Origin of the sequence: Spiroplasma endosymbiont of Eupeodes luniger, from assembly GCF_964019525.1 — a bacterium.
Classification (GTDB): Bacteria; Bacillota_I; Bacilli_A; order Mycoplasmatales; family Nriv7; genus Nriv7.
Genome location: NZ_OZ026453.1, coordinates 807,399 through 865,069, shown reverse-complemented (window position 1 = coordinate 865,069; position 57,671 = coordinate 807,399). Strand labels below are relative to the sequence as shown.

At 27.1% G+C, this 57,671-nt stretch carries 66 protein-coding genes, 1 tRNA gene, 1 other RNA gene and 1 pseudogene (2 of these 69 cut by a window edge); 56 read left to right on the top strand and 13 right to left on the bottom strand.

The window, feature by feature from the left end:
• From AACK86_RS05030 to AACK86_RS04975, 12 genes are all read left to right on the top strand, one after another.
• Nucleotides 1-302, top strand: the 3' portion of a protein-coding gene (locus AACK86_RS05030; RefSeq protein WP_338981725.1) for a class I SAM-dependent methyltransferase. 427 nt of this gene lie to the left of the window's left edge; only the last 302 of its 729 coding nucleotides appear in the window; its start codon lies off the left edge, out of view; it ends in the stop codon at nucleotides 300-302.
• A 77-nt stretch (nucleotides 303-379) separates the two neighbouring features.
• On the top strand, nucleotides 380-1,006 hold the full coding sequence (upp, locus tag AACK86_RS05025; RefSeq protein WP_338981724.1) for a uracil phosphoribosyltransferase: 627 nt from the start codon (nucleotides 380-382) through the stop codon (nucleotides 1,004-1,006).
• Between the two features lie 9 nt (nucleotides 1,007-1,015).
• Complete coding sequence (locus AACK86_RS05020; protein ID WP_338981723.1) at nucleotides 1,016-1,429, top strand: MG406 family protein; 414 nt, start codon at nucleotides 1,016-1,018, stop codon at nucleotides 1,427-1,429.
• On the top strand, nucleotides 1,419-2,165 hold the full coding sequence (locus AACK86_RS05015; RefSeq protein WP_338981722.1) for a F0F1 ATP synthase subunit A: 747 nt from the start codon (nucleotides 1,419-1,421) through the stop codon (nucleotides 2,163-2,165). The genes AACK86_RS05020 and AACK86_RS05015 overlap by 11 nt, the downstream gene beginning before the upstream one ends.
• 56 nt (nucleotides 2,166-2,221) lie before the next feature.
• Complete coding sequence (gene atpE / locus AACK86_RS05010; protein ID WP_338981721.1) at nucleotides 2,222-2,506, top strand: ATP synthase F0 subunit C; 285 nt, start codon at nucleotides 2,222-2,224, stop codon at nucleotides 2,504-2,506.
• 13 nt (nucleotides 2,507-2,519) lie between these two features.
• Nucleotides 2,520-3,056, top strand: coding sequence for a F0F1 ATP synthase subunit B (gene atpF / locus AACK86_RS05005; RefSeq protein ID WP_338981720.1), 537 nt, complete (start codon nucleotides 2,520-2,522; stop codon nucleotides 3,054-3,056).
• An 11-nt stretch (nucleotides 3,057-3,067) separates the two neighbouring features.
• Entirely contained in the window at nucleotides 3,068-3,592 is a 525-nt protein-coding gene (locus AACK86_RS05000; protein ID WP_338981719.1) for a F0F1 ATP synthase subunit delta, read from the top strand.
• A 14-nt stretch (nucleotides 3,593-3,606) separates the two neighbouring features.
• Complete coding sequence (gene atpA, locus AACK86_RS04995; RefSeq protein WP_338981718.1) at nucleotides 3,607-5,217, top strand: F0F1 ATP synthase subunit alpha; 1,611 nt, start codon at nucleotides 3,607-3,609, stop codon at nucleotides 5,215-5,217.
• A gap of 5 nt (nucleotides 5,218-5,222) precedes the next feature.
• Complete coding sequence (gene atpG, locus AACK86_RS04990) at nucleotides 5,223-6,059, top strand: ATP synthase F1 subunit gamma (protein WP_338981717.1); 837 nt, start codon at nucleotides 5,223-5,225, stop codon at nucleotides 6,057-6,059.
• Nucleotides 6,060-6,073: 14 nt separating this feature from the next.
• Nucleotides 6,074-7,492: a F0F1 ATP synthase subunit beta gene (gene atpD, locus AACK86_RS04985; RefSeq protein WP_338981716.1), complete on the top strand. Its 1,419-nt coding sequence runs from the start codon at nucleotides 6,074-6,076 to the stop codon at nucleotides 7,490-7,492.
• A 4-nt stretch (nucleotides 7,493-7,496) separates the two neighbouring features.
• A complete protein-coding gene (gene atpC / locus AACK86_RS04980; RefSeq protein ID WP_338981715.1) occupies nucleotides 7,497-7,814 on the top strand; it encodes an ATP synthase F1 subunit epsilon in 318 nt (105 codons plus the stop codon).
• Nucleotides 7,815-7,831: 17 nt separating this feature from the next.
• On the top strand, nucleotides 7,832-8,053 hold the full coding sequence (locus tag AACK86_RS04975) for a hypothetical protein (protein WP_338981714.1): 222 nt from the start codon (nucleotides 7,832-7,834) through the stop codon (nucleotides 8,051-8,053).
• 63 nt (nucleotides 8,054-8,116) lie between these two features.
• Here AACK86_RS04975 and hpt read toward each other — a convergent pair whose 3' ends face one another.
• Nucleotides 8,117-8,677 carry a hypoxanthine phosphoribosyltransferase gene (hpt, locus tag AACK86_RS04970; protein WP_338981713.1) on the bottom strand — a complete coding sequence of 187 codons (561 nt, stop codon included), beginning with the start codon at nucleotides 8,675-8,677 and terminating at the stop codon, nucleotides 8,117-8,119.
• 68 nt (nucleotides 8,678-8,745) lie between these two features.
• Nucleotides 8,746-9,345 (bottom strand): YigZ family protein, encoded by a 600-nt coding sequence (locus tag AACK86_RS04965; RefSeq protein WP_338981712.1) that lies wholly within the window; start codon nucleotides 9,343-9,345, stop codon nucleotides 8,746-8,748.
• Nucleotides 9,346-9,436: 91 nt separating this feature from the next.
• Between AACK86_RS04965 and AACK86_RS04960 the strand changes: the two genes are divergently transcribed.
• From AACK86_RS04960 to uvrB, 4 genes are all read left to right on the top strand, one after another.
• Nucleotides 9,437-10,405, top strand: coding sequence for a phosphotransacetylase (locus AACK86_RS04960; RefSeq protein WP_338981711.1), 969 nt, complete (start codon nucleotides 9,437-9,439; stop codon nucleotides 10,403-10,405).
• Between the two features lie 7 nt (nucleotides 10,406-10,412).
• On the top strand, nucleotides 10,413-11,657 hold the full coding sequence (locus AACK86_RS04955; RefSeq protein WP_338981710.1) for an acetate kinase: 1,245 nt from the start codon (nucleotides 10,413-10,415) through the stop codon (nucleotides 11,655-11,657).
• A gap of 128 nt (nucleotides 11,658-11,785) precedes the next feature.
• Entirely contained in the window at nucleotides 11,786-14,182 is a 2,397-nt protein-coding gene (secA, locus tag AACK86_RS04950) for a preprotein translocase subunit SecA (protein ID WP_422398382.1), read from the top strand.
• An 11-nt stretch (nucleotides 14,183-14,193) separates the two neighbouring features.
• The gene (gene uvrB / locus AACK86_RS04945; RefSeq protein ID WP_338981708.1) at nucleotides 14,194-16,158 is read left to right on the top strand and encodes an excinuclease ABC subunit UvrB; all 1,965 of its coding nucleotides are present in this window, start codon (nucleotides 14,194-14,196) and stop codon (nucleotides 16,156-16,158) included.
• Between the two features lie 2 nt (nucleotides 16,159-16,160).
• Here the strand turns inward: uvrB and coaE are convergent, their stop codons facing one another.
• Complete coding sequence (gene coaE, locus AACK86_RS04940) at nucleotides 16,161-16,748, bottom strand: dephospho-CoA kinase (RefSeq protein ID WP_338981707.1); 588 nt, start codon at nucleotides 16,746-16,748, stop codon at nucleotides 16,161-16,163.
• A 569-nt stretch (nucleotides 16,749-17,317) separates the two neighbouring features.
• On the opposite strand from coaE, the gene AACK86_RS04935 reads away from it, so the two are divergent.
• The 17 genes from AACK86_RS04935 to ssrA all read left to right on the top strand — a co-directional run bounded on the left by AACK86_RS04935 (nucleotide 17,318) and on the right by ssrA (nucleotide 33,592).
• Nucleotides 17,318-17,890 carry an energy-coupled thiamine transporter ThiT gene (locus tag AACK86_RS04935; RefSeq protein WP_338981706.1) on the top strand — a complete coding sequence of 191 codons (573 nt, stop codon included), beginning with the start codon at nucleotides 17,318-17,320 and terminating at the stop codon, nucleotides 17,888-17,890.
• 31 nt (nucleotides 17,891-17,921) lie between these two features.
• Nucleotides 17,922-20,792, top strand: coding sequence for an excinuclease ABC subunit UvrA (gene uvrA, locus AACK86_RS04930; protein WP_338981705.1), 2,871 nt, complete (start codon nucleotides 17,922-17,924; stop codon nucleotides 20,790-20,792).
• A 10-nt stretch (nucleotides 20,793-20,802) separates the two neighbouring features.
• Nucleotides 20,803-20,991: a hypothetical protein gene (locus AACK86_RS04925; protein WP_338981704.1), complete on the top strand. Its 189-nt coding sequence runs from the start codon at nucleotides 20,803-20,805 to the stop codon at nucleotides 20,989-20,991.
• Nucleotides 20,992-21,135: 144 nt separating this feature from the next.
• Nucleotides 21,136-22,020, top strand: a complete 885-nt coding sequence (locus AACK86_RS04920; protein WP_338981703.1) for a hypothetical protein — start codon at nucleotides 21,136-21,138, stop codon at nucleotides 22,018-22,020.
• A 45-nt stretch (nucleotides 22,021-22,065) separates the two neighbouring features.
• Complete coding sequence (locus AACK86_RS04915) at nucleotides 22,066-22,593, top strand: hypothetical protein (RefSeq protein WP_338981702.1); 528 nt, start codon at nucleotides 22,066-22,068, stop codon at nucleotides 22,591-22,593.
• Between the two features lie 18 nt (nucleotides 22,594-22,611).
• Nucleotides 22,612-22,965, top strand: a complete 354-nt coding sequence (locus AACK86_RS04910) for a hypothetical protein (protein WP_338981701.1) — start codon at nucleotides 22,612-22,614, stop codon at nucleotides 22,963-22,965.
• A 196-nt stretch (nucleotides 22,966-23,161) separates the two neighbouring features.
• On the top strand, nucleotides 23,162-24,094 hold the full coding sequence (gene hprK / locus AACK86_RS04905) for an HPr(Ser) kinase/phosphatase (RefSeq protein WP_338981700.1): 933 nt from the start codon (nucleotides 23,162-23,164) through the stop codon (nucleotides 24,092-24,094).
• A gap of 27 nt (nucleotides 24,095-24,121) precedes the next feature.
• A complete protein-coding gene (locus tag AACK86_RS04900; RefSeq protein ID WP_338981699.1) occupies nucleotides 24,122-25,345 on the top strand; it encodes a prolipoprotein diacylglyceryl transferase in 1,224 nt (407 codons plus the stop codon).
• Nucleotides 25,329-26,273 carry a thioredoxin-disulfide reductase gene (trxB, locus tag AACK86_RS04895; protein WP_338981698.1) on the top strand — a complete coding sequence of 315 codons (945 nt, stop codon included), beginning with the start codon at nucleotides 25,329-25,331 and terminating at the stop codon, nucleotides 26,271-26,273. Before AACK86_RS04900 ends, trxB begins: the two co-directional genes overlap by 17 nt.
• Before the next feature lie 30 nt (nucleotides 26,274-26,303).
• Nucleotides 26,304-27,254: a DNA-binding protein WhiA gene (gene whiA, locus AACK86_RS04890; RefSeq protein ID WP_338981697.1), complete on the top strand. Its 951-nt coding sequence runs from the start codon at nucleotides 26,304-26,306 to the stop codon at nucleotides 27,252-27,254.
• Between the two features lie 143 nt (nucleotides 27,255-27,397).
• Complete coding sequence (locus AACK86_RS04885) at nucleotides 27,398-28,819, top strand: MATE family efflux transporter (RefSeq protein WP_338981696.1); 1,422 nt, start codon at nucleotides 27,398-27,400, stop codon at nucleotides 28,817-28,819.
• A 19-nt stretch (nucleotides 28,820-28,838) separates the two neighbouring features.
• Nucleotides 28,839-29,063 carry a helix-turn-helix transcriptional regulator gene (locus tag AACK86_RS04880; protein ID WP_338981695.1) on the top strand — a complete coding sequence of 75 codons (225 nt, stop codon included), beginning with the start codon at nucleotides 28,839-28,841 and terminating at the stop codon, nucleotides 29,061-29,063.
• A gap of 153 nt (nucleotides 29,064-29,216) precedes the next feature.
• Complete coding sequence (locus AACK86_RS04875; RefSeq protein WP_338981694.1) at nucleotides 29,217-30,173, top strand: hypothetical protein; 957 nt, start codon at nucleotides 29,217-29,219, stop codon at nucleotides 30,171-30,173.
• Between the two features lie 97 nt (nucleotides 30,174-30,270).
• Nucleotides 30,271-30,525 carry a preprotein translocase subunit SecG gene (gene secG, locus AACK86_RS04870; RefSeq protein ID WP_338981693.1) on the top strand — a complete coding sequence of 85 codons (255 nt, stop codon included), beginning with the start codon at nucleotides 30,271-30,273 and terminating at the stop codon, nucleotides 30,523-30,525.
• Nucleotides 30,526-30,585: 60 nt separating this feature from the next.
• The gene (gene rnr, locus AACK86_RS04865) at nucleotides 30,586-32,733 is read left to right on the top strand and encodes a ribonuclease R (protein ID WP_338981692.1); all 2,148 of its coding nucleotides are present in this window, start codon (nucleotides 30,586-30,588) and stop codon (nucleotides 32,731-32,733) included.
• A complete protein-coding gene (gene smpB / locus AACK86_RS04860; protein ID WP_338981691.1) occupies nucleotides 32,724-33,161 on the top strand; it encodes an SsrA-binding protein SmpB in 438 nt (145 codons plus the stop codon). Before rnr ends, smpB begins: the two co-directional genes overlap by 10 nt.
• Nucleotides 33,162-33,181: 20 nt before the next feature.
• Nucleotides 33,182-33,592, top strand: a transfer-messenger RNA (tmRNA) gene (gene ssrA, locus AACK86_RS04855).
• A 180-nt stretch (nucleotides 33,593-33,772) separates the two neighbouring features.
• Here the strand turns inward: ssrA and AACK86_RS07910 are convergent.
• The 3 genes from AACK86_RS07910 to AACK86_RS07900 are packed head-to-tail and all read right to left on the bottom strand — an operon-like array spanning nucleotide 33,773 to nucleotide 34,602.
• Nucleotides 33,773-34,165, bottom strand: a complete 393-nt coding sequence (locus AACK86_RS07910; RefSeq protein WP_422398381.1) for a transposase family protein — start codon at nucleotides 34,163-34,165, stop codon at nucleotides 33,773-33,775.
• Nucleotides 34,150-34,434, bottom strand: a complete 285-nt coding sequence (locus tag AACK86_RS07905) for a helix-turn-helix domain-containing protein (RefSeq protein ID WP_422398233.1) — start codon at nucleotides 34,432-34,434, stop codon at nucleotides 34,150-34,152. The genes AACK86_RS07910 and AACK86_RS07905 overlap by 16 nt, the downstream gene beginning before the upstream one ends.
• 18 nt (nucleotides 34,435-34,452) lie before the next feature.
• Nucleotides 34,453-34,602, bottom strand: a complete 150-nt coding sequence (locus tag AACK86_RS07900; RefSeq protein ID WP_422398232.1) for a hypothetical protein — start codon at nucleotides 34,600-34,602, stop codon at nucleotides 34,453-34,455.
• A 201-nt stretch (nucleotides 34,603-34,803) separates the two neighbouring features.
• Between AACK86_RS07900 and mgtE the strand changes: the two genes are divergently transcribed.
• The 11 genes from mgtE to AACK86_RS04800 all read left to right on the top strand — a co-directional run bounded on the left by mgtE (nucleotide 34,804) and on the right by AACK86_RS04800 (nucleotide 43,792).
• Nucleotides 34,804-36,234 (top strand): magnesium transporter, encoded by a 1,431-nt coding sequence (gene mgtE, locus AACK86_RS04845; protein ID WP_338981690.1) that lies wholly within the window; start codon nucleotides 34,804-34,806, stop codon nucleotides 36,232-36,234.
• 16 nt (nucleotides 36,235-36,250) lie between these two features.
• Entirely contained in the window at nucleotides 36,251-36,895 is a 645-nt protein-coding gene (trmB, locus tag AACK86_RS04840) for a tRNA (guanosine(46)-N7)-methyltransferase TrmB (protein ID WP_338981689.1), read from the top strand.
• Between the two features lie 67 nt (nucleotides 36,896-36,962).
• Nucleotides 36,963-38,954, top strand: coding sequence for a 2-oxo acid dehydrogenase subunit E2 (locus AACK86_RS04835; protein ID WP_338981688.1), 1,992 nt, complete (start codon nucleotides 36,963-36,965; stop codon nucleotides 38,952-38,954).
• An 84-nt stretch (nucleotides 38,955-39,038) separates the two neighbouring features.
• Nucleotides 39,039-39,114: transfer RNA gene (locus AACK86_RS04830), tRNA-His, on the top strand.
• A gap of 390 nt (nucleotides 39,115-39,504) precedes the next feature.
• Nucleotides 39,505-39,957, top strand: coding sequence for a transposase family protein (locus AACK86_RS07895; RefSeq protein WP_338982632.1), 453 nt, complete (start codon nucleotides 39,505-39,507; stop codon nucleotides 39,955-39,957).
• Entirely contained in the window at nucleotides 39,942-40,334 is a 393-nt protein-coding gene (locus AACK86_RS07890; protein WP_422398306.1) for a transposase family protein, read from the top strand. The genes AACK86_RS07895 and AACK86_RS07890 overlap by 16 nt, the downstream gene beginning before the upstream one ends.
• Before the next feature lie 177 nt (nucleotides 40,335-40,511).
• The gene (locus AACK86_RS04820) at nucleotides 40,512-40,817 is read left to right on the top strand and encodes a hypothetical protein (protein ID WP_338981687.1); all 306 of its coding nucleotides are present in this window, start codon (nucleotides 40,512-40,514) and stop codon (nucleotides 40,815-40,817) included.
• 35 nt (nucleotides 40,818-40,852) lie between these two features.
• Nucleotides 40,853-41,017, top strand: coding sequence for a hypothetical protein (locus AACK86_RS04815; protein ID WP_338981686.1), 165 nt, complete (start codon nucleotides 40,853-40,855; stop codon nucleotides 41,015-41,017).
• 538 nt (nucleotides 41,018-41,555) lie between these two features.
• Nucleotides 41,556-42,698 carry an Mbov_0396 family ICE element transmembrane protein gene (locus tag AACK86_RS04810; RefSeq protein ID WP_338981685.1) on the top strand — a complete coding sequence of 381 codons (1,143 nt, stop codon included), beginning with the start codon at nucleotides 41,556-41,558 and terminating at the stop codon, nucleotides 42,696-42,698.
• 14 nt (nucleotides 42,699-42,712) lie between these two features.
• A complete protein-coding gene (locus AACK86_RS04805; protein WP_338981684.1) occupies nucleotides 42,713-43,297 on the top strand; it encodes a hypothetical protein in 585 nt (194 codons plus the stop codon).
• Between the two features lie 66 nt (nucleotides 43,298-43,363).
• Nucleotides 43,364-43,792: a hypothetical protein gene (locus tag AACK86_RS04800; RefSeq protein WP_338981683.1), complete on the top strand. Its 429-nt coding sequence runs from the start codon at nucleotides 43,364-43,366 to the stop codon at nucleotides 43,790-43,792.
• Between the two features lie 149 nt (nucleotides 43,793-43,941).
• Here the strand turns inward: AACK86_RS04800 and AACK86_RS07885 are convergent, their stop codons facing one another.
• Entirely contained in the window at nucleotides 43,942-44,340 is a 399-nt protein-coding gene (locus AACK86_RS07885) for a transposase family protein (protein ID WP_422398380.1), read from the bottom strand.
• Complete coding sequence (locus tag AACK86_RS07880) at nucleotides 44,325-44,777, bottom strand: transposase family protein (RefSeq protein WP_422398231.1); 453 nt, start codon at nucleotides 44,775-44,777, stop codon at nucleotides 44,325-44,327. Before AACK86_RS07880 ends, AACK86_RS07885 begins: the two co-directional genes overlap by 16 nt.
• 68 nt (nucleotides 44,778-44,845) lie before the next feature.
• On the opposite strand from AACK86_RS07880, the gene AACK86_RS04790 reads away from it, so the two are divergent.
• A complete protein-coding gene (locus tag AACK86_RS04790; RefSeq protein WP_338981681.1) occupies nucleotides 44,846-45,304 on the top strand; it encodes a UPF0236 family transposase-like protein in 459 nt (152 codons plus the stop codon).
• Between the two features lie 113 nt (nucleotides 45,305-45,417).
• Here AACK86_RS04790 and AACK86_RS04785 read toward each other — a convergent pair whose 3' ends face one another.
• On the bottom strand, nucleotides 45,418-46,248 hold the full coding sequence (locus AACK86_RS04785) for an IS5 family transposase (protein WP_338981641.1): 831 nt from the start codon (nucleotides 46,246-46,248) through the stop codon (nucleotides 45,418-45,420).
• Nucleotides 46,249-46,267: 19 nt separating this feature from the next.
• On the bottom strand, nucleotides 46,268-46,414 hold the full coding sequence (locus AACK86_RS04780) for a hypothetical protein (RefSeq protein WP_338981680.1): 147 nt from the start codon (nucleotides 46,412-46,414) through the stop codon (nucleotides 46,268-46,270).
• Nucleotides 46,415-46,508: 94 nt separating this feature from the next.
• Here AACK86_RS04780 and AACK86_RS04775 point away from each other — a divergent pair, with 94 nt between their 5' ends.
• The 9 genes and pseudogenes from AACK86_RS04775 (at nucleotide 46,509) to AACK86_RS04740 (ending at nucleotide 54,612) form a co-directional block, all read left to right on the top strand.
• Entirely contained in the window at nucleotides 46,509-46,739 is a 231-nt protein-coding gene (locus tag AACK86_RS04775; protein WP_338981679.1) for a UPF0236 family transposase-like protein, read from the top strand.
• Between the two features lie 33 nt (nucleotides 46,740-46,772).
• Nucleotides 46,773-47,087, top strand: coding sequence for a hypothetical protein (locus AACK86_RS04770; RefSeq protein WP_338981678.1), 315 nt, complete (start codon nucleotides 46,773-46,775; stop codon nucleotides 47,085-47,087).
• A 305-nt stretch (nucleotides 47,088-47,392) separates the two neighbouring features.
• Nucleotides 47,393-47,926 carry a DUF402 domain-containing protein gene (locus AACK86_RS04765; RefSeq protein WP_338981677.1) on the top strand — a complete coding sequence of 178 codons (534 nt, stop codon included), beginning with the start codon at nucleotides 47,393-47,395 and terminating at the stop codon, nucleotides 47,924-47,926.
• 158 nt (nucleotides 47,927-48,084) lie between these two features.
• Complete coding sequence (locus tag AACK86_RS04760; RefSeq protein ID WP_338981676.1) at nucleotides 48,085-48,441, top strand: helix-turn-helix transcriptional regulator; 357 nt, start codon at nucleotides 48,085-48,087, stop codon at nucleotides 48,439-48,441.
• Between the two features lie 127 nt (nucleotides 48,442-48,568).
• Nucleotides 48,569-49,852: a hypothetical protein gene (locus AACK86_RS04755; RefSeq protein ID WP_338981675.1), complete on the top strand. Its 1,284-nt coding sequence runs from the start codon at nucleotides 48,569-48,571 to the stop codon at nucleotides 49,850-49,852.
• A 15-nt stretch (nucleotides 49,853-49,867) separates the two neighbouring features.
• Nucleotides 49,868-50,203, top strand: a pseudogene (locus tag AACK86_RS07875) (ATP-binding cassette domain-containing protein); the annotation flags it as partial.
• Nucleotides 50,204-50,512: 309 nt separating this feature from the next.
• Entirely contained in the window at nucleotides 50,513-52,009 is a 1,497-nt protein-coding gene (locus AACK86_RS04750) for an ABC transporter ATP-binding protein (protein ID WP_422398379.1), read from the top strand.
• On the top strand, nucleotides 52,002-53,687 hold the full coding sequence (locus tag AACK86_RS04745; RefSeq protein WP_338981673.1) for an ABC transporter permease: 1,686 nt from the start codon (nucleotides 52,002-52,004) through the stop codon (nucleotides 53,685-53,687). Before AACK86_RS04750 ends, AACK86_RS04745 begins: the two co-directional genes overlap by 8 nt.
• Nucleotides 53,680-54,612, top strand: coding sequence for an ABC transporter permease (locus AACK86_RS04740; RefSeq protein WP_338966758.1), 933 nt, complete (start codon nucleotides 53,680-53,682; stop codon nucleotides 54,610-54,612). The genes AACK86_RS04745 and AACK86_RS04740 overlap by 8 nt, the downstream gene beginning before the upstream one ends.
• A gap of 183 nt (nucleotides 54,613-54,795) precedes the next feature.
• Here the strand turns inward: AACK86_RS04740 and AACK86_RS07870 are convergent, their stop codons facing one another.
• Nucleotides 54,796-55,188, bottom strand: coding sequence for a transposase family protein (locus AACK86_RS07870; RefSeq protein ID WP_422398378.1), 393 nt, complete (start codon nucleotides 55,186-55,188; stop codon nucleotides 54,796-54,798).
• Nucleotides 55,173-55,625 carry a transposase family protein gene (locus AACK86_RS07865; RefSeq protein ID WP_422398231.1) on the bottom strand — a complete coding sequence of 151 codons (453 nt, stop codon included), beginning with the start codon at nucleotides 55,623-55,625 and terminating at the stop codon, nucleotides 55,173-55,175. Before AACK86_RS07865 ends, AACK86_RS07870 begins: the two co-directional genes overlap by 16 nt.
• A 127-nt stretch (nucleotides 55,626-55,752) precedes the next feature.
• Here AACK86_RS07865 and deoD point away from each other — a divergent pair, with 127 nt between their 5' ends.
• The gene (gene deoD, locus AACK86_RS04730) at nucleotides 55,753-56,478 is read left to right on the top strand and encodes a purine-nucleoside phosphorylase (protein WP_338981671.1); all 726 of its coding nucleotides are present in this window, start codon (nucleotides 55,753-55,755) and stop codon (nucleotides 56,476-56,478) included.
• A gap of 41 nt (nucleotides 56,479-56,519) precedes the next feature.
• Nucleotides 56,520-57,344, top strand: coding sequence for a hypothetical protein (locus tag AACK86_RS04725; RefSeq protein ID WP_338981670.1), 825 nt, complete (start codon nucleotides 56,520-56,522; stop codon nucleotides 57,342-57,344).
• Nucleotides 57,345-57,380: 36 nt separating this feature from the next.
• Here the strand turns inward: AACK86_RS04725 and tsaD are convergent, their stop codons facing one another.
• Nucleotides 57,381-57,671, bottom strand: partial view of a tRNA (adenosine(37)-N6)-threonylcarbamoyltransferase complex transferase subunit TsaD gene (gene tsaD, locus AACK86_RS04720; protein ID WP_338981669.1) — the 3' end only. Its footprint extends 678 nt past the window's final position; only the last 291 of its 969 coding nucleotides appear in the window; the start codon falls outside the window, past its right edge — the gene reads right to left on this strand; it ends in the stop codon at nucleotides 57,381-57,383.

Below are 57,671 nucleotides of genomic sequence, written 5' to 3'. Positions count from 1 at the left end.
AGCATCCGATATTTACTGCTAATTCCAATCAACAATGATGTGTTGATAATAACGCTAAGCGGTTACATTGACCAATTGATAATTATTTTGATGAGGATATCCGAAAAACTAATTTCTTGGAAGTGGAAGTTTTGAAATATCATCGGACACTTACTACTTATATTAATACTTTAATTGAATGTGGTTTTAAAATAATAAGTGTTATTGAACCACAGCCTAATGATGAATTATTAAAAACTGTTCCTTTAATGCAAGATGAATTGCGAAGACCAATGATGTTAATAATTTCTGTTAGTAAGTAATTTTTTTGTAATCATTATTATTTTTTATTACTAAAAATATAAGAAAGTAGTATAATTCTTAATAGGAGTAAAACAATATGGCACTATTTATTATTAAACATCCTTTAATTGATGATAAGTTAACAAGGTTACGAAAAAAAGATACCAATAGTAAGATTTTTAAAGAAAATGTTAATGAAATTACGCGATTAATGGCTTATGAAGTTTTTCAGGATTTAAATTTACAAGAAATTTCAATTGAAACACCAATGGTGGCGACTACTGGTAAAAAAATTGCTCAAGATATTATTCTTGTTCCGGTTTTAAGGGCGGGTTTAGGAATGGTTGATGGAATCTTAGGATTGGTTCCTAATGCTAAAATTGGTCATATTGGTATTTATCGTGATGAAAAGTCTTTGCAACCTAAGAAGTATTTAGAAAAAAAACCTAATAATGTGAAAAATAGTTATACAGTAATTTTAGATCCAATGTTAGCAACGGGTGGCACGGCAATAGCTGCAATTGATATTGTTAAACAATGGAAAGTATCACATAATATAAAGTTTATTTGTTTATTAGCTGCCCCAGAAGGAATTGCAAAACTGGAAAAAGCTCATCCTGATATTAATATTTATACAGCAGCAGTTGATGAGAAGCTTAATAAAAATGATTATATTGTTCCGGGTCTTGGTGATGCGGGAGATCGCTATTTTGATACACAGTAGATAGTTATAATGAAAAATATTAATTGGAAATATGAAAAACAAATAATGATTGTTTTTGGGTTGTTAATTTTTATTGGACTATTAGTAACAACAATTTTTACTATAATTAATTATTTGTCTTGAAATTTGATTACTGGTTTTGTTACAACAAGTATTTTTAGTTTATTAAATTATTTGTTATTAATTTTTTTAACTTCGTATACGATCCAAAGCGGTCAATCAATTAATAAATTAGGAATAAAGCTACTTTTTTTATTGCGAGTATTATTATATTTAATTCCTATTTTGATTATTATGCTATTTAATGAATATTTTAATATTTTTAGTAGTATTTTTGGTTTAATACTTGCTTTTCTTGCAACTTTAATTGTTAATATGTATAATGCTTTGATAGAAAAGAGGAACTTGAAGTATGAATCTTAAGATGTATGCAAGTTTTGAATTGTGAGATCCGTGAAAACTTGTTCCGCAAATAACAACGATTATTTTAACAACTTTAATAATTATTATGATTACTTTAATATACTTTTTTAAAGTAAAAAAACTTGATCCTAAAGATGAACCACGAGGATTAGTATTAATTGTGGAACTTTGTGTTAAAAGTGTTGAAAATTTAGTTATTAGTATTTTAGGACCAAGTTTTAAATGATTAACATTATATTTTTTATATTTGTTGTCATATATTATTGTTGGTAATTTGTTATCAATTGTTGGGTTTGAATCGCAGATGACATCATATACAACAACATTTGCGATGGGATTAGTAACATTTGTGGGGATTTATATTTTTGGCATTAAATTTCAAAGATTAGCTTTTTTTAAACGATATTTAAATCCATTAGAATTGTTAACGCAATTTGTGCCATTAGTTTCCATTTCATTTCGACTTTTTGGAAATATTTTAGGTGGCAGTATTATTATGGCGTTGTTGTATCAATTTAGTGATTTAATTTCCCGACAAGTCCCAATTATTGGTCAAGTGAATTTTTTAGCAGGATTTTTAGCACCATTTTTTCATTTTTACTTTGATATCTTTTTTGGTATTATTCAAGCGGTTATTTTTTCAATTTTAACATTAGTTTATTGAAAATTAGAAATTGGTGATGAAAAACCGGTTAGTAAAGAAGGTGCTATTAATACGCGTGAAGCTGATGGATAATTGTTTCATTTATTTCACAAAATATTTAATATAATATCTAGAAGGAGGATAAATAGATGATGAGTGTGGAAATAATAAATAGTATTAATACTGTTGGAGCAATTTTGGCTAGTGGTGATGCTTCATGAGGCAAATTTATTGGAGCAGGGATTGCTGTTTTAGGTTGTTTTGGTGCTGGGATTGGTCAAGGTTATGCTGCTGGTAAAGCTGCTGAGGCAGTAGGAAGAAATCCAGAAGCTAATGGTAAGATTAGAACAATGTTAATTATTGGTTGTGCCATTGCAGAAACTGGTGCTATTTATAGTCTTGTTATTGCTTTAATTTTAATATTTGTTGCGTAAGGAATAAGATTAGATGTTGTTAAATTATTTAGCAATTTTTTATAAAATTGAACAAGAAAATATTATTAATCAATTATTTCCTAATGTATGAGTGTTCATTGCTCATATTTTGGCAACTGTTGTTTTATTGGTTGTTTTAGGTTTTTTTCTTTATAAACCTTTTAAACAATTAATGCGAAAGCGAAGAAATATTATTAAAGATTTAATTGATGATGCAATTAGGAAACAAACACAAGCAACAAAGTATGAAACAGAAGCTAATTCGTTATTAAAGGATTCCAAAATGCAATCACAACAAATTATTGATGATGCTAAAGTGGAAGCTTTAACGCAAAGACAAGAAATTATTAATCAAGCGAGCATTGAGGCGAAATTAATTGATGAACAGTCGCAAAGAGATATTTTAAAAGAGCGGATTAAAGCGGAAGAAAACATTCGTCAAGAGATTATTGATGTTGCTTTTAATATGGCACAAAATATTTTGGAAAAAGAGATTGATAGTGAACAAAATGAAGTTTTGATTGATGATTTTATTAAACAATTAGATTAGGAGTTAGTTTAATGATTCAAAATTGAGCATTAGCACTACTAAAGCTAGGACAAGAAGAAAAAAAACTTGATATTATGTTAAGGCAATCAATTCATTTAATTAAATTGTTTTTTGAGTATCCACGAATTATTGATATTTTGTCAACACATAATTTAGAAAAACAAAAACAAAAAAAGATTATTGATAAAATTTTTAAAGATAAAGCTAATGATATTTTTGTTAATTTTTTTAAATTATTAATTGATCGCAATAATTTTCGGCAAGTAATATTAATTCTTAAAGTATTTCGTAATCTGTGCAATGAAAGAGCGAATGTTTTTTATGGAATTGTTTTTTCAACAATAAAATTACAACAAGAAGTTATTCATAAAATTGAGAAAAAAATTGCAAAAATTTTACAACAAAAAGTGGAATTAGTTAATAAAATTGATCTTAGTTTAATTGCGGGTATAAAAGTAAAAGTTCAAGATCAAATTTTTGATGGTTCAATAAAAGGGCGATTATTAGCAATGAAACGAAATATTGAAAATAAGTAAGGCAGGTGATATAGATGTCATTTAAGGTAAATGAAATTGCTGATGTAATTAAAAATCAAATTAAACATTATGGTAAAAAAATTGAATTAAGTGAAGAAGGTAATGTTATTAGTGTCGGTGATGGAATTGCTGTGCTTCATGGATTAGATAAGGCAATGCTAGGTGAATTATTACTTTTTGATAATGATGTTTATGGAATGGTTTTAAACTTAGAAGAAGATTCTGTCGGTGTTGTTTTAATGGGTGATGATACTTATATTAAGGAAGGCGATGCTGTTAAGCGCACGAAACAAGTTGTTGAAACTGTTGTTGGTGATGAGTTGCTAGGAAGAGTTGTTAATGCCTTAGGACAACCGATTGATGGTAAAGGAGCGATTAAAAGTAAAAAGAAACGCCCTGTTGAAAGAATTGCTCCGGGGGTTATGACGCGACAATCAGTTGATGAATCATTACAAACAGGTATTTTAGCAATTGATGCGATGATTCCTATTGGTAAAGGACAACGAGAATTAATTATTGGTGATCGCCAAACTGGTAAAACCGCTATTGCGATTGATACGATTTTGAATCAAAAAGGGAAAGATGTTAATTGTGTTTATGTTGCCATTGGTCAAAAATCTTCTACTGTTGCCCAAATTGTGGAACGATTAAAACAAACGGGAGCAATGAGTTATACGACAATTGTTGCTGCTGGGGCCAGTGAATTAGCACCATTGCAATATTTAGCACCGTATACGGGTGTTACTATTGCTGAGGAGTGAATGGAACAAGGGAAAGATGTTTTAATTGTTTATGATGATTTAAGTAAGCATGCCGTTGCATATCGGACAATGGCCTTGCTATTACGAAGGCCACCAGGACGAGAAGCATATCCTGGTGATGTTTTTTACTTGCATTCACGATTATTAGAACGAGCAGCAAGATTAAATAAAGATAATGGTAATGGTTCAATTACAGCGTTACCAATTATTGAAACGCAAGCGGGTGATATTTCAGCTTATATTCCGACAAATGTTATTTCTATTACGGATGGTCAAATTTTTTTAACTAGTCAATTATTTAATGCGGGGATTCGTCCCGCTGTTGATCTTGGACTTTCAGTTTCGCGAGTTGGTAGTGCTGCGCAAATTAAGGCCATTAAGCAGGTTGCGGGAACATTAAAGTTAGAATTAGCACAATATAATGAATTACAAGCTTTTGCCCAATTTGGTTCGGATTTAGATGAGATGACAAAAAGAGTTTTAGAACATGGACAACGAGCAATTGATATTTTAAAACAAACACAATATAGTCCATTATCACAAACTAATCAAGCAATTTTATTATTAGCAATTAATTTACGAAGAATTCAATGGGTTCCTTTAGATAAGATTTTATTGTTTAAAGAAAATATTATTAATTATTTTAAAAATAATAAAGAAGCTCATAAGATATATAAAGAATTAAAAAAAGTTAAAGCCTTTTCTAAAGAGTTAAAAAGTAAAGTTGATACGGAAATTATTAAAGTAATTTATCATTTAGTTAGTAAAATTGATAAATATGAAATTACGAGTTATGGAACAAAAGAGCAATGAGAATTGCTATTGATTCAAGGTAAAATTAAAGTTAAAAAAGGTCGTCATTAATAGTTATGCCACAAGATTTTCGGATTAAAAATCGTATTCAAGTAATTAATACGATTGGTAAAATTTCTCGTGCTTTGCAATTAGTAGCAACAGCAAAATTGAAAAAAGCTAGTAAAAGAATTCAAGAAATTAGACCTTATAGTGAAGAAATGTATGATGTTTTTCATCATATTATTAGCAATACGAATGATTCTATATATTTACAAAAAGATGATAGTTCTCATTTCCGAACAGTATGAATTATTATTAATTCTAATATTGGTCTTTGTGCTGGTTATAACTATAATATTCATAAATTAGTCATTCCAGAAATTAAAAAAAGTGATTTATTAATTGTAATTGGTGCGAAAGGGGTTAGTTATTATCAAAATCGTGGTTATAATGTCATTAGTAGTTATTCTAATTTAGATTTAAATTTTGAATATCATCAAGCACAAGAAATTGGCTTTCAAGTTTTAAGTATGTTTAATAATAAAAAAATTGAACGGATTAAATTAGTTTATACAAAATTTATTAATAATATTTTGTTTCAACCAACGACATTGCAATTGTTACCGATTGCTAAAATTAATCCTCAGCAAAATTCATTATTTGAGTTTGAGCCGGATGCCCAAACCGTATTAGAAACAACAATTTTATTATATTTAAATACTATTATTTATAGTGCCATTAGTGAATCACAAGTATCGGAACAAGCATCAAGAAGGTTAGCAATGGAAAATGCTACTAATAATGCTAATGAGTTGAAAGATAATTTAACATTGCAATATAATCGTTCTCGTCAAGCTAAAATAACGCAAGAGATTGCGGAAATTATTGCTGCGGCTGATAGTACAAATTAGGAAAGGAGACAATTATGAAAAAAGTTGAAAAACAAAAGCATAATGAAGGTAAAGTTATTCAAATTTTAGGACCAGTTATTGATATTCGTTTTTCGCATAACAATTTACCTAATTTGTATAATGCTGTGGAAATTGATAATAATGGTGAAAAGTTAGTTGTTGAAGTAATGCAAGCATTAGGCGATGATATTGTGAGAACAATTTCAATGGGACCAACAGAAGGATTAACTAGAGGTTTAAAAGCGATTGATACAGGAAAAGCAATAATGGTTCCCGTAGGAAAAGAAACTTTAGGAAGAATTTTTAATGTTTTAGGTGAACCATTAGATGGCTCAATAATTCCCAAAGGAACCCGAAGAATGCCGATTCATCGTATTGCTCCGAGTTATGAAGAGCAAAGCACAACAGCAGAAATTTTAGAGACGGGAATAAAAGTGATTGATTTGTTAGTTCCATATGCTCGTGGTGGTAAGATTGGTCTTTTTGGTGGAGCGGGTGTTGGTAAAACGGTTTTGGTGCAAGAATTAATTAATAACATTGCTAAAGAACATGGTGGAATTTCTGTTTTTGCTGGTGTTGGTGAACGAACTCGTGAAGGGAATGATTTATATTATGAAATGATTGAAGCTAATGTTATTAATAAAACGGCATTAGTTTTTGGGCAAATGAATGAACCTCCGGGTGCAAGAATGCGAGTGGCATTAACAGGATTAACAATGGCTGAGTATTTTCGTGATGAGCAAAATCAAGATGTGTTATTGTTTATTGATAATATTTTTCGTTTTACGCAGGCTGGAAGTGAAGTTTCGGCTTTATTAGGAAGAATGCCTTCAGCAGTAGGCTATCAGCCAACTTTAGCAACAGAAATGGGAGCTTTACAAGAAAGAATTACTTCAACAAAGAAAGGCTCAATTACATCAGTACAAGCAATTTATGTTCCCGCTGATGATTTAACCGATCCGGCGCCTGCAACTACTTTTAGTCATTTAGATGCTAGAACGGTATTAGATCGTAGTATTGCGGCTTTAGGGATTTATCCAGCGATTGACCCTTTAAGTTCTTCTTCGCGATTATTAGATCCAGAAGTTGTTGGTCAAGAACATTATCAAGTTTCTAGAAAAGTGCAACAAATTTTACAAAGATTTAAAGAATTACAAGATATTATTGCAATTTTGGGAATGGAAGAATTATCAGATGAAGATAAATTGCTTGTTAATCGTGCGAGAAAGATTCGGAATTTTTTATCCCAGTCATTTTCGGTTGCTGAAAAATTTACGGGAATGAAAGGTAGTTATGTTCCAATAGCAAAAACGATTCAAGGTTTTAAAGAAATATTAGCTGGTAAACACGATAAATTACCACAACAAGCTTTTTTGTTTGTTGGTAGCATTGAAGAGGCGATTGCTAAGGCTAAAGAATTAGCAGAGGGCTAAAATAATGTCGATAAAACTAAAAATTATAACACCATTAGAAATTTTCTTTGATGATGATGTTGAAATTGTAACTGTTAAAACTACTGAAGGTTATATTGGAATTTTAGAACAACATATTCCTATTGTTGCTAATTTAGAAATAGCACAAATGTTTGTTAAACAACATAAAAAAACTTATAAGTTACTTATTTCTTCGGGAATATTATATTCAACAAAGAAAGAAGTTAAAATTTTAACTGATTATATTGAATATGATGATAAAGCGAAAGATCATTTATTACAGTTAGCAAAAGATCGGCATACTAAGATGACTAATTTTTAGTAGAAGGGAGTTTATTTGTGGATACGGCGTTATCAATTCATTTAATTAAAATTGCGATTTATTTAATTGCTTTTTTGTTTTCTAGTTTGGGAACTAGTGCTATATTATGAAATAGCATTTTGAATTCTAAAAAACCTCGTGAGGCGTTGCTATTTTATTTTCTTGTTACCTTGGCGTTAACATATTTGGTAGGTAGTTTGTTTATTGCTTTTTTAGGGATTGAATTGTGAATAAAGTAATAATTTAATTAAAATACCTAACATTATACAATGTTAGGTATTTTTGTTTAGAGACATTATTATTTATTTTTCTAGGAGGGCTATTTTTTCCATATCAGCAATGGCAACATAAGGTAAATTACGGAGTTTTTCTTGATAATCAAGACCATAACCAATAAGAAATTCTTGGGGGGCTTTAAAACCGGTTCAATCAGCGTTAAGTTCTGCCTTTCTTCCTTTAGTTTTGTCTAGTAATGTTACCATTTTTACCGTTTTAGCTCCTTTTAGAAATAAATATTCTTTGATGGTTAGTAAACTGGCACCACTTTCAATGATATCTTCAATAATTAAAATATCACGATTAGTAATATCTTGGTTAATGTCCATTATAATTTGTGGTGTGCTACTAGCTTCGGTTCCACCGTGGAAAGAAGCAATCGCCATAAAGTCAATTTCACATTCAATTGTTAAGTGACTAATAAATTCAGCTAAAAAGGGAATACATCCTTTAAGAATTCCTAAAAGAATAATTGTTGAGTCGTTAGCTTGATAGTATTTACTAATTTCTAATGCTAACGCTTTAGTTCGTTCAATAATTTGTTGATGGGTAAATAAAATTTCTTTGACCGCAGGATGTTTTTCCATTAATAAGCTCCTTATTTTTTTAGGTATGCTAATATTTTACCGTTTTTTTGTTTATTTTAGTAGTTTTTTTAATCATTTTTTAATTTTCTTTTTTGAATAATTGTTTGTTTAGTAAATTTTGTATTGTTAGATAATAGATGCTGTCAAGTATTTTTATTACTAGTAAAAGTAATCATAATTAGTTCACTATATAATTGTTTAATAATATTGCCTTGATGTTCTTTAATAATTTTATTAATTAGTTTTTGGTGTTCGTATGGGAAAGAAATTGTATATTCATAAATTATTTCTAGGGTATATAGTTTAAGGTTTAAAAATAATTTTTGTAATCCAAATTTATAGGCGTGAATTAATCGTGATTTTCCTAAAAGGATTTTTCCAAAATAGCGAATGTTTAAAACAACGATATTGGTAATATTTTGTTTTTGTAAATAAGTAAGCATTGCAAATCCTGCGGTTCTGATTGGTTCTTTATCGTCATTATATTTTTGGTTTTCATTATTATTGGTAATATAGCAATAACAATTGTGTGTCGCTTTAGGGTCTAAATATTGATTAATGAATTGTTGGGCGTCTTTTTCGGTGGTAACATATTTAATAAGACAAATAAAACGCGAATTTTTAATTGTATATTCAATTTTGTGAAGAGCATCATCAATAACTTTCATTGTTTTTCACCGTTATTTCGTTTTAATTTTTATTTTGTTTAGTGTTATGATAGCATTAATAGTGGAAAATACATATAGAGGAGACTAAGAGATGTTACAAGAATTTTTAGAAAAAGCGAAAATCGAATTACAATCATTGGATAATAAACGCCGGTTAATTTTTCCTGAGGGTACCAATTCAAAAATTCAAGAAGTAGCACTCAAATTAAAAAGTGATAATTATATTGAACCAATTTTATGTTTTGAAAATAAGATAGATATTCCTAAAAGTTTGTTAGGAGCAGGTATTAAAACGATTGCGATTGATGAAAGTTTAACTGATGAATTAGCCGAACAGTTGTTTACAATGCGTAAAAATAAAATTACTTTAGAAAAAGCTCAAGAATTAGTTCAAGAAACTAACTATTTTGCAACAATGCAATTAAAGAATAATAATGCTGATTGTTTGTTAGGGGGAATTGAGTATGCAACAAAAAATATTTTAGTTCCGGCATTACAAATTATTAAAACAAAAAATGATGTAGCAATTGCATCAAGTGCTAATTTACTAGTTAAAGATAATCAACGGTATGTATTTACTGATATTTCTTTAAATATTGATCCAACTACTGAACAATTAGTAAGTATTACAAAATCAGCAATTAATTTAGCTCACAAATTGGGCATAACATCGCCACAAGTAGCAATGTTATCTTTTTCTACTGCTAATAGTGCTACTAGTGATTCGGTTATTAAAGTTCAAGAAGCAACAAAGATATTACAAAAAGAAAATTTAGATGCTTTAATTGAGGGTGAGATGCAGTTTGATAGTGCTTTGTTAGAAGAAGTACGAGTGAAAAAAATGCCTCATTCAAAGATGAAAGGTAGTGCGGATATTTTTGTATTTCCTAATTTAGATGCTGGTAATATTGGTTATAAAATTGCTGAACGATTAGGGCAATATCATGCTGTTGGACCAATGATTTTAGGTTTAAATCAAGTTGTTAGTGATTTATCACGCGGGTCAACAGTGGAAGATATTTATTTGACAGCGATTTTAACAGCTTGAAGATCAACTTAAAAGATTAATGAAAGGAAATAAAATGATGCTATCTAATTTAAAGAAAAAAATTTTAGTTATTAATGCTGGTTCAAGTTCAATTAAGTTTCAATTATATGAAATAACAACAAATAAACAATTTAATCCAATTTGTAAGGGATTAGCAGAAAGAATTTTTGTTGATGGTAAAACGACGATTAAATATAATAATAATAATAATGAATTTGTTAGCGATACCTCGTTATCAAATCATAATGTGGCCGCAGAAGTTATTTTAGAACTTTTAAAATCACAAAATGTGATTCAAAATTTTAATGAAATTATTGCTGTGGGGCATCGCATTGTTCACGGCGGTGAAAAAATCAAAGAAAGTGTTCTTGTTAATGATGACATTATAAAGATAATTGCCGAAAATATTAAGTTGGCACCGTTACATAATCCTGCGGGGTTAAGTACTTTGAAAGCATTTCAAGCGGTCGCTAACTGTCCGCATATTGCTGTTTTTGATACAACATTTCATACCACAATGCCAAAAATAAATTATATTTATCCCGTACCATATAATTGATATACTGATTATAATGTTCGAAGATATGGATTTCATGGTATTAGTTATCATTATATTATTAATAAACTAAGTTTGATTATTAATAAACCTGTTAGTAATATTAATGCGATTGTTTGTCATTTAGGAAATGGTGCTAGTATTTGTGCAATTAAAAATGGGAAATCATATAATACATCAATGGGATTTACACCCTTAGCAGGATTAATGATGGGTTCTCGTAGTGGTGATATTGATCCAGCGATTCATCAATATATTGCTGAACAATTAAATTTAGATATTGTTGGTGTTGTTAATAAACTAAATAATGAATCTGGTTTATTGGGAGTTAGTCAAATTTCTTCTGATACAAGAGAAGTTAGTCAGTCTGCTAAGGATGGTAATAGTCAAGCACAATTTACCTTGGAATTATATGCTAAAAGACTTGTTGATTATATTACTCAGTATCAAAATGATTTGGATAATAAGGTTGATGCGATTGTTTTTACGGCTGGTGTTGGTGAAAATAGTGCCTTAATTCGAGAAATGATTATTAAAAATATTAAAACTATGGCGTTAGATTATAATTATGGTAAGAATAACCAATCATATGATGATTATTTACAAATATCTAATGATTTGAGTTCAGTGGCGATTTATGCGATTCGAACTAATGAGGAATTAATGATTTGTGAAGAGACATATCGGTTATTAAATAATATTAATTAAATTAACATATTTTATAAAAAAACTGAAATTAATCAGTTTTTTTGTTTATTAAAGATTTTATTAGTATTTTAAAGTATGATAAAATTAATAATGTTATAGGCGAGAAATTAGAAACTGGAGCGATATATATGAAGTTTTTTAATAAATATAAAAGTGTTTTAAAAAGCATTAGAGCTGATGTTCAAGAAATTTTAAATCTAGATTTAGAAATGCAAGAATTATCTGCTGATAGTTTAAAAAATAAAACTAATGAATTTAAAAAGCGATTGGAAGCGGGTGCCACTATAGATGATATTTTAATTGAAGCTTTTGCTGTGGCGCGTGAAGCAACAAGAAGAGTTTCGGGATTACACGCTTTTGCTGTTCAGTTAGAAGGTGGTATTGTTTTACATAATGGTGATGTTGCGGAAATGCGAACTGGGGAAGGAAAAACTTTGACAGCGATTATGCCAATGTATTTGAATGCTTTACTTGGTAAGGGCGTTCATATTGTTACTGTTAATGAATATTTAGCACAGCGTGATGCTGAAATTAATGGAGCGGTGTTAGGATTTTTGGGTTTAACAGTTGGTGTTAATTTAAGAGATTTAAGTAATGACCAAAAACGAAAAGCTTATTTGTGTGATGTTACATATACTACTAACTCGGAATTAGGATTTGATTATTTAAGAGATAATATGGTGCATACTTATGGTGAAAAAGTCCAACGTGGGTTGAATTTTGCAATTGTTGATGAGGCTGATTCAGTTTTAATTGATGAATCAAGAACACCGTTAATTATTTCTGGTGGTTCTAAAAGTCGTGAACCTTTATATGAAAATGTTGACCGGTTTGCTAAAAGTTTGGATAAAAAGGCAGATATTAAAATTGATTTAGAAACTAAGCAGGTGGCTTTAACAATATCTGGTGTTAAAAAGGCAGAAAAACATTTTGGTGTTAAAAACTTGTTTAGTTTGGAGCAATCAGAATTATTTCATCATATTTTAAATGCTTTAAAAGCTGTTCATGTTTTTACGAATGGAATTGAATATGTTGCTCAAAATGATGAAATAATTTTAGTTGATCAATTTACGGGGCGGTTAATGCCAGGAAGAGCTTATAGTGATGGTTTACAACAAGCATTACAAGCTAAAGAAGCAGTTACTATTGAACATGAGACAACAACGCTGGCAACGATTACTTATCAAAATTTCTTTCGCTTATATAATAAATTGAGTGGGATGACAGGAACAGCAAAAACGGAAGAAGAAGAGTTTATTAAGATTTATAATATGCGAGTAATGGAAATTCCTACTAATCTTCCGATTGTGAGAAAAGATGATACGGATTTAGTTTTTGCATCACAAAGTTCTAAATATAAGGCTTTAGTTAAAGAGGTTAAAGAACGACATACCAAAGGGCAACCAATATTAATTGGAACAGCATCAATTACAACATCTGAGGAAGTATCAAATATTTTAAAAGAAGCTAAAATAGCTCATAATGTTTTGAATGCGCGAAATCATGTTCAAGAAGCAGAAGTTATTGCGGGTGCGGGACAAATTGGCGCTGTTACAATTGCTACCAATATGGCAGGAAGAGGTACTGATATTAAATTAGGTGATGGTGTTATTGCCTTAGGTGGTTTGGCTGTTTTAGGTACGGAACGAAATGAAGCGAGAAGAATTGATAATCAGTTACGAGGTAGATCGGGGCGTCAAGGAGATCCAGGTTATTCACGATTTTATCTTTCAGTAGAAGATGAATTAATGCTTCGTTTTGGTAGTAAAAAATTACAAGGATTATTTAGTCGTTTAGGCGATGATCATATTCAATCAAAATTGTTATCACGAAGTATTACTAATGCTCAGAAAAAAGTTGAAGGATTAAACTTTGATACTAGAAAGAATTTGTTGGATTATGATAATATTTTAGCTCAGCAAAGAGAAGTAATGTATGAACAACGCGATGCAATTTTACAAACTAAGGTTTATGCTCCATTAGTTGAAAGAATGATTTTTACTGTTAGTGCTGATTTATTGGATATTTTTACAAAAGAGATTAATAAAGAAATTATGATTGATTTTGTTAGTTTAGTAAAAAGTTTAGAAACAAAGTTAATTAATAGTAATCATGAATTAGATGCTAAAGAATTACGAACAATGACACGGCATGATGCTGTTTTAGCAATTGGTCGGGTAATTTTTAATCACTATGAGAAAACTATTGAAAATATTCCAGAAGAGATGTTATGAAAAATTGAAAATCAAATTATTTTACAAGCTTTTGATCATCATTGAACAGAACATATTGATGGTTCTAGTAAATTAAGAACAGGAATTTATTTACGAAGCTATGGACAGTCGAATCCATTACATGCATATATTGATGAATCAGCTCAATTATTTAATCGGATGCGAATTAATATTGCTCATCAAGTAGTTATTAGTTTGTGTAGTTTAGAAATTGGTTCTGATATTGATGATGATATATCCGGGGAGGTAAGGGAGGCTATTGAGAGGACAAAGGCAAAGCAAGGTGGTTAGGAAAAATTTTTATGTTTAAATTAGTTGCTGATTTTAAGCCAGCAGGTGATCAACCAAAAGCAATTGCAAGTTTAATCCAAGGAATAAAAGAAAATCAACAATTTCAAGTATTATTAGGAGCAACGGGTACGGGAAAAACTTATACGATTGCTAATGTTATTGCTAAAATTAATAAACCAACTTTAATTTTGTCACATAATAAAACCTTGGCAATGCAATTATATGGTGAATTAAAAGGAATGTTTCCTGAAAATCGGGTAGAATATTTTGTTTCTAACTTTGATTTTTATCAACCAGAAGCATATATGCCAAAAACGGATACATATATTGATAAGACAGCAAAATCTAATAGTGATATTGAAATGATGCGGTTAAGTGCGATGAATGCTTTAGTTACTAGAAAGGATGTTATTGTTGTAGCATCAGTTGCTGCGATTTATGGTGCCCAAGATCCTGACGAATATAAAAAATCTTTTTTTGAAATTCGTAATGGTCAAAAAGTTGAAAGAAAAGCATTATTATATTTTCTTGTTAATTCTGGTTACACTCGTAATGATTTAGAAATTCGTCCGGGAATGTTTACGGCAAAAGGTGATGTTATTAAGTTAGCACCAGGTTGAACGGATGAATTTTATTTACGCATTGATTTATTTGATGATGATATTAATGAAATTGCTAAGATTGATGTTTTAACTGGTAAAGTAATTGAAAGATATCAATCTTTTACAATTTTTCCTGCTCAGGACTATATTACTTCTAAAGAAAGATTAGCAAAGGCAATTACTAGAATTGAAGCAGAATTAATAAAATATTTAGAAGTTTTAAAGGCTAATAATCAATTATTAGAGTATCAAAGGATTGAACAAAGAACTAATCATGATTTAGAAGCATTGCAAGAGTTTGGTATTTGTAGTGGTATTGAAAATTATTCCCGACATTTAGATTTAAGAGATAAAGATGTGCCACCACATACTTTAATTGATTATTTTGGTGATGATTTTCTAACTATTATTGATGAATCCCATATTTCTTTACCACAAGTTAGAGGAATGTTTAATACTGATCGGAGTAGAAAACAAACATTAGTTAATTATGGTTTTCGCTTACCGAGTGCCTTAGATAATCGACCATTAAATTTTACAGAATTTATGAATAAATTAAAAACGGTGATATATACATCAGCAACTCCGGGTGATTTTGAATTAAATCAAGTTAATTATCAAGTAACGGAACAAATTATTCGCCCGACAGGTTTAGTTGATCCAACGATTGTTGTTAAACCAACGATGAATCAAATTGATGATATTATTGAAAATATTTTAGTGCGAAAAGAAAATTGTGAAAGAGTATTAATTACGACTTTAACAATTAGACAAGCAGAAGATTTAACTACTTTTTTGCAGGAACGAAATATTAAAGTAGCATATTTGCATAGTGAATTAAAAACTTTAGATCGTTCAAAGATTTTATTAGAACTAAGAAAAGGCGTTTATGATGCTGTGGTAGGGATTAATTTATTACGCGAAGGATTAGATATTCCTGAGGTGTCGTTAATTTGTATTTTAGACGCTAATAAGCAAGGATTTTTACGCGATGCGCGGTCATTAATTCAAACTATTGGTCGGGCAGCAAGAAATGTTAATGGTAATGTTATTATGTATGCTGATACAATATCGGATGCGATGCAAAAGGCAATGGCTGAAACGCTACGCCGAAGAAATGTGCAAATTGCTTATAATAAAGAACATAATATTATTCCTCAAACAATAAAGAAAAAGATTGATGATTCGTTATTTGCTAATAAATTATTGCAAGAATTTAATATTGTTAATAAAAGAAAGTCTAAAGATTATATCGCAACAAAAACGCAAATCATTAATGATTTGCGAAAGGAAATGTTAGTGGCAGCAAAAGATTTACAGTTTGAACGAGCGGCACAGTTACGAGATTTAATTTTGGAATTGGAAACCGAATAAGATTAAATATTTCATTGTTCTTTTTCAAAGATTTCATTAATTTGACGATAAAGTTCTTTTGTGGAGTCATTATTGATGATTTGATAATCAATAACATCTTTATAAGTTTCATAATCATCTTGTTGTTGACTAATCTTCATAATTTCTTCAACAGTGAGGTTATCGCGTTCAATAATTCGTTTAACACGGGTTTCTCAATCGCTATTAACAAAAATAATTTTATTAACGAGTTTGTTTCATTTGGCTTGTAAGATTACTGCGGCTTCAACAATAATTAGGGTTTTATCATTATGATTTTTAATTTGTTGTTGAAGACTTTTTTTTAGTAATGGTCACATAATGTTATTAAGTTTTAGGCGCTCTTTGGGGTCATTAAAAATGATTGCTCGGAGTTTTTTAGTATCTAATTCATTATCAGTAAACGCAACACTTCCAAAGCGTTTTTTGATGGTTTTTATTACTTTGGGAAGGGTTCTTATTTCTTGACTTAAAATGTCCATATCAATACAATAGGCACCTTTTTTTTGTAAATATTTACTAACAATACTTTTTCCACTACCGATTTTTCCTGTGATGGCAATAATTAGCATTTTGTTCTCCTTAGTTTAATTTTTAACTTTACAATTTACATTATAATTGATTTTATGGAAATATAATAGTACTTTATATTTTGTCGTAAATTCACTATAATATATATGGATATATCAATTGATATAAGACAGAGGTGGCATTTTTCCTGAGAGATACTCTTGGAACTTGAACTAGGTAATAATAGCGGAAGAAGTCTTGTATATTTCAAAATGTATTAGATTTCTTGCTATCATTAAGGAGGCTAAAAATGGTGCAAGAAGTAAATAAGACTAATCAAATTTATCGTTGAATTTTAATGTTAATTAATGGAATTTTTTGTTTCTTAATTGTGGGAGTAATAATTTTGATAACGATAAGTTCGGAAGAAAAATTTTTAAGCATTTTTTCTTCTAATTTTAAGAATACACAATTAATTAATAATAAAATTGTCTTATTTATTAAAATTGCAGTTATCGTGATTTTATTATTATTTTTAGTTGCTAGTTTAATATTAATTTGGTTATTAAGTTGGCAAAAAATAATAAAATCTAATGTTAATTTTAAATTGATTAAAAAACAATGCTTTAAAATGTATCATTGAAAAACATTTGATTTAGTATTAATCGCTTTTTTTGTTAGTTTATCATTAATTTTAGATTATCTGATGATATTTTTTCCTAAATTACCAATGGGGGGCAGTATTGGTTTAAAATATTGACCCGTATTTTTAATTGCTTTTGTTGTTAGTTTTTGACACGGAATTGCAACCGGTGGTATTAGTGCTTTAATTTCATTAATTATTATTCCCCAAGGAGCAATTATTAATCCTTGACAATATTTACTGGATTATTTTATTCCTATGATTATGCCTTCTTTAATAGGAATAGTGAATATTAATTTTAAAAAGCGGTTTAATGCTAACATTAAAATTTCCTTTATTATAACAGTTATTTGTATTATTATATATATATGCAATGTATTATCGGGGGTATTATATTTTGGTAATTATGCGTGAGATGGTTTTAGTGTTTGAGGTTATGCATTAATATATAATTTAATTTATGTTTTTATTTTTGTGTATCCTTTAATGATATTATCATTGCCATTATTATTTAGAGTATTAATGCCGTGAAAAGAAAAATATAATGATCAAATTAATTAGCAAATGCTAATTAAATATTGGAGGTGATTTGATGGATGATGCAACAAAATATATTATTGTTAAAGGAGCTAGAGAACATAATTTAAAAAATGTTGATTTAACAATTCCTAAAAATAAATTAATTGTTTTTACTGGCGTTTCTGGTAGTGGAAAGTCATCATTAGCCTTTAATACGATTTATGCTGAAGGACAAAGAAGATATATGGAATCATTGTCGGCCTATGCCCGACAATTTTTAGGTAATAGTGAAAAACCTGATCTTGATTCTATTGAAGGATTATCACCAGCAATTTCTATTGATCAAAAAACTACTAGTAATAATCCTCGTAGTACTGTGGGAACGGTGACGGAAATATATGATTATTTGCGATTATTATATGCTCGTGTGGGACTACCATATTGTATTAATGGTCATGGTTTAATTAAAGCAATGACAATTAAGGAAATGATTAAACGATTAAAACAAGTAACAACAGAAGAACGCATTGAAATTTTGTCGCCAGTAGTTATTGATAAAAAGGGGACGCATTATGAGTTGTTTTTAACTTTGCGACATGAAGGATTTTTACGGGTTAAAGTTAATGACCACGCTTATTCTTTAGATGATGATATTCAATTAGATAAAAATAAACGGCATAATATTGATATTGTTGTTGATCGCATTAAATTAAGTGATGATGATAATGTTTGATCTAATATTCATGATAGTTTAGAAAAATCATTAAAATATAGTAAAGGATTAGCAAAAGTTATTCTTGTTAATAGTAAAGAACAATTATTATTTTCGCAAAATCATGCGTGTAATCAGTGTAATTTTACGATTCCGGAGTTAGAACCCCGTTTATTTTCCTTTAATGCACCAATGGGGGCTTGTTCTGAATGTAAAGGTATTGGGATTCGCTTGGAAGTTGATGAAGATTTATTATTTCCTAATCGTAATCTTTCAATTAATCAAGGTGGGATTGAATTTTATAAAAATTTTATTGGTGGTGATACTTTAGAATGACAGAAATTAAAAATTATTTGTAAAGAATATGGTATTGACTTAGATCAACCGATTAAAAATCTTAGTGATGAACAAATTAATTATTTAATGTATGGTAGTGATGAACAATTAAATTATACTTTAGTATCTAATAGTAATAATACTTATAAAAGTTATGACTATATTGAAGGTGTTGCTAGTATTATTGAACGACGCTTTGTTGAAACTGCTAATGAAATGCGTCGTGAATATTATCGGAAATTTATGAGTGATAAAACTTGTTGGTCTTGTAAAGGGGCACGATTAAATCCTAAAGCATTATGTGTTAAAGTAGGAACGATAAATATTAATGAATTTACTAATTTAGATATTGATGAAAGTTTAGATTATATTCTTAGTTTGAAACTATCAGAACAACAACAAGAAATTGCTAAGTTAGTTATTAATGAATTAGTTAATCGTTTAAGTTTTTTAAATGATGTTGGTTTAAGATATTTAAATTTATCAAGAGCAGCTCAATCATTATCTGGTGGCGAAGCGCAACGAATTCGTTTAGCAACGCAAATTGGTTCAAAATTGACAGGAGTATTGTATGTATTAGATGAACCTTCAATTGGTTTACATCAAAAAGATAATGATCGCTTAATTAAAACTTTAAAATCGCTACGAGATTTAGGAAATACCGTTATTGTTGTTGAACATGATGAAGATATGATGTATCAAGCTGATTGTCTTGTTGATATTGGACCTAAAGCTGGTAAGTTTGGTGGTGAAATTATTGCTGTGGGAACAATGGCTGATATTATCGCTAGTGAAAGGTCAATTACAGGGAGATATTTATCACATCAAGAAACGATTACAATTCCAAAAAAGCGCCGAAGTGGCAATGGTAAGAAAATTACTATTATTGGAGCAAGAGAAAATAATTTAAAAAATATTGATGTTACTATTCCTTTAGGAAAACTTATTGTTGTTACAGGGGTTTCTGGCAGTGGAAAATCAACTTTAGTAAATGAAGTGTTATATAAAAATCTGTTACGAAATTTAGGACAAAAGGTTAATCGCCCTGGTAAACATCAAAATATTAAGGGAATGGATAATATTGATAAAGTTGTTAATATTTCGCAAGAACCGATTGGAAGGACACCGCATAGTAATCCAGCAACTTATACTTCAGTTTTTGATGATATTCGTGATTTATTTGCTGCGGCGCCATTAGCTAAAATTCAAGGTTATCTTAAAGGAAGGTTTTCTTTTAATGTTCGTGGTGGCAGATGTGAACGCTGTCAGGGAGCAGGAATTATTAAAATTGCGATGCATTTTTTACCAGATGTTTTTGTTACTTGTGAAATATGTGAAGGAATGCGCTATAATGATGAAACTTTACAAGTTAAATATAAAGGGAAAAATATTTATGATGTTTTAAATATGTCAGTTATTGAAGCGCAAGTGTTTTTTGCAAATATTCCAAAAATTAATGTTAAATTGCAAACCTTACTTGATGTTGGTATGGGATATATTAAGTTAGGACAACCAACAACCCAATTATCTGGTGGGGAAGCTCAAAGAGTTAAATTAGCGACTTATTTACAAAAAAGAGCAACTGGGAAAACACTATTTATTTTAGATGAACCAACAACGGGATTACATATTGATGATGTTAAAAGATTATTATCAGTTCTTAGTCGTATTGTTAATAATGGTGATACCGTTCTTGTTATTGAACATAATTTAGATGTTATTAAATTAGGTGATTACATTATTGACTTAGGACCTAATGGTGGAAAGTATGGTGGCGAAGTAATTGTTACAGGAACACCAGAGCAAGTAATTAATAGTAATAAAAATTCATATACGGCTGAATATTTAAGAAAAGTTTATCAAATTAATGATAATATTAAATTAAATATAAAGTAGGTGACTATTAATGAAAATTCGTTTGAAAATAGCAATAATCATTTGTTTAACAATATCACCAATTATAGTTATTGTGGCTTGTAATAGTGCTAGTAATGAAAATGGTGATGTTGCTGAAGCAATTAAATCATTGGAAAATGTTGTTTTAAATGAGATTGATTTGGGGTTAGTTAAAGAAAATGAAGATATTAAAGAATAAGTTATTGATAATTTATTAATTGATAATGTCATTGAAGCTCCGCTTGATAAAGTAACTGATTTACAAATTATTTTAGATACTGATAAGATAATTAGTGATGATGTTTTTGTTGTTGAGAAAGATATTGAATTTAAAGAATTTTTTGTGCTTTTAATTGGTAAAACTATTGGAACAAAGCCACAACAAATTACTGTTAGTCGGAAAGTAAAATTTGTGTTTGAAATTGAAAATCCAGAGTTATTAGCAGCGCAAAAAGCACTTAATGAGGTTTCATTAAAGGAGATTACGATTTTGGAGTTAGTTATTCGTGGAAGTAATATTACGACTTTAATTGCATCAAAAGTTCAAGAATTAATTGCTTCAATTAAAAGTCCTGATTTTACAGATTTATCATTTGCTTTAAAAGATAAAGTCATTACGGCACCTAATGCTGGTTTACTTATTAATATTGGTGTTAGGTTAATTGCCAAACCAAAAGATTCTGAACAAAGCCGAGTTAGAAGTGAGAAAACGGTAATGGTTAATTTTACTAATATTAAAACCCAAGCTGAGGATGATGCTGAGAAAATAATGGCAGCAAGAACGGCATTAGATAATATTGTGTTAAAAGAAATCGTTTTTAGTGAAAGTTTCATTATTGGGAAAAATATTACGGTGACATTAGTTAGGTTACAAGAAACAATTGCTTGTATGGTAAGTAGTGATTTTGCTAATTTAAAAATTGCTTTTAAAAGCGGGGGTTCAAGTTTTATTTATCAAGTTGCTGATTTGACGACGACCTCATTTATGATAGATGTTATTATTAGTGCTAATGCTAAAGATAGTAAGAAAACATTAGTAAGTAATCCTACTAAGAAAGTAAAAGTTAAATTTACACCCATACAACATCCTGCGCAAGTTGAAATTGATAATTTAGTTTTAGAATCAATTACTGTTGCTGATTTAGTAATTCGTGGTGATGATATTAAGGCACTCATTAATGCTAAGTTGTTAGCGATGAGTGCGACAAAAAAAGATATTAATGTTTAGGGTACTTTCTATATTGGCCAAGAAATAAAAATTACTGCTAGTAAATTGCAAGAAGCAATTGCGGGATTAACAAATAATAATTTTACTAATTTGACAATTACTTTTAAAAATACTGATAGTTATCATGTAATAGATTTAGCAACTAAGTTTTTCAATTTGGATGTTGTTATTACTGCTAAGGCAAAAGATACTAATGTAACGGTTGTTACCAATACAACACAAAAAGTGAAAGTTAATTTTATAGCGATTGTTAATCCTGAACAAGCAAAAATTGATGCTGCGCAGAAGGCGTTAGATAAATTATTATTAAAAGACTTTTCATTGCAAACAAAAATTTTGACAGATGCTAATGTAATGAAGTTGATTAGTTTAGAGTTAAAAAGTGCTATTAGTGGTTTAGAAAGTAATGATTTTACTAATTTAACTATTGAATTGAAAGATAAGACAAAAATATTATCATATGCAGAAGCAAAAGAAAAATATGAAGCAGAGGGAACGAGTGTTCCTGTTGATGTAATTGTTAAGGCTCATGCTAAGGATAAAAATAAAATGGAAGTAACAAATGATAAATAATATACTGTTAAAGTTGATTTGGCGATTTTTATTGCACAAGAGGAACTTAATATTTCGTATCTTAAATTGGCTTTACAATTTTTAAATTTAAAAGCAATTACTTTAACAGGTCCTGTTGTTCGTGGTGAAGATGTTACTTTAAAAATTAAAGAAATTTTAAATGATGCGATTAAAGATGTTTATGATCCAGCGACTTCAAAAATTATTGCTAATTTACAAATTGCTTTGAAAAATGCAACGATTGTTTTAAAAATTCCTTTGACTGGTAATAGTATGGAAATTGATGTAATTATTAGTGCTACTAATAAAAATGGTTCGGTTAATCGTGTGCCGATTGATGATAAAGTTATTGTTAATTTTATTGTTAAGTAACTCAAAATTTTTATTTAACTTGTAATAAATGTTGTTAACGAATTTAATTTATAAAATATGAATGCATCTTAAAGTGATGCATTTTTAATTTAGGAGAATTTGATGTCCTAGTTATTTGGGTGTGTTCTTTATCAATTTTGTGATATTATATTTAATAGAAAACATTAAATTATATGAAATGATAGGTGATGTTATTATGAATAAAAAAGTATTAACTTTACGAGAAGTTGTAGAAAAATTTAATTTATCGTTGTTGTCTGGTGATGAACAAGTATTGGAACGAGAAATTGAAATTGGGGGCATTAATCGTGCGGGATTAGAATTAGCAGGTTTTATATCTGATGAAACTAGTCGTAAACATCGGATTGTTTTATTAGGTGGTAAAGAGAATGAATATATTAATAAGTTACCAGCATCAGAGCGCAAGGCTCGTTATGAGAAACTTATTAATCAAGATGTTCCAGCGATTTTTACTAGTATTCGTTTTAATGAGCCGGTATTAGTAGAATATGCTAAAGAAATAAATTTTCCTGTTATTGAGGCTAATTATTCTTCTAATGATTTTTATAATATTATTGTTAGTTACATTGATAATCGTTTAGCACCAATGGAAATGGTTCATGCATCGTTAATTAATATTTATGGTTTGGGAGTTTTAATTAAAGGTGATAGTGGAATTGGAAAATCAGAAAATACTTTAGAATTAGTTAAAAAAGGACATTTGTTTGTCGGCGATGATGCGATTGTTTTGCAAAGATATGTTAATAAAGTTATTGGTCGTAACGATGAAAAGTTAAAGCATCATATTGAAATTAGAGGTATTGGGATTTTAAATTTAACGAAGATGTATGGTTCAAGAACAACTTTGGAAGTTACTGATATTGATATTATTGTTAATTTAAAATTGGCTGATAGTGAGTATTTTGCTAATTTAAATCGTGTGCAAACAGAAATTGATAGAGAAGAAATTTTTGGTATTAAAATTCCAGCGATTACGATTCCTGTAACTTTAGGAAGAAATATTTCGGAATTAATTGAAGCAGCTGTTATTAATATTAAGTTGCATAATGAAGGTATGAATAGTTCTGAGTTATTTATTAACCGAATTGATAGTGAACTTAAAACATAAGAGAAAGGTTTAAGTGTAAAAGTAAAAATGATGAATATATATTCAAATTGAGTACCTAATGAAATTCCAGGGACTAATGGTATTTTAAGATTTTATCCGCTTTTTATTCTTTTAGGAATAATTGTTTCGATTTTAGCTTCTTGGATTAAATTAAAACGTCGCGAGATTCCAACTGAACCATTTGAATGAAGTATTTTTTTAACTGTTCCGAGTGCAATTTTTGGTTCTTCAATTATTGGTAAAATTAATAGTCCTATTATTGATCAGTATGGGTTTTGAGGTTATTTTATGATTTGAGAACCGGGATTAGCAATTCATGGTGGTGTTATTGCTGGTGTTATTGTTGGTTTTTTTTGATTTCGGCATTATTCTAAAAAATATGAAATATCGTTATGAATATTTGCTGATGCCATTATTCCAAATATTTTATTAGGGCAAGTTATTGGTCGATGAGGTAATTTTTTCAATCATGAACTTTTAGGACAGATAACGACTTCATTAGATTGATTACCTGATTGATTATTAGAAAATTTAAGAAAAGCTAATGTGGATGGTACTCCAGCTGAAGGAATTGGGATTGTTCGTCACCCTTTGTTTTTGTATGAATCATTAATTAATTTATTTTCTTGGGTACTAATTACTTTTGTTATTCCTAAAATTGGTATGTGAAATAGTGTTAAACCTTGAAAGAAATATCCTAAAAAATTTGTTCCGCTTTGAGAAAAAGATGTTGAATTATTGGAAAGTGAAAAAAATTGGGCAACACCGTTTAAAAAACTTTATTATCATCGTCTTTGAAAGTTAAATTGTTGAAATCAAGCTTATTTTGAAGAAACTCCGAGTAAAACAAAAAAGTTAACGGTAGTAAGAAAATATCCAGAACCGCATTTAAAAGCTAATAATCCATTTTTTAGACTTATGGAACGATGATTTAAAAATCAATGAATAAGAATTAAACAACTATGAACTCAAGATGCTAAACCTTTAGAAAAAAATGCTAATCCGGATAAATATTGAATGACGCGAGTTGGCGTTCAAACTGGAAGTTATGTAGTTATGTATAGTATGGTGCGAATTATTTTGGAAATGTTTCGTGATGAAAGTGATATCTTATTTCCTTATGATTATGTGGCTACTTATATATTTTTAGGGTTAGGTGTTATTACTGGAATTACTTTGATAATTTTTGCACAGGTTATTAGCGTTCGTAAATGAAGACAAATTAGGTGATTATATGAAAAACAATATTAATACTGATTATGATTTAATTATTATTGGTGCGGGTCCGGGTGGATTTACTAGTGCGATTTATGCATGTCGGGCGGAGTTGAAAGTACTTCTTATTAATAGAGGTCCTCCCGGAGGAAAAATGGTAAAAACTTATGATATTGAAAATTATCCGGGTTTTGATAAAATATTAGGACCTGACTTGTCATTAGCAATGGATAGACAAGTTAGAAAATTAGGCGCTGAATATGAAGCTACTAAGGTAAAAAACATTGAAGTTGCAACTGACGATAATAATAAGATTATTACTGGTGAAAATGGTAAAATATGGCTTACTAAAGCGGTTATTATTGCTACGGGAACAGTTGAAAATGAGTTATTGGTGGATGGTGCTAAGAGATTATATGGTCACGGAGTTTCTTACTGTGCGGTTTGTGATGGGGCATTTTTTCGTAATAAGGATATTGTTGTTGTTGGCGGGGGTGATTCTGCTATTGAAGAAGCGGTATATTTAACTAAGTTTGCTAGAAAGTTATATTTAGTGCATCGCCGAAATGAATTTCGGGCTTCGAAAGGAGCATTAACAATTGCTCAAAATAATAATAAAATTGAATGATTGTTAAATTATGTTGTTAAAGAAGTTATTGGTAAAAATTCTCTTGAACAAGTTGTTATTGAACATACTGTGACAAAAGAGCAACAAGTAATTGATGCTAGTGCAATTTTTCCTTATATTGGTTCAACACCAATTTCTAATTTTGTTAAAGATTTGAAAATTTGTGATGAAAATGGTTATATTATTACTAATGAAATAATGCATACTAGTGTTTTGGGAATATTTGCGATTGGTGATGTTCGTCAGACAGTTTTAAGACAAATTACTACTGCTGTTGGTGATGGTGCGATTGCTGCTCAAGAAGCAATAAAATATTTAGATCAATTGAAATTGTAATCGATGCTTAATTAATTAGCAGTTTTATGAATGGAGTGATTAATAGTGATGTCTTTTTCTAAAATTGTTAAGCAAGAAATTATGAAAAAGGAATTTAGTCATCCAGCAAAGCAAGCTATTTTATTGGGATTAATAAAATCGTTAGCGATATTTAATAGTAGGCAATTAATTTTTGAATGTTCTAATAAAACTGTTGCTATTTTTGTTAAAAAATTAATTGCTGAAATTTATAATTATTATCCAGAAATTTTGACAATGGGAATTAAAACTATTGTATATAAGTTGGATCTTTCACATATTGTTTCTTTAATCATTAATGATAAAGAAATTAGTTATGATATTAAACGAAATGAATTAGTTGTTAATTTTGAAAGATTAACGAGTGAAATGTCAAAAAGAGCATTTATTGCGGGAGCATTTATTGCTACTGGTAGTGTTAATTCGCCAAGGATTAGTAATTATCATTTAGAAATTCAAGGAATTGATATTTTGTTTATTCGGAAGTTACAATTACTAATAAATAGTTTTGGTTTTAAATTTAAACGCATTTATCGTCGTAAAAAACCTTTAATTTATTTAAAAAAATCAACTGAAATTGCTGATTTTTTGAAATTAATTGATGCAAGTCTTTCACTATTATCGTTTGAAAATGAACGGATTTCACGCGATATGTATAATAGTATTAATCGTTTAACAAATATTGAGATTTCTAATCAGCAAAAAACTAATAAAGCCGCTATTGAACAAATTACGATGATTAATTTTTTAAAAGCGAATGATTATTTTTTAAAGTTATCGTTAAAAACTCAACAAATTGCTAATTTAAGGTTAGATAATCCTGAAGCTTCTTTGAATGAGCTTTGCGATTTATATGAAAATATTTATCACGGTATGATTTCTAAATCAGGAATAAATCATATGATGCGCGAAATTAAAAATAGTTATTTATTGCTTAAAAGTATTGCTTCTGATGACAATTAAATATTTTATAAAATATTTTGTATTAATATATAAATTTGTGATATAAAGAAATTGTTATTAATTTAGTAGTAAAATTTGTTTCGCTATTAATTTTTTTATATTTTAAGTGTTAATTAAGAAAATATTGTAATTGGGTGGAACTAATGAAATTAAAAATTAATTGAAAACAATATTGAGATTGAGAATTTAATAAAAAAGTTTTACGGATGATGTTACCTTTAATTTTGCAAAGTTTGATTGTTGCTTTTATTAATGTTTTAGATACAATTTTTATTTCAATTTTTAATCCTGAACAATTAACTGGTTTAGGTTTAACAAATGATATGTTTATTTTATTAATTTATAGTTTTTGAGCAATTTCGGGTGCTGGGGGTATTTATACAACACAATATTTAGGGAAAAAGAATTATGCTAAAGTTGCGGAAACCACAAGAATAAAATTAATTTTAGCACTTATTTTGGCAGTAGTTTATTTTACCTTAATATCAACATTAAGAACATCATTGATTAATATTATTGTAAATTTAGATAATCATTTGCCGGAAGATAAGAAAAGTTTGATTTCTCAATCTGCAAATGATTATTTGCAGATTATTAATTATACAACTTGGTTTTTAGGTATTTCGTTAGTTTTTTATAATACAATGTATGAGTGTGGTGATGCTTGAACGCCGTTGTATATTAACTTTTTGCCTTTAACAATTAATGCGATTTTAAATCCGATTTTTATTAAGCTTTTTGGTTGAGGTGTTGTTGGTGCTGCGTGGTCAACATTTATTGCTCGGGTTTGTGAATTTATTGTTGTCATTGCTTTTATAGTTTGAAAGAAGCCAGTTTATTATCCAGGATGAAAAATTTGAAAAACAACATTAGATTTGTGAAAAAAAATTATGAAAAACTTTGTGTTTATTTTTATGGCGAATGCCTTGTTTGCGCTTTCATCGTTTGTACAAAAGATGATTATTTTAAAAGAAGGATTTTTAGATAATTCTTATCAAGCGGCAATTTTAACATTTAGCATTATTGGCGTGTTTTATTCATTTTTTAATGGTTATTATGTGGCTGTTCCATATTTTGTTGGTCGGGAGTTGGGAGCTAATCATATTGCTAAAGCAAAAGCTAATTTTTATAAAATTTTAGGTTTTGGTTTAATTTTAAATGCGACAATTGCTTTATTAATCATATTTATTTCGCCATTTATTCTTAATTTCTTTACGGAAAATCGAGCAGTTATTTATGTTGCTAAGTGGTATTTAGCTTTTCAAGGGATAGCGTTCTTTTTCTTGTCAACATCAATTATTTTCTTTAATATTTTAAGGATTGGTGGTAAAAATTTGTTATCAAGTTTAATTGATATTCTTTGCACTTGGGTTTTTATTGTGGGGTTAACTTGATTTGCATTTACAATTTTTAAACCTAATAATTATGAAGTGTTTTCTGAGAATTGAGTAATAGTGACAATAATTGTATTTTTAATTGTTTCTTTAGCTGAAATTATTCAATTTTCAATATTAATTATTACTGTGAGAAAAGTTAATTGAGCTAATAATTTAGTAAAACAATAAAATAAAAGGATGTTTAAAAATGATTAAGGATGTTAAAATTAATTTTGGTCAACAAATTAGACGATTACGAATAAATTTGCATTTGTCACAAGAAGAATTAGCATATGAATGTGATTTAAATAAAAATTATGTTTCTGATATTGAACGCGGTGAAAGAAACATTTCTTTACAAAGTATTGTTAAACTTGCTAAGGGTTTGCAAGTGTCGTTATCGGAATTATTTGATTTTGACTATCAAATTTAAATGCTACCATATTTTTAAATAGGAGGTGGAATTATTTCACAGTGATTATTTGGTTGAACAAAACCGGAATATTTATGGGTATTTTTTGTTATTTTTGCGAGTATTAATTTTTTTGCTTCTAGACGGATGATTAAATATTTGTGAGCATTAAAAATGCGAACAAAAATATCAACGGCGGTTGCGGGAGCATTATTATTATCAATTACAACTTCACTGCCAGAACTTGTATCAGCGATAACAGCAGGTGCTTTGGGGAGTCCTGAAGTTAGTATGGGTGATGTTATGGGGGCAAATTTATTTACAGGAGCAATGTTAGCTGTTGCTGATATTATTTTTATTCGTTATTTATTTTTTAAAAAAATAAATAACTCTAATCGCTTTATTATTTATTTAATGATCGGAATTAATATAATTTTAGTATTAGCTTTAATGCCAATTAAAGCATTTGATTTTATGCGGTTAACAATTCCTTATATCAATGTTTCTTGACCATTTTTAGTTTTATTATTAGTTTATGGGGGATTTTTAATAATGATGTTTAAAGGATTTCATGATGAGGAAAAAGAACCTAAAACTAATAAAGATGTTGGTTTAAAAAAATTATCATTAAAGATGATTATAATTTTTTTCGTTATTTGGGTTATTGGCTTAGTTCTTTCTTCAATAATATTAGTTGCGGTTATTGATAACTTTGATAATGTTTATGGGATTAAAAAAGAATCGGCAGGAGCGATTTTTTTAGGAATGACAACAGCCTTACCAGAAGTAGTATCACTATTTTCTTTAGCAAGGATTGGTTATGGTAATGTTTCCATTGCTGGAATTGTTGGGAGCCATCTTTTTAATTCAATTATTTACTTTGTTGCTGATATTATTAATCATCCTGTCGGGAGTTTAGAATATTTAGCAAATGGTAATATGATGAATTTAATGCCATTATTTGTTATTGCAATTTTGCTATTGTTAACAATTATTATTTTTACTGTTAAAACAATTCCGCGTTGAAGTAGCAGTAAAATTTTTACAGTAATAACTTCTGGAGTAATTATAATATTTTATAGTTTTAATATTATTTTTCAAATTTTACAAAGTCAATATCATTTTTTCTAATTTAAGTTGTAAAATAATTGTCATAAAACATATATGATAGATTATGATATAATTTACAAGGTAATTATTAAAATTTATAAAAGTAGAGGTTTAATATATGAGTAAACAAAATATTTTATTAATCTTTGAGATTATTCTTTTAATTATTGGTTTTGCAATGATTCTTATTGGACTATTGCAGCCAAAGAAAACGCAAGCAGGGTTAGGAGCATTAAGTGGTGGTAATCAAGAGCTTTTTGCACAAACTAAAGAGCGAGGACTTTCACGAACTTTATCATTGATGATGCTAGGTTGTGGATCTTGTTTATTTGTTCTTTCAATGATTATTAGAATTTTAGAAAATTCTTTATAATTTTTATTTAAACGATTAGTTTTTGAAAGTTCTAATAGTTTAATGACTGATGGAGAGTATATGAAGCAAAAAATTTTAAATATTTTAAAAAATGAAAAGCGAGTCCTTTCAAAGTTAGAAATTAGTAATTATCTTGAAATTACTAATAAAGAACAATATGAATTAATGGTGTTGGAACTTAAGGAATTAATAATTAATGATGTTTTAAAAGTTAATAGTAATAATGAATATTCCTTAAATTTACAAAATCAATTACTTATTGGTATTATTCAACTGCATTCTAAGGGTTTTGGTTTTATTAAAACTAAGGATAATCAAGAATATTTTGTTAAATCACAAGACTTAAATGGCTGTTTAGATATGGATGAAGTTTTATTTGCTACTAAAAATATTAAGCAAAATGATGCCCGACATTTTGAGACTCGGGTAATTGAAGTATTAAAAAGGCCTTTGACGACGGTTGTCGCTACTGTTTGTTTTAATGAAGCAAATAAAACAAAATTTTTAAAAATTAATAATATTAAATTGCAACATTTAGTCCTTTTAGTTACTAATTTAAATATGGCAATTGTTGATACGATTGTTGTCGCTAAAATAGTGTCTGTTAGTAAAAATCAATTGGTTTCATTAGAAATTCAGGATATTATTGGTAATATTAATACCCCGGGAATTGATGTCATCGCTGTTGTTCATGAGTTTTTTGTTAAGACAAAATTTGATGATGCCACATTAAATGAAGTAAAAAAAATCTCGCCGTTGGTAATGGCTGAAGAATTAATTGGTCGGAGAGATTTACAAAATAATTTATTTATTACTATTGATGGTAGTGATGCTAAAGATTTAGATGATGCTATTAGTGTTGTTAAGTTGTATAATGGAAATTATAAATTATTTGTTGCCATTGCTGATGTAGCACATTATGTTGCTGAGAACAGTGCTTTAGATAAAGAAGCTTTTATTCGTGGGACTTCTGTTTATTTAGTTGATCGTGTTATTGCGATGTTACCACCACAATTATCAAATGGTATTTGTTCTTTAAATGAAAATGAGATGCGGTTAACGATAGTTTGTGAAATGGAAATTAATGCTGTTGGTGAAACTATTAGTAATGAAATATATCCAGCAGTTATTAAAACTAAGCGAAGAATGTCGTATGATGAAGTAAATTTAGCTTTTAGTAATCAAAATCCAGATTTTATTAAAACTCATCCTGAAATTTATCAAATGCTTTTAATTGCTCGTGATTTACATCATATTTTAAGAAAATATAAGGAGCAAGCTGGGGTTATTGATTTTAATTTAAATGAAGCTAAATTAATTATTAATCAAAATGGCAAAATTAGTGATATTATTTTGAGAAATCGGGAAACAGCAGAAATGTTAATTGAGGATTTTATGATTCGTGCTAATGAAACTGTTGCTAGCACTATTTATTGAATGAATTTGCCATTTATTTATCGCATTCATGATAAACCAAAAATTAAAAAATTAAAAGAAGTGTATAATGTATTAAAAATAATGGGTTATAACATTAAGGGTAAAGTTGAGAATGTTTATGCTAAAGATTTACAATTAACTTTGGAAAATATTAAAGATAAACCTTGATTTCAAGTTGTTGCTACTTTGTTTTTACGAAGTATGGAAAAAGCGCGTTATGATATTAATAATATTGGGCATTTTGGTTTAGCAAGTGACTGTTATACTCATTTTACATCACCAATTCGTCGTTATCCAGATTTAATTGTTCATCGGATGTTAAGAAAATATCTTTTTGAAAAACAAATTAATAATGTTATTGTTGATAAGTATAAAGTGATTTTACAAAATCAAGCCGAACAGTCTAGTATTTCTGAGTTGAAAGCATTAGAATGTGAAAGAGCAGTAGAACAAATGAAAAAAGCTGAGTATATGGAAACACAAATTGGAAAAAGATTTTCCGGAATTGTTAGTTCAGTTACTAATTTTGGGATTTTTGTAGAATTAGAAAATACTATTGAAGGATTGGTTCGTGTTAGTGATATGCGAAATGATTATTATAACTATAATGAGAAAACAATGCGTTTAGTTGGTGAAAGAACAAGAAAAGAATATTATCTTGGACAAATTGTTAATATTGAGGTTAAGCACGCTAGTAAGTTAGAAAGAAAAATTGATTTTATTCTTAAAGAACCTAAAAATGGTAATGGTAGAATTAAACAATGAAAATAATTGCTTCAAATCGTAAAGCACGATTTAATTATGAATTAATAGATAGCTATGAAGCTGGAATTGCATTGCAAGGTTCTGAGGTTAAATCTTTAAGGGAATCTAATGTATCATTACAAGAAAGTTATGTTTTGATTAGAAATCAAGAAGCACTAATTTTAAATTTACATATTAGTATTTATGCTTATGCATCAAGTGCTAAACCGGATCCTAACCGTTCAAGAAAGTTATTATTGCACAAAAAACAGATTTTAAAGTTGGAAGCGAAAATGAAATTGCAAAATTTACAATTAGTTCCTACTAAAATATATTTTAATAGTAAGGGTTTAGTTAAAATTGAAATTGCGTTAGCAAAAGCTAAAAAACTTTATGATAAAAGAGAGACTATTAAAAAACGCGATGTGGAACGAAAAATTCAAAAGATTTCATAAATTTGATATAATATACTTATGGGGGTGTACTGGATTCGACAGAAATAACAAACAATTAACTGCAGTGGTGTGGTAAACCTTATCTACTTCGAGGTGTTATAACCGGAAATAAAAAAGAACATCAATCTATTCCAACATATATGTTAAATCATAACTTTGGTGGGGCAACATTAGTTGCTTAATTCAACCTTTTAAAGGATATAAATAGCACATTATTTTAGCGTAAGTTTATCTAGGCTAGTTTAATGTTGATACTTGATAAACTAGATATTGTGATGTTAATAAGCAATGTTGAAATTATATTAACTAGTTAAAGATATTACTTGTTTATTCATATTTTTCTTTAATGAACTTTTCTTGAATAAAATAAACTGTAGATGTTAATTGGGACTTATTTTTGGACGTGGGTTCAATTCCCACCATCTCCACCATAAATGTAAATAGACTTCTTGCATAACCTATTAAAAAAATTACAAATATTTGTAAAAAGACAGTAATAAAAAAAATATAATTTTAATTAATTATGTCTTTTATCTAAAAAATTAATATTTTGCCACAACAAAAAATGAATTTATTATTTAAATTCTTTAATTTTAAATAAATCTTTTATGTTAAATTAATAATTGCAAATTATAAATTGAGGCAATTAAATTAAATGTTAAACCAAATCTTTTTCTACGATTACGATATTTTTCTGTCATAATTTTAAATTTTTTAAGAATAGCAAAAATATTTTCAATAATAATTCTCATTTTTGAAACTAGTCTATTATGTTGTTTTTGTGCTTTATTTAAATGGTTTTTCTTTGTTTTCTTTGTAGGTATTAGAACATTATTGTGAATTTTTTGTATTCCTTGATAACCACTATCAACTATTAATTTGGTATTTTTTAAAATTGGGATTTTTGATTCTTTAAATAAAGCATAATCATGTTTTTTCCCAAGTGAAAAACTTGTTGCAATAATTTTTCTGGTTTCTTGTTCGATAATTACTTGTGTTTTAATGGTGTGTTTTTTCTTTTTACCAGAATAAGATTTTTTTTGTCTTTTTTTGGGCGTTGGATTGGAGTTTCGGTAGCATCAATAATAATAGTTTTATCATTAAAATAATCATTTATTAGTGCTTTTTTACCAGCAAGTTGTTGAAAATCAGAGTTTTTAATTAAAATATCTTCAATTCACTTGATATTGCGATAACAATTAGCTTCACTAATTCCGAAATTTTTACCAAGATGAAAATAAGTCTGATATTCTCGTCAATATGATAAAGTCATCAATAATCTATTTTCTAGTTATAATTTATTAGTTTTACCACCTTTTTTAAATTTTTCTATTTCAGCTACTTGTAAAATATCTAACATTTTATTAAAAGTGGATTTTTTTATTCCTGTTAATCTTAACCATTCTTTATCATTAAGAGTATTAAAATTATTATTGTTCATATTTTGATATCCTCATAAATTATATTTTATAAGAATATTTTAATAAAAAAGGTATCGCAAGAAGTCTAATATAAAATAAAAAGTAAACTTATTGTTTACTTTTTATTTTATTGTTAAATAACAAAAGACTTTTATTGTTAAACAAGATATAATTAATATTACATAAATAGTAAAATAACATTGTTGTGAGGTAAAAAGCTAGTGTCTATTAATAATAAGTCGTTATTGCAAATAAATATTAGCAATTTGCAAAAATTAGTTAATATTAATGATAAGAAAAGCTTAGAAAAAATTTTAAAAAGTTTGCATAGTGCTGATTTAGCTGATGTAATTAATAAAATGGAAAATCTTAGTGAAGTTTTATATTTAGTACGATTGTTAGATTCAAAAATAGCTAGTGAAGTTTTTATTAATCTTGATACGGAAATAAAAATAATGTTATTAAATGAGTTAAATAATACGGAAATAACGCAAATTCTTAATCAATTATATGCTGATGATATTGTTGAATTATTAGAACAAATACCCGAAAAAGTTGTTAAAAAGCTTATTATCAATGCATCGCGTGATAAAAGAAAAGAAATTAATATCTTATTAAATTATGAAGAAAATAGTGCTGGTTCAATTATGTCAGTTGATTTTGTGCAGTTGCTTCAACATGAGAAAGTTGGTCAAGCATTGGAAAAAGTGAAACAACTGGGTGAAAGAGCAGAAAATAGTGATAAGTATTATGTTACTGATAGTAAGAATAAGTTATTAGGAGTTATTAGTTTAAGAAATTTAGTTTTTGCTAATAGCAAGGAAGAAGTTAATAGTGTAATGGAAACTAATGTTGTTAGTGTTGATGCTCATAGTGATCAAGAATTAGTTGCTAATATTGTTCAAAAATATGATTTAAATGAAGTTGCTGTTGTTAATAAGCAAAATGTGTTAATTGGAATTATTACTGTTGATGATATTTTAGATGTTATGGAAGAAGAAGCGACAGAAGATATTGAAAAGTTAGCTGCAATTAAACCAACTGAGATGTTATATTTAAAAACTCCAGTTTGAAGAATTGTTCGTTCACGAATATTTTGATTGTTATTTTTATTAGTATCAGCTACTTTTTCAGAATTAGTTATTGATGCTTTTTTACCTTTATTTGGTGCTAATAAAAATAGTAGTGATTTATCTAATAAGTTTTTAACTTTATTAGTACCATTATTACCAATTATTGCTGATACGGGAGGAAATTCTGGAAGTCAAGCTTCAACAACTATTGTGCGTGCATTATCATTAGGTGATGTTACAGTTAAAGATTATGGGCAAGTTGTTTGGAAAGAGTTAAGAATATCTTTTTTTGTTGGTTTAATTTTAATTTGCTTTAACTTTATTAGAATGATTATTATTAATGTTATTAAATATGATGGTGTTTTACATTGAGATCAGTGAGCTTCAATGATTATAATTTCATTATCTTTATGAATCGTTATTATTATTTCTAAAGTAGCAGGAGGAATTTTGCCAATTATTGCAAAATTATTAAGAATGGATCCAGCTATTATGGCTGCTCCTTTGGTGACAACGATTATTGACTGTGTATCAACAACAATCTTTTTTTCTATCGCTTTACTATTTTTTGTTACTTAATAGATAGGAGAATAATATGAGATTACGAAATAATCCGCAAGCAAAAATATTTTTAAAAAATAATTATCAAATTGTTATTCAAGAGCCCCAAACTTATCAAGGTAATTGAGCATCAAAAATTTTTAATAATACTCAACCTTGTCATTTAGAAATTGGATGTGGTAAAGGAGATTTTATTATTGCTATGGCACATAAATATCCAATGATAAATTTTATTGCCATTGAAAAATCGGAAGTAGTATTAATGGTGGCAGTAAAGAAAGTGGTAGCATTAGAAAAAATTCCTAATAACTTAAAATTTGTTCAAATTGATGCTAATAATATTTTAAATATATTTGCTATTAATGAAATTGCTGAAATATATCTTAATTTTTCTGATCCGTGACCAAAGAAAAAACATTATAAAAGAAGGTTAACGCACCCTAAATTTTTATTAGCATATAAAAATATTCTTGTTAATGCTGGTAAAATTTTAATTCGTACTGATAATGCGATATTGTTTGACTTTACTATTAATAGTTTGAGGAGTGATTCTCATTGAAAATTATTAGTTCAAGAGCAAGATAGTTTATCTAGTATGTTTTTAACAGAGTATGAGAAGAAATTTATTAAACAAAATAAAGTAATATATTATTTAAAAGTAGTAAAAAATTCGTTTTAATAAAATTATTTGATATAATAAACAATAATAAATGTTAAGATAAGATAAAAGTTAAGAGGTGGCTTTAATGATTAAAATTAAGTTAAATGATTTACCAAGTAAATACGGTACTATTAAGCAAATTTTAGTTGAACAAGGGAGTCATGTTAAAGTCTTTCAAAATATTTTGCTTGTTGACTGTGAAGGTGAAGAGATTCCCATTAGTACTTTATTTGATGGTAATATTGAAAAATTATTTGTTGCTGAGGGTGATAGTGTTAAACGCGGTGATGTTGTTGTTAAAATGAAGATTATGTTGAAAGAAATTGTCTCTGAAAAATCAGTAAAACCAATAAAATCGTCATCAAAAAAGCTATTTTCTAATTGAGAAGAATTAGAAGAACAAGAACAAGAATTAAAATTTAATTTATCAGAAAATCAATTACATTTAGAAAATGGTTTTACAGCAAAATTTGAAAAAAAAGTTATTAATGAAAAATTATCGCCATCGCCAAAACCTAAATCGCCAAATCAAGTAATTGAAAAAAAACAAAGTATTATTAATTCTAATAGTGTTATTAGTGATATGCAAGAAAAAAATGAATCTGGTATTTCTAAATTTCGTCAAAGAGTTTTAAATAAATTAAGTGATATGCAAGAAAAAGTTCCATTGCCTGAAAATAATTTAAGTTCAAAAACAACTTCAGAAGAGTTAATAAAGAAAAATGAAAAACCGTTATCATTTCGGGAAATAATTATGAAGCGAATGAATAATTTGCAAGAACAAGTTGTTGCAGTTAAAGAAAGTAAAACGCAATTAAGTGATGCAAATGCTTCTTTTGTTGATAATGCTCGGAATACTATTTATAAAAAAATTGATTTAATTCAAAAAGGTAAAATTAATAACGATAGTAATATTGAAGAAATTAATAAAATAATTTCTGAAGAAGTAGATGATAAACTAGAAATTAAAGAAATTAAACAAACTATTAAAAGTCAATATCAATCATTAGGATATCAAGAAAAGAATACTGAGCAAGACAAAGTTGGTGTTTCTCAGTCAAAAGTAAATTTAAAAGAATTAATTGATGAAGTAACTGATGAAAATATAAATACTCAACAAAGTAATCAAGGAATAAATAATATGTTGGAAAATTCAGGTCATCAATATGTACCTAGTTATTTTCAGCAACCAGTATTTATTCCACCAAAATATGTGCCAATTATTAATCCACAATTAATGGCTTCTTATCATACTGATATGCAACAATCTTTTAATTCATTATCGCAAGAACAGTTAGAAAAGATTGCTAAACAAAATTTAATTAATGATAATGGTGTTAACATTGAAATTAATCATTCTGCTGAACAAAAGAGTGGTCATTTAGAAACTAGAAAAATGCTTTCAAAAGCAAGAAATAGTGCTGTGGAAGCGTTGATATTAAGTAATAAATATGTTCCGCATTTAACATTAAATTGTGAAGTTGATATGAATAATGTCATTGCTCTTTGTGAAAGGATGGTTTTGCATAGTAATAATAGTAAGACACGGTTGAATTCAATGGTATTTATAATTAAAGCAATATCTTTAAGTTTAGAAGAATATCCAAAACTTAATGCTAGTTATGATGCTGATACTAATGAATTAGTTATTAAGAGATATCATAATATTGCTATTGCTCGACAATATGCTGATGGTTTTCAAACTCCAGTTATTAGATTAGTTGATAAGTTATCAATAGCACAGTTAGCAACTGATATGGAGCAATCTGATCAAAGGATTCGGGCAAGGAAAACAAATGACCTTGAATTCGTTGGTAGTACCATTACTATTACTAATTTTGGAATGGTTGGCGCAAATTCAGGTATTTCACCAATTTTTTATCCTAATGTTGCGGTTATGGGGATTGGTAAGATTTTAAGAAAACCTGTTGTTTATGGTCAAAGTGTGACTATTAGACATATGATGAATATAACATTAACAGTTGATCAACGAGCTATTGATATTTATGATGCGGGACAATTTTTAGAAACTTTAAAAAATAATTTAGAAAAACCATATATTTTATCACTAAGTTAATCTTAGCGATTTTTTTATGAATAAGTTTACATTCTTTTAAAATAGTTATATAATTTTATCGGTTAATAAAAACCATTATATATGGCGACTGTGGCGTAATGGTTATCGCATTGGTTTGTGGAACCAACATTCGTGGGTTCAATTCCCATCAGTCGCCCCATTTTTATTTAAATTAAAATATTCTCATAAATGTACTTTCCTTTATAGGTTGTATAAAGTTTTCAGGGGTCTAGATATAATCTAGATCTCTTTTTTCTTTAACTAAAAATATGTTTCTAAAAGGATCTTTTATTAGAAATTCTTAATGAAATTTAATTAAATAGCAGTCTTGTTATTAAAAAGGAACATAGCTAATAGAAGGAGGATGTATAAAGTAAATTTATAAAATAATGCATTAAATAACAGTTAGATTTAAGACTATTTTTAGAAATATAATATTTTAAAAATAGGCTTGCAATAAATTTTTTCTTATGAAAGAGGAATAGACTTCTTGCGATACCTTTTTTATTAAAATATTCTTATAAAATATAATTTATGAGGATATCAAAATATGAACAATAATAAATTTAATACTCTTAATGATAAAGAATGGTTAAGGTTAACAGGAATAAAAAAATCCACTTTTAATAAAATGTTAGATATTTTACAAGTAGCTGAAATAGAAAAATTTAAAAAAGGTGGTAAAACTAATAAATTATCACTAGAAAATAGATTATTGATGACTTTATCATATTGACGAGAATATCAGACTTATTTTCATCTTGGTAAAAATTTCGGAATTAGTGAAGCTAATTGTTATCGCAATATCAAGTGAATTGAAGATATTTTAATTAAAAACTCTGATTTTCAACAACTTGCTGGTAAAAAAGCACTAATAAATGATTATTTTAATGATAAAACTATTATTATTGATGCTACCGAAACTCCAATCCAACGCCCAAAAAAAGACAAAAACAATCTTATTCTGGTAAAAAGAAAAAACACACCATTAAAACACAAGTAATTATCGAACAAGAAACCAGAAAAATTATTGCAACAAGTTTTTCACTTGGGAAAAAACATGATTATGCTTTATTTAAAGAATCAAAAATCCCAATTTTAAAAAATACCAAATTAATAGTTGATAGTGGTTATCAAGGAATACAAAAAATTCACAATAATGTTCTAATACCTACAAAGAAAACAAAGAAAAACCATTTAAATAAAGCACAAAAACAACATAATAGACTAGTTTCAAAAATGAGAATTATTATTGAAAATATTTTTGCTATTCTTAAAAAATTTAAAATTATGACAGAAAAATATCGTAATCGTAGAAAAAGATTTGGTTTAAGATTTAATTTAATTGCCTCAATTTATAATTTGCAATTATTAATTTAACATAAAAGATTTATTTAAAATTAATAGAATTTAAATAATAAATTCATTTTTTGTTGTGGCAAAATATTAATTTTTTAGATAAAAGACATAATTAATTAAAATTATATTTTTCTATTACTGTCTTTTTACAAATATTTGTAATTTTTTTAATAGGTTATGCAAGAAGTCTAATAAAATATGAGTTTAAAAGAGAGAATTAAAAAAATATTAAATACTAAACAAAATAAACTAATTCAAATTCCTCGTGTTGGTCAAACTTGCCAATATAGTGTTTTGGTTGAAGAGAGTGCCCCTGTACGAAGAAAAATGAATTGAAAATCACAATTCAATATGAAAACTTGTAATAAAAAAATTTACATTAATAAGATTAAATCTAAAGATCAACAAATATTTTTAGAAGGTGGTTGTGTTCATAATCATTTAGTTATTAGAAAAATTTGGAAAGAATACAAATATTGGAATGTGATTAATATTAAAAATTAAAAAGTAAAAAATTTGAAAGAAAAAGAGGAGCAAATATGGGTGATAAAGTTAGTGAGTTTATCACTAAACAATCGCAACAAGTTTTTAATATTTTATATACATTGTTAGGTATTACAGCAATAATCGCTGCCATAATTTGTGGTATTATGATTGCTTGGGCTAAAGATAAACCAGAGCAGAGAGACGGCGTAGTTGATTAAAAGGTCTGTTATGAGTGTTTATTGGTGTAGTTTTGGCATATGCTTCTGTTGGTTTAATCAATGTAATTATTGAATTTAGTAAAAATAATGAGGATTTTAAACCAAAAACTCAAGTTGTGGATTTAGTATTCACTAGATGGAAATATATTTTTTGAAATAGCTACTTAATATATTATGGGTAGTATTTCTGTTTTAACATTAATTTTATCAATTAACTGTTATATGATAATGTTTTCTCTGTATAAATTAATAAAAAATAAAAATCATAATAAGAAAAATAAAAAACTATATTATTAAAATCAGTGATTTTGAATTTGTATTACTTCGTTTTTTTATTTTACTGTTTCCTTAATATGAATCGTTGTTATCATTATTAATCTTAAAAAGTAGTTTTAAGATTGAATATAAATAATTATCAATTTGAAAGGAGAGAAAAATAATTAATATATCAGAATTACTAAAACCAATTACTGGTACCTTTAAAGAAGTAACTAAGTTTCTTCTGGAAAATATCGGTGAATCAATAAATAAAGCTTTAATGTATCTTATTTATATTGTCTTTGTTCAATGACCTAAAGTTATTATGGGAGCTTTAGAAAAATTAGTAATGAGTTTTGTTGATCAAAGTTTATTGGATCATGTTTTTTCTGTTGGTGTAGCAAAAGAAAATGCTAGTTTTAAAATGGCACCGCTATTATTATTTTTTGCTATTGTTGCAGGTGTTGTTATTATTGTTTCATTAATTAGTAACTTTATTACTGCTCAATTATCTGTTGAACCAATTACAATGAAACAAAAAGTAGTTGATAGTATTAAAAATTCAGCAAAAGCAGCAGCGGTAATTGTAGCGATTCCGATTTTATTTTTTATCTTTAAATTTATTGTTAATATGTTTCAAGAAATATTAAATTTTGGTTTTAAAAATATTCAAGAAGATAGTTTATATCAAAACACAATGATAAATATAATTCATGATATGGGATGAATCAAAGATAAGATAACTGGTGAACCATGGATTTTGGATGTTGATGGTAACTATAATGTTATTTTGCCAATTGTTGGTTTTGTTGGTTTTGCTGTTTGTATGGGAAAATTAGGTTTATTATTAATTACTCGTGTTTTTAGACTAGTTTTTCTTTATATGTTAGCACCATTTGCTGCTTCTAAAATGACAACCGATGGGGGTAGAACTTTTCATCTTTGAAAAGAAGAAGTAATTAATAATTTTATTCTTGTTTTAGGAATGTTTTTAGCAATAACAATTACAAGGTCAGGAATATTTCTTTTAATTGATTTTGTTGATGGTGGCAAGATGAAGTTTGGTGATGAAGAGGGTATTTATATTGCTAAGGCGGTAATTAAATTAATTATTATTATTGCGGGATTATCATTTATGTTATCATCACAAAAGTTAATTAATATTATTACTAAGGGAACAAAATCAAGTGATATCGGTAGTGTCATAAAAAATTTCCGTAATAAAGTAAAAGTTTTACGAAACGATGTTGTTGGTGATACGATGTTTAAAAAAGCTATGTTTGTTGTTAAAGCTAGTAATCCTGCTAATCATCCTAAAATGGCTATTGATATTGCTATGAAGTTAGAAAAAAAACGGAAACTAGAAAAAAATAAGAAATTACAAATAAATAAAAATATTAAAAAAATGAATAAAAAATTATAAGGAGGAAAAATAGGATGCTATCTCAGGAATTTTTAGGAAGCAAAGTAAAGCTAATAAAGAAACCGGCGTTTGTTAAAGTTATTGTTTCTAAACAATCGGGAAATTTACAAACTAGTTACGAATCTAATTTACAATATCAAGTGAATGATTTAATTATTAGTGATTTAACAGGAGAAATATGACCAGTTTCTCGTACTGTTTATGACAAGACATATATTGATGGTAGCAACTTTGATATTATTGTTTGCAAATTCATCCATAATTTAGCAAATGAAATTAAAGAGTTAAAAATTGATCAATTAATTGCAAAGCAACTATTTTTAGCAATGAAAGCTAATTGTAAAATGGAGTACTCTAATGATTGCTTAATTGGTATAAAAAAGTTTATTATTAGTGATGCTATTATTGCTAGTGAAGATGGGACTGTTATTACCAAAGAGGGCGATGTAATATTTAAAAAAGGTGATTTTATTGTAACTGGTATTGAAGGTGAGCAATGACCAATTAAAAGAGAAAAAATTGAACGGGAATACATTTATGATAATAATAGTTATCAAACTATTGAAAAATTAATTAATAGCTATTTAAGAATGCCATAAACTAACAATTTAACGAAAAAGTTAACAAATTAAAATTTAATAATTAAGAGAAAATGAGGATATATGATGACTAATGAGCAACAGAGAATTGTTGAAGAAGATAAAATTAGATTAGAAGAAGATACAATCCGATTAGAAGAAGATAAACGAAGATTACAAGAATATGAACGAAAAATTCAAGAAGATGAGTTACGAAGTAAAGAATATCAATGATGACAAGAGATTTCTAATCGTTGATTTAGAGAGGATCAACGCCGAAATCAAGAAATTGCAAGAGTTCAAGAAGAAAATATTAGAAGAGAAAATGAAACTAAGCGTCGTTGAGAAGAAGACCAATGAAGAAAGTTTGCTTTTGAAGCGATAAAAGCATCTTCACCGCAAGTTGCTTTTGAAGAAGTTGATAATTCTAAATTAATTTATGAAAATAATGGTGATAGTTCTGGTTTTAGTAGTGAAGATGGAGAATATGATGTCAATATTAGACTTCTTGCATAACCTATTAAAAAAATTACAAATATTTGTAAAAAGACAGTAATAGAAAAATATAATTTTAATTAATTATGTCTTTTATCTAAAAAATTAATATTTTGCCACAACAAAAAAATGAATTTATTATTTAAATTCTTTAATTTTAAATAAATCTTTTATGTTAAATTAATAATTGCAAATTTATAAATTGAGGCAATTAAATTAAATCTTAAACCAAATCTTTTTCTACGATTACGATATTTTTCTGTCATAATTTTAAATTTTTTAAGAATAGCAAAAATATTTTCAATAATAATTCTCATTTTTGAAACTAGTCTATTATGTTGTTTTTGTGCTTTATTTAAATGGTTTTTCATTGTTTTCTTTGTAGGTATTAGAACATTATTGTGAATTTTTTGTATTCCTTGATAACCACTATCAACTATTAATTTGGTATTTTTTAAAATTGGGATTTTTGATTCTTTAAATAAAGCATAATCATGTTTTTTCCCAAGTGAAAAACTTGTTGCAATAATTTTTCTGGTTTCTTGTTCGATAATTACTTTTGTTTTAATGGTGTGTTTTTTCTTTTTACCAGAATAAGATTGTTTTTGTCTTTTTTTGGGCGTTGGATTGGAGTTTCGGTAGCATCAATAATAATAGTTTTATCATTAAAATAATCATTTATTAGTGCTTTTTTACCAGCAAGTTGTTGAAAATCAGAGTTTTTAATTAAAATATCTTCAATTCACTTGATATTGCGATAACAATTAGCTTCACTAATTCCGAAATTTTTACCAAGATGAAAATAAGTCTGATATTCTCGTCAATATGATAAAGTCATCAATAATCTATTTTCTAGTGATAATTTATTAGTTTTACCACCTTTTTTAAATTTTTCTATTTCAGCTACTTGTAAAATATCTAACATTTTATTAAAAGTGGATTTTTTTATTCCTGTTAATCTTAACCATTCTTTATCATTAAGAGTATTAAATTTATTATTGTTCATATTTTGATATCCTCATAAATTATATTTTATAAGAATATTTTAATAAAAAAGGTATCGCAAGAAGTCTAATGAAATCAGAGTGAAGAAAAATTAATGGTTATATTGTAAAAGATATTCAACAAAGAACTATTATAACTATATATGGTGCTGTTACATATTATCGCCGAAGACATAGTTATTTTGATAAGGAAAAAAATAAACAGTGTTATACATTTTTAGTTGATCGCGAGTTTCAAGTTGAAAGAAAACAAAGAATTTCTTTGCATTTAAAATTAAAAATTTTAGAAGAAATATCTAGTGGCTCTCGGCAAGTTGATATTTTGAAATTATATCGTGTTTCTGGAATATCACAAATGACAATTTCTAATGTTATCCGACAATTTAATTTTGCTAATTTATTAAATTGTAAAAATAAATCTTATCAAAAGATTAAAGTAGATAAATATTTATATGCTTGAATTGATGTAACATTAGACTTCTTGCATAACCTATTAAAAAAATTACAAATATTTGTAAAAAGACAGTAATAGAAAAATATAATTTTAATTAATTATGTCTTTTATCTAAAAAATTAATATTTTGCCACAACAAAAAATGAATTTATTATTTAAATTCTTTAATTTTAAATAAATCTTTTATGTTAAATTAATAATTGCAAATTATAAATTGAGGCAATTAAATTAAATCTTAAACCAAATCTTTTTCTACGATTACGATATTTTTCTGTCATAATTTTAAATTTTTTAAGAATAGCAAAAATATTTTCAATAATAATTCTCATTTTTGAAACTAGTCTATTATGTTGTTTTTGTGCTTTATTTAAATGGTTTTTCTTTTTTTTCTTTGTAGGTATTAGAACATTATTGTGAATTTTTTGTATTCCTTGATAACCACTATCAACTATTAATTTGGTATTTTTTAAAATTGGGATTTTTGATTCTTTAAATAAAGCATAATCATGTTTTTTCCCAAGTGAAAAACTTGTTGCAATAATTTTTCTGGTTTCTTGTTCGATAATTACTTGTGTTTTAATGGTGTGTTTTTTTCTTTTTACCAGAATAAGATTGTTTTTGTCTTTTTTTGGGCGTTGGATTGGAGTTTCGGTAGCATCAATAATAATAGTTTTATCATTAAAATAATCATTTATTAGTGCTTTTTTACCAGCAAGTTGTTGAAAATCAGAGTTTTTAATTAAAATATCTTCAATTCACTTGATATTGCGATAACAATTAGCTTCACTAATTCCGAAATTTTTACCAAGATGAAAATAAGTCTGATATTCTCGTCAATATGATAAAATCATCAATAATCTATTTTCTAGTGATAATTTATTAGTTTTACCACCTTTTTTAAATTTTTCTATTTCAGCTACTTGTAAAATATCTAACATTTTATTAAAAGTGGATTTTTTTATTCCTGTTAATCTTAACCATTCTTTATCATTAAGAGTATTAAATTTATTATTGTTCATATTTTGATATCCTCATAAATTATATTTTATAAGAATATTTTAATAAAAAAGGTATCGCAAGAAGTCTATTTATTAAATTAAGAAATAATGGTCGTAAATCAACTAAGTATCGGTTTCGTTTAGTTACTTTTCATACTGGAAAGCAATTAACTAATTTAACAAGCACTAGAAATGAACTTATTAATAAAAGAGCATTTTGTCTTATTGTTCCTGAAAAAGAAGAAATTAATACCGAAACATTTGCTAAGCAAGTTTATAATATGGCTGATATGTTTTATGAAAATATTAAGCAAGCAAAAATTATTATTGGTGGTGATGGCGCTAAATGAATGGAAGATATTTCTAAGAGTTTAGACAATAGTGAATATGTTTTAGATTTATTTCATGGTACGAAACAATTGTATTGAAATTTAAAAAAGAAACAGAATGTCTTATATAGTAGTATCTATAACCATGCAGGAAATTTATTACGAAAAGATAGTTATTTGTAATTAATAAACTTTTTAAAAGTTAGTTCAACTTTTATGAGAACACAAGAACAAAAGCAAAAATTAAAAGCTCTGGTAAAATATTTTAAAATAAAAAAACAAGGTATTATTAATCAAGGAGCAAGTTGAAATGTTGGTGTTAATGCTGAAGGGCAAGTATCGCACATTATTAAATGATTATTAAGTTATGGTGCTAAATCTTTTAATGTTAAAACTTTTTCTAATATGCTTAATTCGCATCTGGCAAAAATAAATAATATTGATGTTATGCAAACATTACGAAATAAGAAAGAATATGAATTAGTTCAAAAATATCAATATTTACGCTATAGTAACTGAATTTCTAATTAATTAATTAATCATTATTTTAGTTATTGTTAGAAAATTAATTTTAATTATGAATTATAAGTTGTGAAAATATTTTCACTTTATCGAAAAATAAAACATTTTAGTTTGAAAAAAATATTTTTATGTTATAATTAAAGTACTTAAGAAATAAGATAGAATATATTGTATTAGTATTTATAACCCCTAGAAATTTTAATCGTATTGAGTTTAATCTCATTAATGACCTTGTATTAATTAGGTTATTTTTTATGTTATAATTACTTTGTACTTTTGTATTAATTATAAGAACAACTTTGGAGCTGTAATAGATGAAAAACACACTTATAAAAGGTCAAAAAGTTTTAATTCATGCTTATAAACATAATGGTGAAATATATCGTTCTTGGGATCACGCTATTGTTTTAGAAGAAACTAAAAATTATTTAATTTTAGTAAATGAAGCCGTTATTGTTACTGAGGTTAATGGGCGTAAGTGGAAAACTCATGAACCAGCTATTTGGTTTTTTTCTAAGAACCGATGATATAATATTATTTCAATGTTAAAAGATAATGGGATTCATTATTATTGTAATATTGCTAGTCCTTTTACTTATGATGGTAAGGCAATAAAGTTTATTGATTATGATATTGATATTAAAGTATTTCCTGATGGATATACAAAAATATTAGATTTAAAAGAGTTTAGTCGTAACAAGATAAATTGAAATTATCCTGAAAATTTGCAAAATATTATTTGGAATGAAATTGAAAGATTAAAAATCCAAATTAAAGATAAAGATGATTTATTTCATGAAAAAATAGTATTAAATCATTGAAACAATTATCAAATTAATTTTAAATAATTATTAAACTTAATTTTTTGTAGCAGCTAATAATCTAGCTGTTTTTTTTGATTTTTTAAAATATGTCAAGGGTATATGCAATAAAAGAATAGATTTTCATATTTAGAAAGTTATGACATTATAATGTTGCTTAAAAGAAGGGAGATAATAATAAATTAATGGAAACTTTAATTAAAAAAATGCGTTTAAGAAATGGTTTAACACAAACTCAATTGGCAAAAATGGTTGGGGTAAAACAGCCAACTATTAGTAGACTAGAGACTGATGCTAGTCATATATCATGAGGCCTTATTTCTAAAGTTTTAATATATTTCAGTATTAAAAATGATGAAATTACTAGTCATTTAAAAATTAGTGAGGGTGATAATATGGAGTCATTTGTTAAATTAATTTATCGCAATCCTAAATTAAGAACAATGATTAATTATGATCCAGTAAAAACTGCTAATGATTTAATTAAAATTGTTAATCGGGTTGATAGTTATGATTTAACTAATTTTATTTGAAATAATTAATAATTTTTTTATTATTAAGTTGAATTAATTTTCAATAATTTAAATAAATCTTGCTAAACTTTTATAAAGAAAGTAAAATGAAAAAAGGAGTTTAAGATAAGAAATATAGAAATGAGAGGAAAAACAAGTGATAAATAATTTAGGAAGGATTAAAGGACTGCGTTGATTATTGACAATGGTTTTACCAGTTGTCTTTATTACTAGTTGTAGTAGTCGTTATAGTATGTCATCTTTTAAAATGATTGCTAATAATCCTTTAAAGGCTCAAGATGGTGGTTTTAATCAAGCGGCTTGAGAAGGAATATTAAAAGTAGATTCTAAATTAAATGAAGCATTAGATGTCTTATACCCTGATACACAAGATGATCCTAATATGATTACTCCTGCAATTACAAAAACTATTGATGATGGTTATCTAGCTGTCGTGCTTCCGGGCTTTACATATGTTAAAACTGTTCTTCAACCTAATTTTTTTGATGTATACAATAATACATATTTTCTAACGGTTGATCTTACTGTTTATGAAATGATTAAATCATTAAATACTAAAGCGGTTGATAAATATTATGAAATTTCAGTTGATGAATCAAAACCAGGGTTTGCGGCGGCAATTGATGTAGCGGGACAAATTTTACAGCGTTTTAAGGTTGATAAAGATAATATGGGATTACCCGTTATTAAAAATGGTGATAACATTACTGTGAAAATGACTGGTATTGGAGGATTAAATATTCCAGCGATTAAAAACTATATGATTGGTTTTAATAAAGGTTTACGATGGTTTAGTGATAATATTTTGGCTAATGATATTGATGCTAAGAATGACAAATTACGATTTGAGTGATTTGCTGGAACTTTTAATGGTGGTTTTGGAACAAATGATGCTATTAAGGCTGCTCAAAGCAATACTAATAATGCTATTAACAATAATGTTGGTGTTATTTTTAATATTTCTGTTCCTGAAGGAAGTACAATTTTAAAACAAATAGCAGCGGCTAATACTAATACTTGATTTGTTGGTGTTGATGTTGACCAAGCGAATGATAAGAATTTGGCAGGATATAAACATTTAATTAAGTCATCAGCTTTAAAAGATGTGTCTTTTGCTGTTAAAACTGTATTGGATGCGATTAATTATCGTATTAAAAATAATAATGCTATTGATGATAAAAATGAGTATTCCACTCCGGGAACTAAATCATTTATTTGAGAAGAAACTAAGCAGGTTTCTTTAGTACCAATGAATGGTAAAGATTTTGATAATTTTTATAGTGAAAGAGTTGGCAATGATAAATTAGTTGCTTTAAAAAAAGCATTGGCTATTAGTATTGAAGATTTAAGGAAATGTAATCGAACAAATATGCTAGGAGATATTGCTAATGAAAGTGTTTGCGAAGAAGCAAAGTGGTAAGGTAGGATATATTAAATGCATAGTGAAATAAAGAACAAAAAAGCTGTGGAATTAATTAAAGTTTCAAAGATTTATTCTAATGGTATTGTTGCTAATAAAAATATCAATTTAGATCTTAAATATGGTGAAATTCATGCGATTTTAGGTGAAAATGGTTCTGGTAAGTCTACTTTGATGAAAACACTTTTTGGTTTGCATCAACCAACTTCTGGAGTCATTAAAATTGATGGTGAAGTAATTTGCATCACTTCACCTAATATTGCTACTGATTTAGGTATTGGGATGGTACATCAACATTTTCAATTAATTAATAATTTTTCGGTTTTAGATAATATTATTCTTGGTTATGAGTTAAAAGATAAAGCAAAAATTAATCAATTAAATTATTTCTTCTCCATTTATATAAGTTATATTGATAAAATTGAATTAGCAAAAATTGCAAAAATTAAAGGTGATTTTTTTAATTATAAGAAACATAAATGTGAAGCAAAAATTTTCCATAAAGCTAAAAAAATAGATTTTAAAGTTGCAAAAAAAATAAAAAAAATTAATGATTGACATCATAAAGAACAAAATAAGAAACTTAATGCTCAGAAAGTTAAAGATTTAGAACATAAATATCAAGAACTTCTTGAAAAATTTAATTTATTTAATAAAACGATGGCTTATAAATTAGAAAAATTGGAATATAAATTAACTGATATTATTATTGCTTTAAAAAATAAATATAATAATCGTGTTGAAAATAATGCTGATACAGAAATAATTATCTGTAGTAAAATTGAACAACTTAAAAAAAGAATGAATTTTTATCGTAGCTTTTTACATCGGATGAAAAGAAAATGACAAACAAGATTTTGATTAAATTCTCGTGAAGCTAATAAAAGAATTGAACAAATTTGTGAGAAAATGAATTTTAAAATTAATTTGAAAGAAAAAGTTAATAATATTTCTATTTATGACCAACAAAAAGTAGAAATTTTAAAAGTGTTATATCGTGATGCTAAAATATTAATTTTAGATGAACCGACAGCAGTTTTAACACCTCAGGAAATAGATGATTTGATGAAAATGCTTTTAGAATTTAAATCGCAAGGTAAAGCGATTCTTATTATTACTCATAAATTAAATGAAATTAAAGCAATTGCTGATCGTTGTACAATAATTAGACAAGGTGAGTATATTGATACGGTTAATGTTAAAAAAACATCAGTTGATAAATTAGCTGAGAAAATGGTTGGAAGAAAAATAAGTTTTTCTTTAAAGAAAAAACCTCTTAAATTAGGCAAAAAGTTATTAGTTCTTAAAAATATTAATACTTTAAGTAAAACTAAAGTTAATATATTAAAAAATTTTAGTTTAACAATTAATCGTGGTGAAATTTTGGGTATTACTGGGATTGAAGGCAATGGTCAAGAAGATATTGTTAATATTATTTGTCGTCATTTAAATCCTGTTAGTGGTGAAGTAATGTTATTTGATGAATTAGATGTTGTTAATAAGGTTACTAATAAGTTAAAACAAATTAAAGAAAAAGAAGCAATATTAAAAGATAGTAATATTAAAGTTGGTCAGAAAATACCATGAGAGTATAATTTATTGCGATTAGATACTAAAGATACATATAATTTAGGAATTCATCATATTCCTGCTGATCGTCAAAAGCAAGGTTTAGTTTTAGAAATGAATTTATGAGAAAATATTTCGTTGCGTGATCAATTTAATCGTAAATATACTAATTATGGATTATTAAATCTTGCTAAAATTAAAGAGAAAACGCAAGAAATAATTAATAACTTTGATGTTCGTGGCGCTAAAAGTGTTCAAAATACAGCTAAAGAGTTATCTGGTGGTAATCAACAAAAAGTAGTTATTGGCCGAGAACTATCAGAAAGTCCTAAGTTAATTATTGCTGAACAACCAACACGAGGATTAGATGTGGGTGCTATTGAATATATTTATGAATCCTTATTAAAACAAAGAGATCAAGGTAATGCTGTGCTTTTAATTTCATATGAATTAGATGAAGTAATAAATTTATCTGATCGGATTATTGCTATTAATAATGGTAAAAATATGGGTGAAGTTAAAGCGAATAATGTTACCAAAGAGAAATTAGGTTTAATGATGGCGGGGGTGAATTTTAAAGATGAGTAAATATAAAAAAATATTTTTTCCCATATTATCAATTGTAGTAGCTTTTATTATTGGATTATTCCTTTTATTAATTAGTAATGATCCATTAGCAAAATATAAAATTGGTGATTTACTATGAGGTAATTTTCGTAGTAAAAATGCATTTTTAGATTTTTTAGGATATTTTTCTGTTTATGGCTTAGTAGGAATTGCTGTTGCAATTGGATTTAGAGGTGGAATATTTAATATTGGTGTTTCAGGACAAATGATGTTTGCTGGGGTGATGTCTTATATTGCTTTGAGTTGAGGGAATGCTGATGCTTTAAATCCTTTCTTTGTCTTTATAATTTGTATATTATCAGCAATGGCACTAGGATTACTTACGGCAGTATTAAAAGTTTATGCTAATATTCATGAAGTTGTTGCAACGATAATGTTAAATTGAGCGGCCTTATATTTTTATCAATTTGTTTTAGAAAGTGGGCCTGCTCTTGAAACTAATGGCGCATCAATTGGTTTTCCTAATCATTTATTAATAAATTTAAATTTAAAGGAAGTTGTTACTTCGCCTTTTAATATAGGGATTTTTATTACAATAATTTTAATTGCTGGTTTTTGATTTATTTTTAAATTTACTAGTTTAGGATATAAAATTAAAATTAGTGGTAGTAATCCTTTGGCTACAAAGTATGCTGGCGTTAAGTATAATAAAATTGTAATTTATACAATGTTAATTTCTTCGTGTGTTGCTGGAATTGCTGGTTTTGTTTATTACTATGGGATGGTACGGTTTTTGCCCGTACAATCTATTCCATTAAATATTGGTTTTGATGGCATTACTGTGGCGTTATTAGCAAATAATAGTTTTATTGGTATTATTTTCTCAGCATTATTTGTTAGTGCTGTGTATGCACAAAAAGTTGTTATGTCAGGTAATAAAGAAATTGTTGAGACGATTATTGCTATTGCCTTATTATCAATTGCTTTAGGAACATATTTTTTAGTTAAACCAAAATCAAAAATAACAAAGTGATATTTACAATTAATGGGTGCAAGACAACTGAGATTACCATATAGTTATCATGGAATTAATAAGTGGTATTTAAAGTTTTTACGATTTAAAGATTTTATTCAACTTGAAATTTATTATCTTTTAAATAAAATTGATATTTATTATGAATATTTTGAAGCTCATACTAGAAATTGATTAAAACTTATTTTTATGAGAAATCGTGCATTATATTTATCACAAAAGTTATTAATTAATGTTAATAAAGAAATGAATATTATTGAACGTTGAAAAGAATATGAAGAAATATCAGAACAAAAAATTAATTTTGCAAAGCAATTTTTTAAAGAAGACAAAATAAAAATTAAAAAGTTGAATAGTAAAGAAAATAAAATTATCGGTTTAACAAAAAAAATTATTTTAATTAAACAAAAACTAATTTTAAAATTGCATAATAATAATATGACATTAGTAATTGATGAATATGAAAACAGTTATGAAGCAAAAGAAAAAAAGATTTTAGACTTAAATAAAATAATTAATGATTCTAATCTTTCATTGTTTCAAAGATGATATTATAAATTACAGTTGCAAAAACTCACAAAATCACAATTAAGAAATGCATCGCATTTTATTAGTAAGAAGACTTTAATTGAAGAAATAACGAAGGAGGTAAAGAGAGATGCTTAATTCAGTTTTTGGAACTTCTTTAATAAGTGGTCTACCTTTAATTAGTATTTTTATGATTACTGCTATTGCTGCTTTAATTTCTGAGCGAGCAGGTGTAATTAATATTGGTTTGGAAGGACAGATGGTATTTGCTGGTTTTGGTTATTCATTAGTTACTTATCGTCATTATGATGTTAATAATTTAAATAATCATCATTTAGCAGTAATAGCAATTATTGTTGGCATTCTTTTTGGAATGATAATATCGTTGCTTCATTCACTAATGGTATTAAAATTTAAAATTAATCATATTATTTCTGGGACAGTTGTTAATGTTGCTGGCTCTGCTATTGCCGCGATGGGAGCAACATTATTAAATAATCGTGCTAATATTTCAAGTAATATTCAATACATTCCTTGAAAAATAGATAGTTTAATTTTTTATCCGTTTATTATTTTAATTATTGTAATTGCTATTATTTGTTTATTAGTTTTTAGTAAGTTTGGGTTGCGTTTAAAATCAGTCGGCGAAAATCCTTGAGCTAGTGAATCTGTTGGGATTAATGTTATTCGTTATAAATTTGTTGCGATTACAATTTCGGGAGCTTTAGCTGGATTAAGTGGTTCATTATATGTTATAACCCAAAATATTTTTATGCCAACAGCAGGAGGCTATGGTTTTATTGCTATTGCAATTATGATTCTCGCTCGTTGAAATGGATGGTTTATTATATTAAGTTCATTTATTTTAGGATATGTAATTCAGTTAACATATGAAGCAGCTGCTGTTCCTGATATTACTAAACATATTAATCCCCAATTGTTAAAATCATTAATTTACTTGTCACCATTAGTATCATTATTAATTTTTCGGTTTATTTATAATAAAAAAATTACAGGTGCACCAAGTGCTTTAGGAATAAATTATTCGGTGGATAGTTGTTAGTCTTTGATAAGTAATAGACTTCTTGCATAACCTATTAAAAAAATTACAAATATTTGTAAAAAGACAGTAATAGAAAAATATAATTTTAATTAATTATGTCTTTTATCTAAAAAATTAATATTTTGCCACAACAAAAAATGAATTTATTATTTAAATTCTTTAATTTTAAATAAATCTTTTATGTTAAATTAATAATTGCAAATTATAAATTGAGGCAATTAAATTAAATCTTAAACCAAATCTTTTTCTACGATTACGATATTTTTCTGTCATAATTTTAAATTTTTTAAGAATAGCAAAAATATTTTCAATAATAATTCTCATTTTTGAAACTAGTCTATTATGTTGTTTTTGTGCTTTATTTAAATGGTTTTTCTTTGTTTTCTTTGTAGGTATTAGAACATTATTGTGAATTTTTTGTATTCCTTGATAACCACTATCAACTATTAATTTGGTATTTTTTAAAATTGGGATTTTTGATTCTTTAAATAAAGCATAATCATGTTTTTTCCCAAGTGAAAAACTTGTTGCAATAATTTTTCTGGTTTCTTGTTCGATAATTACTTTTGTTTTAATGGTGTGTTTTTTCTTTTTACCAGAATAAGATTGTTTTTGTCTTTTTTTGGGCGTTGGATTGGAGTTTCGGTAGCATCAATAATAATAGTTTTATCATTAAAATAATCATTTATTAGTGCTTTTTTACCAGCAAGTTGTTGAAAATCAGAGTTTTTAATTAAAATATCTTCAATTCACTTGATATTGCGATAACAATTAGCTTCACTAATTCCGAAATTTTTACCAAGATGAAAATAAGTCTGATATTCTCGTCAATATGATAAAGTCATCAATAATCTATTTTCTAGTGATAATTTATTAGTTTTACCACCTTTTTTAAATTTTTCTATTTCAGCTACTTGTAAAATATCTAACATTTTATTAAAAGTGGATTTTTTTATTCCTGTTAATCTTAACCATTCTTTATCATTAAGAGTATTAAATTTATTATTGTTCATATTTTGATATCCTCATAAATTATATTTTATAAGAATATTTTAATAAAAAAGGTATCGCAAGAAGTCTAATTATTAATATTAAAAAGTGGTATAATAACGATATTAAAATATAAAGAGGAGTAAAAGAATGACGCCACATATTAGTGCTAAAAAAGAGGACATTGCCCCAATAGTTTTAATGCCCGGAGATCCAATTAGAGCAAAATATATTGCAACAAATTATTTGCAAGATGTGCAATTAGTAAATAGTGTTCGTAATATGTTAATGTATACAGGAATATATCAAGGGAAAAGAATAACTATTGTTGGTAGTGGTATGGGTTGTCCTTCAATTGGTATTTACTCATATGAATTATTTAAATTTTATGATGTTGATGTAATTATTAGAATTGGAAGTGCAGGTGCATATGACGAAAAGTTAAAACTGTATGATGTTATTAATGTAAGTTCGGTGTATGGTGAAAATAATTATGCTAAAATTGTTGGTGCAACAAATGGTGATATTATTGAAGCCAATCCTAATATTTATGAATTAATTAAAAAAACAGCAAGTGATAAAAATATTAACATTATATCTGGAAGGGTACATTGTTCTGATGTTTTTTATCGTAAAAATTTTGAAGAATATAAAAGATTTTTAAGTGAAAAACAAACTATTGCTGTAGAAATGGAAACTTTTGCGTTATTTGCTAATGCAAAAGTGTTAAATAAGCAAGCAGGATGTATTTTAACTGTATCTGATTCGTTAGTAACAAAAGAGGCTACTACGACTGAAGAACGCGAACAATCATTTGATAAGATGATGATGTTAGCTTTAAAAACAGCAGTTAATTTTTATAAACAAGATGTTTAAAGAAAAAGGGGAATTTTTATAAAGAGGTGTTTCTCAAACTAATGGATAAATATAGTATTGATAGTTTTTTAATTTTAGTTAAAACAAATGTTTCTATTGATCAAGTTGTTAAGCCTTTTGTTAAAACAATAGATAAACAAACTTTGCATAAAATTAAATGACTTTATATTTCAGAACATAAAATTAATGATGAATCTTATTTAACTATTGCTTTAAATGAGTTTACTTTTAATTTTATTAAAAAGTTAAAAAAGTGTGATTGGATTTTAGTTCATAAATATATTTTAAAAGATAAATTTCATAATGAAAATTATAAGGTTGTTAGTTGTGAAATCGGATTTTATAAATATAAATTAATTAATACGGTATATCATTGTCATCGTATCGATGAACAAACTTCAATTGATAGTAATTTATGAAAAGTATTAAGTGAAAAAAAGCAACAAATTTTGCTTGAATTTTTAGTTGCTTTACGAAAAAAAAGAAAAATGGATTTTTTAATTTTAAATGATATTTTTAGTAGTACAACGGAAAAGGAAATTGCTAATCAAGTTTGTGAACAGGCTAATAGTTATAAGAAGCATTATCAGTTATTACGAATTGGGCAAGATATTATTGCTTGCTTAGGGCGATTAAAAAATATTATTGATTTTTATATTGAGGATGGTAGTATTAATTTTGCTTTGAAAGATAATGAAATTATTAATCAAAAAGTATTAAATGAATTAGAAATTGTTAAAAAAACAAAAACTAGTGCTAAAAATCTTACAAGTCTTTTTATAAATCATGATATGGAAGCGCTTTATCAAATAATGAAAAAGATTATTCGTGATAATCCGTGTTCATTGTATGTAAGTTCAGGTTAATAGATAATAAAAATCATTCTCATATGAGAATGATTTTTATTTTTTCTTTTTAGAAACATCTTTTAAGCGATTATTAATTATTTGTCAAGTTAATCTTGCAATCATTGCAGCATTATCAGTACAGTATTTGTTATTAGGAATAATAACTGTGGTATTTTTTGTTGCTAAGTTTTCAACCTTAGTTCGTAAAACACTGTTAGCAGCAACGCCGCCGACTACTGTTATCATTTTTGGATGATATTTTTTCATTGCCATTGTTAATTTTTTAATTAAAATATTAGTTGCTTGTTCTTGAAAAGAACAAGCAATATCTTCTTTTCTAAATTG